This window comes from Embleya sp. NBC_00896 (assembly GCF_045207785.1).
In the GTDB taxonomy this organism is placed as follows: domain Bacteria; phylum Actinomycetota; class Actinomycetes; order Streptomycetales; family Streptomycetaceae; genus Embleya.
Map to the genome: position 1 here is coordinate 1,998,186 of NZ_CP108776.1, position 57,671 is coordinate 2,055,856.

The 57,671-nt window shown below is 71.3% G+C and carries 51 protein-coding genes (2 of these 51 cut by a window edge); 15 read left to right on the top strand and 36 right to left on the bottom strand.

From position 1 onward, the window contains the following. The 12 genes from OG928_RS08960 to pstC all read right to left on the bottom strand — a co-directional run. Positions 1 to 263 carry the beginning of an arginine deiminase gene (locus OG928_RS08960; RefSeq protein WP_406281326.1) on the bottom strand. The gene continues 964 nt to the left of window position 1, outside the view, so 263 of the gene's 1,227 nt are visible here — the first part of the coding sequence; it begins with the start codon at positions 261 to 263; its stop codon lies beyond the left edge, outside the window. A gap of 93 nt (positions 264 to 356) precedes the next feature. Further along, the gene (locus tag OG928_RS08965; RefSeq protein WP_406281328.1) at positions 357 to 1,796 is read right to left on the bottom strand and encodes an amino acid permease; all 1,440 of its coding nucleotides are present in this window, start codon (positions 1,794 to 1,796) and stop codon (positions 357 to 359) included. Between the two features lie 223 nt (positions 1,797 to 2,019). Beyond that, on the bottom strand, positions 2,020 to 4,620 hold the full coding sequence (locus OG928_RS08970) for a polynucleotide kinase-phosphatase (protein ID WP_406281330.1): 2,601 nt from the start codon (positions 4,618 to 4,620) through the stop codon (positions 2,020 to 2,022). Then, positions 4,617 to 6,254: a 3' terminal RNA ribose 2'-O-methyltransferase Hen1 gene (locus tag OG928_RS08975; protein ID WP_406281333.1), complete on the bottom strand. Its 1,638-nt coding sequence runs from the start codon at positions 6,252 to 6,254 to the stop codon at positions 4,617 to 4,619. The genes OG928_RS08970 and OG928_RS08975 overlap by 4 nt, the downstream gene beginning before the upstream one ends. A gap of 74 nt (positions 6,255 to 6,328) precedes the next feature. Further along, positions 6,329 to 7,207, bottom strand: a complete 879-nt coding sequence (locus OG928_RS08980; RefSeq protein WP_406281334.1) for a MerR family transcriptional regulator — start codon at positions 7,205 to 7,207, stop codon at positions 6,329 to 6,331. Between the two features lie 104 nt (positions 7,208 to 7,311). Then, a complete protein-coding gene (locus OG928_RS08985; RefSeq protein WP_406281336.1) occupies positions 7,312 to 7,698 on the bottom strand; it encodes a hypothetical protein in 387 nt (128 codons plus the stop codon). After that, positions 7,676 to 8,392: a phosphate ABC transporter ATP-binding protein gene (locus tag OG928_RS08990; protein ID WP_406290867.1), complete on the bottom strand. Its 717-nt coding sequence runs from the start codon at positions 8,390 to 8,392 to the stop codon at positions 7,676 to 7,678. Before OG928_RS08990 ends, OG928_RS08985 begins: the two co-directional genes overlap by 23 nt. Before the next feature lie 182 nt (positions 8,393 to 8,574). Further along, complete coding sequence (locus OG928_RS08995; RefSeq protein WP_406281339.1) at positions 8,575 to 9,516, bottom strand: sortase; 942 nt, start codon at positions 9,514 to 9,516, stop codon at positions 8,575 to 8,577. Next, entirely contained in the window at positions 9,513 to 11,780 is a 2,268-nt protein-coding gene (locus OG928_RS09000; protein WP_406281342.1) for a hypothetical protein, read from the bottom strand. The genes OG928_RS08995 and OG928_RS09000 overlap by 4 nt, the downstream gene beginning before the upstream one ends. A gap of 277 nt (positions 11,781 to 12,057) precedes the next feature. Then, on the bottom strand, positions 12,058 to 13,662 hold the full coding sequence (pstS, locus tag OG928_RS09005; protein ID WP_406281345.1) for a phosphate ABC transporter substrate-binding protein PstS: 1,605 nt from the start codon (positions 13,660 to 13,662) through the stop codon (positions 12,058 to 12,060). Further along, on the bottom strand, positions 13,659 to 14,837 hold the full coding sequence (gene pstA / locus OG928_RS09010; protein WP_406281348.1) for a phosphate ABC transporter permease PstA: 1,179 nt from the start codon (positions 14,835 to 14,837) through the stop codon (positions 13,659 to 13,661). The genes pstS and pstA overlap by 4 nt, the downstream gene beginning before the upstream one ends. Positions 14,838 to 14,880: 43 nt before the next feature. Continuing rightward, positions 14,881 to 15,897: a phosphate ABC transporter permease subunit PstC gene (pstC, locus tag OG928_RS09015; RefSeq protein WP_406281351.1), complete on the bottom strand. Its 1,017-nt coding sequence runs from the start codon at positions 15,895 to 15,897 to the stop codon at positions 14,881 to 14,883. A gap of 372 nt (positions 15,898 to 16,269) precedes the next feature. On the opposite strand from pstC, the gene OG928_RS09020 reads away from it, so the two are divergent. The 3 genes from OG928_RS09020 (at position 16,270) to OG928_RS09030 (ending at position 20,090) form a co-directional block, all read left to right on the top strand. Beyond that, positions 16,270 to 17,235, top strand: a complete 966-nt coding sequence (locus OG928_RS09020) for a PstS family phosphate ABC transporter substrate-binding protein (RefSeq protein WP_406281354.1) — start codon at positions 16,270 to 16,272, stop codon at positions 17,233 to 17,235. Between the two features lie 310 nt (positions 17,236 to 17,545). Beyond that, positions 17,546 to 18,316: a hypothetical protein gene (locus tag OG928_RS09025; protein WP_406281357.1), complete on the top strand. Its 771-nt coding sequence runs from the start codon at positions 17,546 to 17,548 to the stop codon at positions 18,314 to 18,316. A 151-nt stretch (positions 18,317 to 18,467) separates the two neighbouring features. After that, on the top strand, positions 18,468 to 20,090 hold the full coding sequence (locus tag OG928_RS09030; protein WP_406281360.1) for a hypothetical protein: 1,623 nt from the start codon (positions 18,468 to 18,470) through the stop codon (positions 20,088 to 20,090). An 88-nt stretch (positions 20,091 to 20,178) separates the two neighbouring features. On the opposite strand, the gene OG928_RS09035 is transcribed toward OG928_RS09030, so the two are convergent. Beyond that, on the bottom strand, positions 20,179 to 21,102 hold the full coding sequence (locus tag OG928_RS09035; RefSeq protein WP_406281363.1) for an LLM class F420-dependent oxidoreductase: 924 nt from the start codon (positions 21,100 to 21,102) through the stop codon (positions 20,179 to 20,181). An 18-nt stretch (positions 21,103 to 21,120) separates the two neighbouring features. Continuing rightward, positions 21,121 to 21,672: a hypothetical protein gene (locus OG928_RS09040; RefSeq protein WP_406281366.1), complete on the bottom strand. Its 552-nt coding sequence runs from the start codon at positions 21,670 to 21,672 to the stop codon at positions 21,121 to 21,123. A 296-nt stretch (positions 21,673 to 21,968) separates the two neighbouring features. On the opposite strand from OG928_RS09040, the gene OG928_RS09045 reads away from it, so the two are divergent. Both OG928_RS09045 and OG928_RS09050 read left to right on the top strand, forming a co-directional pair. After that, positions 21,969 to 22,325 carry a hypothetical protein gene (locus OG928_RS09045; protein WP_406281368.1) on the top strand — a complete coding sequence of 119 codons (357 nt, stop codon included), beginning with the start codon at positions 21,969 to 21,971 and terminating at the stop codon, positions 22,323 to 22,325. Further along, positions 22,322 to 23,581 carry a hypothetical protein gene (locus OG928_RS09050; protein WP_406281371.1) on the top strand — a complete coding sequence of 420 codons (1,260 nt, stop codon included), beginning with the start codon at positions 22,322 to 22,324 and terminating at the stop codon, positions 23,579 to 23,581. Before OG928_RS09045 ends, OG928_RS09050 begins: the two co-directional genes overlap by 4 nt. Positions 23,582 to 23,824: 243 nt before the next feature. Here OG928_RS09050 and OG928_RS09055 read toward each other — a convergent pair whose 3' ends face one another. Next, positions 23,825 to 25,183: a class I SAM-dependent RNA methyltransferase gene (locus tag OG928_RS09055; protein WP_406281374.1), complete on the bottom strand. Its 1,359-nt coding sequence runs from the start codon at positions 25,181 to 25,183 to the stop codon at positions 23,825 to 23,827. A gap of 348 nt (positions 25,184 to 25,531) precedes the next feature. After that, positions 25,532 to 27,571, bottom strand: coding sequence for an APC family permease (locus OG928_RS09060; RefSeq protein ID WP_406281377.1), 2,040 nt, complete (start codon positions 27,569 to 27,571; stop codon positions 25,532 to 25,534). Between the two features lie 149 nt (positions 27,572 to 27,720). Here OG928_RS09060 and OG928_RS09065 point away from each other — a divergent pair, with 149 nt between their 5' ends. Both OG928_RS09065 and OG928_RS09070 read left to right on the top strand, forming a co-directional pair. Beyond that, the gene (locus OG928_RS09065) at positions 27,721 to 28,383 is read left to right on the top strand and encodes a potassium channel family protein (RefSeq protein WP_406281380.1); all 663 of its coding nucleotides are present in this window, start codon (positions 27,721 to 27,723) and stop codon (positions 28,381 to 28,383) included. Next, positions 28,383 to 29,039, top strand: a complete 657-nt coding sequence (locus tag OG928_RS09070) for a potassium channel family protein (protein ID WP_406281383.1) — start codon at positions 28,383 to 28,385, stop codon at positions 29,037 to 29,039. Before OG928_RS09065 ends, OG928_RS09070 begins: the two co-directional genes overlap by 1 nt. Before the next feature lie 57 nt (positions 29,040 to 29,096). Here OG928_RS09070 and OG928_RS09075 read toward each other — a convergent pair whose 3' ends face one another. The 12 genes from OG928_RS09075 to OG928_RS09130 form a co-directional block, all read right to left on the bottom strand. Continuing rightward, the gene (locus OG928_RS09075) at positions 29,097 to 30,482 is read right to left on the bottom strand and encodes a hypothetical protein (RefSeq protein WP_406281386.1); all 1,386 of its coding nucleotides are present in this window, start codon (positions 30,480 to 30,482) and stop codon (positions 29,097 to 29,099) included. Between the two features lie 206 nt (positions 30,483 to 30,688). Beyond that, positions 30,689 to 31,477: a DUF3159 domain-containing protein gene (locus OG928_RS09080; RefSeq protein ID WP_406281388.1), complete on the bottom strand. Its 789-nt coding sequence runs from the start codon at positions 31,475 to 31,477 to the stop codon at positions 30,689 to 30,691. A gap of 4 nt (positions 31,478 to 31,481) precedes the next feature. After that, complete coding sequence (locus OG928_RS09085; protein ID WP_406281391.1) at positions 31,482 to 31,883, bottom strand: OB-fold nucleic acid binding domain-containing protein; 402 nt, start codon at positions 31,881 to 31,883, stop codon at positions 31,482 to 31,484. An 88-nt stretch (positions 31,884 to 31,971) separates the two neighbouring features. Then, the gene (locus tag OG928_RS09090; protein WP_406281394.1) at positions 31,972 to 32,646 is read right to left on the bottom strand and encodes a response regulator; all 675 of its coding nucleotides are present in this window, start codon (positions 32,644 to 32,646) and stop codon (positions 31,972 to 31,974) included. Continuing rightward, entirely contained in the window at positions 32,643 to 35,252 is a 2,610-nt protein-coding gene (locus OG928_RS09095) for an ATP-binding protein (protein WP_406281397.1), read from the bottom strand. Before OG928_RS09095 ends, OG928_RS09090 begins: the two co-directional genes overlap by 4 nt. 79 nt (positions 35,253 to 35,331) lie before the next feature. Further along, a complete protein-coding gene (locus OG928_RS09100; RefSeq protein ID WP_406281400.1) occupies positions 35,332 to 36,063 on the bottom strand; it encodes a potassium-transporting ATPase subunit C in 732 nt (243 codons plus the stop codon). A 5-nt stretch (positions 36,064 to 36,068) separates the two neighbouring features. Then, positions 36,069 to 38,186, bottom strand: a complete 2,118-nt coding sequence (gene kdpB, locus OG928_RS09105) for a potassium-transporting ATPase subunit KdpB (RefSeq protein ID WP_406281403.1) — start codon at positions 38,184 to 38,186, stop codon at positions 36,069 to 36,071. After that, the gene (gene kdpA / locus OG928_RS09110) at positions 38,183 to 39,847 is read right to left on the bottom strand and encodes a potassium-transporting ATPase subunit KdpA (RefSeq protein ID WP_406281406.1); all 1,665 of its coding nucleotides are present in this window, start codon (positions 39,845 to 39,847) and stop codon (positions 38,183 to 38,185) included. The genes kdpB and kdpA overlap by 4 nt, the downstream gene beginning before the upstream one ends. Next, positions 39,848 to 39,937: a K(+)-transporting ATPase subunit F gene (gene kdpF, locus OG928_RS09115; protein WP_406281409.1), complete on the bottom strand. Its 90-nt coding sequence runs from the start codon at positions 39,935 to 39,937 to the stop codon at positions 39,848 to 39,850. A gap of 421 nt (positions 39,938 to 40,358) precedes the next feature. Then, positions 40,359 to 41,180 carry a DUF3710 domain-containing protein gene (locus OG928_RS09120; protein WP_406281411.1) on the bottom strand — a complete coding sequence of 274 codons (822 nt, stop codon included), beginning with the start codon at positions 41,178 to 41,180 and terminating at the stop codon, positions 40,359 to 40,361. Position 41,181: 1 nt separating this feature from the next. Next, positions 41,182 to 41,709: a dUTP diphosphatase gene (gene dut, locus OG928_RS09125; protein WP_406281414.1), complete on the bottom strand. Its 528-nt coding sequence runs from the start codon at positions 41,707 to 41,709 to the stop codon at positions 41,182 to 41,184. Then, positions 41,706 to 42,287 carry a PaaI family thioesterase gene (locus OG928_RS09130; protein WP_406281417.1) on the bottom strand — a complete coding sequence of 194 codons (582 nt, stop codon included), beginning with the start codon at positions 42,285 to 42,287 and terminating at the stop codon, positions 41,706 to 41,708. The genes dut and OG928_RS09130 overlap by 4 nt, the downstream gene beginning before the upstream one ends. 98 nt (positions 42,288 to 42,385) lie before the next feature. Between OG928_RS09130 and OG928_RS09135 the strand changes: the two genes are divergently transcribed. Next, positions 42,386 to 43,279, top strand: a complete 894-nt coding sequence (locus OG928_RS09135) for an SDR family oxidoreductase (protein ID WP_406281420.1) — start codon at positions 42,386 to 42,388, stop codon at positions 43,277 to 43,279. A gap of 32 nt (positions 43,280 to 43,311) precedes the next feature. Next, positions 43,312 to 43,761 (top strand): DUF3093 domain-containing protein, encoded by a 450-nt coding sequence (locus OG928_RS09140; RefSeq protein WP_406281423.1) that lies wholly within the window; start codon positions 43,312 to 43,314, stop codon positions 43,759 to 43,761. Positions 43,762 to 44,021: 260 nt separating this feature from the next. On the opposite strand, the gene OG928_RS09145 is transcribed toward OG928_RS09140, so the two are convergent. Further along, the gene (locus tag OG928_RS09145) at positions 44,022 to 44,318 is read right to left on the bottom strand and encodes a DUF4193 domain-containing protein (RefSeq protein WP_020555852.1); all 297 of its coding nucleotides are present in this window, start codon (positions 44,316 to 44,318) and stop codon (positions 44,022 to 44,024) included. 249 nt (positions 44,319 to 44,567) lie between these two features. On the opposite strand from OG928_RS09145, the gene OG928_RS09150 reads away from it, so the two are divergent. The 3 genes from OG928_RS09150 (at position 44,568) to OG928_RS09160 (ending at position 47,304) form a co-directional block, all read left to right on the top strand. After that, positions 44,568 to 45,086 carry a gamma carbonic anhydrase family protein gene (locus OG928_RS09150; protein WP_406281427.1) on the top strand — a complete coding sequence of 173 codons (519 nt, stop codon included), beginning with the start codon at positions 44,568 to 44,570 and terminating at the stop codon, positions 45,084 to 45,086. A 119-nt stretch (positions 45,087 to 45,205) separates the two neighbouring features. Continuing rightward, the gene (locus OG928_RS09155; protein ID WP_406281430.1) at positions 45,206 to 46,111 is read left to right on the top strand and encodes an ABC transporter ATP-binding protein; all 906 of its coding nucleotides are present in this window, start codon (positions 45,206 to 45,208) and stop codon (positions 46,109 to 46,111) included. Beyond that, positions 46,108 to 47,304: an ABC transporter permease gene (locus tag OG928_RS09160; RefSeq protein WP_406281433.1), complete on the top strand. Its 1,197-nt coding sequence runs from the start codon at positions 46,108 to 46,110 to the stop codon at positions 47,302 to 47,304. The genes OG928_RS09155 and OG928_RS09160 overlap by 4 nt, the downstream gene beginning before the upstream one ends. A gap of 69 nt (positions 47,305 to 47,373) precedes the next feature. Here OG928_RS09160 and OG928_RS09165 read toward each other — a convergent pair whose 3' ends face one another. The 3 genes from OG928_RS09165 to OG928_RS09175 all read right to left on the bottom strand — a co-directional run bounded on the left by OG928_RS09165 (position 47,374) and on the right by OG928_RS09175 (position 50,771). Beyond that, positions 47,374 to 48,324 carry an acyl-ACP desaturase gene (locus OG928_RS09165; protein ID WP_406281436.1) on the bottom strand — a complete coding sequence of 317 codons (951 nt, stop codon included), beginning with the start codon at positions 48,322 to 48,324 and terminating at the stop codon, positions 47,374 to 47,376. Between the two features lie 255 nt (positions 48,325 to 48,579). Beyond that, the gene (locus OG928_RS09170; protein WP_406281439.1) at positions 48,580 to 50,109 is read right to left on the bottom strand and encodes a sensor histidine kinase; all 1,530 of its coding nucleotides are present in this window, start codon (positions 50,107 to 50,109) and stop codon (positions 48,580 to 48,582) included. 8 nt (positions 50,110 to 50,117) lie between these two features. After that, positions 50,118 to 50,771 carry a response regulator transcription factor gene (locus OG928_RS09175; protein ID WP_406281442.1) on the bottom strand — a complete coding sequence of 218 codons (654 nt, stop codon included), beginning with the start codon at positions 50,769 to 50,771 and terminating at the stop codon, positions 50,118 to 50,120. A 341-nt stretch (positions 50,772 to 51,112) separates the two neighbouring features. Here OG928_RS09175 and OG928_RS09180 point away from each other — a divergent pair, with 341 nt between their 5' ends. Beyond that, positions 51,113 to 51,286 carry a hypothetical protein gene (locus tag OG928_RS09180; RefSeq protein WP_020555845.1) on the top strand — a complete coding sequence of 58 codons (174 nt, stop codon included), beginning with the start codon at positions 51,113 to 51,115 and terminating at the stop codon, positions 51,284 to 51,286. 138 nt (positions 51,287 to 51,424) lie between these two features. On the opposite strand, the gene OG928_RS09185 is transcribed toward OG928_RS09180, so the two are convergent. Together OG928_RS09185 and OG928_RS09190 are read right to left on the bottom strand one after the other, a co-directional pair. Then, on the bottom strand, positions 51,425 to 52,216 hold the full coding sequence (locus OG928_RS09185; RefSeq protein WP_406281445.1) for an inositol monophosphatase family protein: 792 nt from the start codon (positions 52,214 to 52,216) through the stop codon (positions 51,425 to 51,427). After that, a complete protein-coding gene (locus OG928_RS09190) occupies positions 52,213 to 53,367 on the bottom strand; it encodes a ferrochelatase (protein WP_406281448.1) in 1,155 nt (384 codons plus the stop codon). Before OG928_RS09190 ends, OG928_RS09185 begins: the two co-directional genes overlap by 4 nt. 152 nt (positions 53,368 to 53,519) lie before the next feature. Between OG928_RS09190 and OG928_RS09195 the strand changes: the two genes are divergently transcribed. Beyond that, positions 53,520 to 54,848, top strand: a complete 1,329-nt coding sequence (locus OG928_RS09195) for a D-arabinono-1,4-lactone oxidase (protein WP_406281451.1) — start codon at positions 53,520 to 53,522, stop codon at positions 54,846 to 54,848. A gap of 10 nt (positions 54,849 to 54,858) precedes the next feature. Here OG928_RS09195 and OG928_RS09200 read toward each other — a convergent pair whose 3' ends face one another. Beyond that, positions 54,859 to 55,758 carry a hypothetical protein gene (locus OG928_RS09200; protein ID WP_406281454.1) on the bottom strand — a complete coding sequence of 300 codons (900 nt, stop codon included), beginning with the start codon at positions 55,756 to 55,758 and terminating at the stop codon, positions 54,859 to 54,861. 478 nt (positions 55,759 to 56,236) lie between these two features. Here OG928_RS09200 and sepH point away from each other — a divergent pair, with 478 nt between their 5' ends. Then, complete coding sequence (gene sepH / locus OG928_RS09205; protein WP_406281457.1) at positions 56,237 to 57,370, top strand: septation protein SepH; 1,134 nt, start codon at positions 56,237 to 56,239, stop codon at positions 57,368 to 57,370. A 72-nt stretch (positions 57,371 to 57,442) separates the two neighbouring features. Here the strand turns inward: sepH and OG928_RS09210 are convergent, their stop codons facing one another. Then, a protein-coding gene (locus OG928_RS09210) for a sulfurtransferase (RefSeq protein ID WP_406281460.1) crosses the window boundary here: on the bottom strand, positions 57,443 to 57,671 show its 3' portion. Its footprint extends 614 nt past the window's final position; only the last 229 of its 843 coding nucleotides appear in the window; the start codon falls outside the window, past its right edge; its stop codon occupies positions 57,443 to 57,445.

Here is a 57,671-nt window from a genome sequence, read left to right on the forward strand (position 1 = left end):
CTGTCCAGGACCAGCTTCTTGGCGGCCGGCTCGCCGGAGAGCGTCTCGCGCAGCAGGTCGGTGAACAGGTGCACACGGATACCCCGGTCGCGCAGCGCGTCCGCGAAGCCGTCGTGCTCCTCGCGGGCCCGCTTGACCCACAGCACGTCGTCGAACAGGAGATCGTCCTTGTTCGTCGGAGTCAGGCGTTTCATCTCCAGATCCGGGCGGTGCAGGATCACCTGCTTGAGCCGACCGGTCTCCGAATCGACGTGGAACCCCATGGAATGGTCCTCCTGACCGTTGCGAACTGCGGTGTGCCTCCCGGTCGTCGGGACCGGGCCGCGGTGGTGTTGCCGGATCTCGGGGGCGGCGCGCTAGTGACGCATGTCGATCCTGACGTCCTCGACCTCGACGTGGCCGGCCTCCTTCCCGCCGGCCTCCTTCCCGCCGGGGCCGAACTCGCCCCGCACGGCCTTGAGCCGGATGTAGACCGGGATGCCGAGCAGCAGCATGATCAGGCTCTCGAGCACGGCGCCCGCGCCCGCGCCGTAGACCATCCAGAGCGCGAACACGACGCCGACGACGGCGATGGTCAGGTCCTTCGCGAGCGCGCCGCGGCTGACCGGGCGCTCGCGGGTGACCAGCCGGGACAGCTGGGCCGACGCGGAGAACAGATACGGGATGACGGTGGTGACCGTCGCGAGGAGCAGGATCGTCTCGAAGGCGTCCTCCGACCAGAGGTGGTTCACCGCGACCACGACCGAGGTCAGGATCGTGGCGACCAGGATGCCGAACGCGGGCACGCCCGACCTGCTGGTCGCGGCGAACCGGCTCGGGAACATGCCGTCCCCGGCCGCCGCGTACGGCATCTCCGCGCACAGCATGATCCAGCCGTTGAGCGCGCCGATGCCCGAGACGATCGCCATCGCCGCCATGATGCCGCCCCAGACGCCGCCGAACATGTTGTTCAGTGCGTCGGAGAACGGTGCGGAGGAGTCCACGAGTTCCCCGTGCGGCACGTTGCCCATCACGGCGATCGTGCTCAGCATGTACAGGGCGGCACACGCGAGCGTGCCGTAGAGGGAGGCCCTGCCGATGTTGCGCTCGGGATCCTCGACCTTCTCGGCGGCCACCGACGCCGCCTCGATGCCCGAGTAGGCGAACACCACCAGCGCCGCGGACACCTGCAGCGCGCCGAGGAAGCTCTTGCCGCTCGGGTTGAACTCGCCGAAGTTGCCGCCCTCGACGAAGAACAGCCCGACGACGGCCACGAACATCAGCGGCACGAACTTGAGCACCGTCGTCACGACCTGGAATCGGCCCATGTTCCCGACGCCGGACAGGTTGATCGCGGCCGGGATCCACAGGCCGACGAGCGCGATCGCGATCTTGCCGACCTCGGAGTCCCAGTGCAGGAAGTAGTTCACGTAACCGACCCAGGCCACCGCGATCCCGGCGTTGCCCACCCACGCGGTGATCCAGAACGACCACGCGCTCAGGAAGCCGGGGAACTCGCCGAACGTGTCGCGGGCATGGGCGTAGGGTCCACCGGCCGCCGGCACGCGCGCGCCCAGCCTGCCGAAGATCGCCGCGATCGCGAGCGCGCCGATCGTCACGAGCCCGAGGGCCAAGACGCTGATCGTGCCGTACTTGGCGAGGGTGGCCGGCAGCACGAAGATCCCCGTACCGACCACACCGCCGGCCACGAGCGCGGTCGCCTGCGGGAGGCCGAGCCTGCCTGCCGGTTCGTCGCCCGCGGCGGGGGCGGACACGGGCGGTGCCGCGGGGGCCCGAGGGCCCGCCGGGGCGCTCATCGGTCCCTCTCCGTGCGTCGGGGTGGCATGGTCCCGAGACCTCGGGACCATGCCACCCGGATCCTGCTCCGCAAGAGACCTTCGACCCCCCACCGACGAGCGCTCGGCCGATCGGCGAACGGCACTGGAGCGACATACCCGGAAAGTTTCGCGCAATCACGTGGAAAAGGCGGTACCCGGGCTCCCCCGGATACCGCCTTTGCTGCGAACAGGTGATGCCGATTCAGAGCCGCGGGTCCACCGGCTCCGATTCCAGCGCCAGGACCGCGAAGACCGCCTCGTGCACGCGCCACAGCGCCTCGCCGGCCCCGAGCCTCGCCAGCGCCTCGGCGCCGAGCGCGTGCTCGCGCAGCGCCATCGACCGCTTGTGGCCCAGGCCGCGATCGCGCAGGCGGTCCAGGTTCACCGGTTCGGTGTAGTCGGCGCCGTAGATGATCCGCAGGTACTCCGGGCCGCGGCACTTGACGCCCGGCTGCACGCGCCGGTTGGCGACCCGGTCGGCCTCGCCCGCGAGCGGTTTGACCACCATGCCCTCGCCGCCGGCCGAGGTCAGCCCCTCCCACCACGCGACGCCGGCCGCGACCTGCTCCTCGTCGGTGACGTCGACGATCAGCCGGCCGGTCGGCGCGAGCAAGCCCGAGGGGTCGGCCGCGACGAGGCGGTCGGCCAGCGCGAGGTGCCACTCGTGGTCCTTGCCCAGGTAGGACCCGCGCTTGCCGGCGAGCACCTGGAACGGCGCGAAGCGCAGCCCCTCCAGGCCCTCGGTGTCCCAGCAGTAGCGGCCGTAGGCGTCCACGAACGCACGCGCGTTGGCCTCGCGCCCGGCCATCCGGTCGGACAGCTCGCCCAGGTCGACCCCGCGCGCCACCGCACGGGCGAGCGCGTCGCGGGCGACCGGGAGCACGGTGGTCGCGGCCGCGCCCACCGAGGCGTACTGCTGCCGCAGCAGCTCCTGCGCCTTGGCCGACCACGGCATCAGCTCGGCGTCGAACAGCAGCCAGTCGGTGTCCAGCTCCGCCCACAGGCCCGCCGCGTCGATCGCGCCGCGCACCCGGTCGAGGAAGCCGTCGGTGGTCGCGCGGTTGGGGAAGAACCCCCGCCCCGTGCGGGTCCAGACCGCGCCCGCGCCCATGCCCTCGTCCACACCGAACGCGGCCCGCGCCACCGCCTCGTCCCGGCACACGAGCGCGACCGCCCGCGAGCCCATGTGCTTCTCCTCGCAGATCACCCGCGTGACGCCGTCCGCACGAAACTGCGCGAACGCCTCGGCCGGGTGCTCCAGCAGCCCGGGCAGCGCGCTGGTCGCGCACGGCGCCATCGTCGGCGGCAGGTACACCAGCCAGCGCGGGTCGATCGCGAACCGGCTCATGATCTCCAGCGCCGCCGCGGCGTTCTCCTGGCGCACCGTCACCATGCCCGCGCCGGACGTCTCGACGTGTCGCCGGCCGACCCCGCCCGGGGACAGGTCGAGCACGTCGCCGAGGTCGAGCGTGCGGCCGTCGCGACCGCCGGGGGCCTCCGTCGCGAGCGGGCGGACCGGCTCGTACCAGACCTGCTCGGCCGGCACCGCGACCAGTTCGCGCTCGGGCCAGCGCAGCGCGGTCAGGTCGCCGCCGAACACCGCGCCGGTGTCCAGGCAGATCGTGTTGTTCACCCACACCGCGCGCGGCGTCGGCGTGTGGCCGTACACCACGGTCGCCTTGCCGCGGTACTCGTCGGCCCACGGGTAGCGCACCGGCAGACCGTACTCGTCGGTCTCGCCGGTGGTGTCGCCGTACAGCGCGAAGCTGCGCACCCGGCCGGACATCCGCCCGTGGTACTTCTCCGGCAGGCCCGCGTGGCACACCACGAGCCGGCCCTCGTCGAGCAGGTAGTGGCTGACCAGGGACTCGCAGAAGTCGACCACCTCCTTGCGGAACTCCTCGCTCTCCGCCGCCAGTTGCTCCAGCGATTCGGCCAGGCCGTGGGTGGTCTTGACCTGGCGGCCGTTGAGCGCGCGCACCAGCTTGTTCTCGTGGTTGCCCGGCACGCACAGCGCGTGCCCGGCGCCGACCATGCCCATCACCAGGCGCAGCACGCCCGGCGTGTCCGGGCCGCGGTCGACGAGGTCGCCGACGAACACGGCGGTACGGCCGTCGGGGTGGACCGCGTCCACCGGCCGGCCCGCGTCGTCGCGGACGAACGCGTAGCCCAGTTCGACGAGCAGCGACTCCAACTCGGCGCGGCAGCCGTGGATGTCGCCGAACAGGTCGAACGGCCCGGTCAGGTGTCGCAGGTCGTTGTAGCGGCGCTCGTAGGTGATCTCGGCGCGGGCTATTTCCTCGGTGCCGGTCAGCACGTGCACCTTGCGGAAGCCCTCGCGCTGGAGACCGCGCAGCGAGCGGCGCAGGTCCCGGTGCTGGCGCTGGATCACCTGCGGGGGCAGGTGCATCCGGTCGGGGCGCTCGGCGTTGCGGGCCTGGCTCTCCTCGGGCGGGGTGTCCAGCACGATCGCGACCGGGAACACGTCGTGGTCGCGGGCGACCTGGACCAGCTGCGCGCGGGCCTCGCGCTGCACGTTGGTCGCGTCCACCACGGTCAGCCGGCCGGACGCGAGCCGCATCCGGGCGACGTGGTGCAGCAGCTCGAACGCGTCGCCCGACGCCGACTGATCGTTCTCGTCGTCGGCGACCAGGCCGCGGAAGTAGTCCGAGGAGAGCACCTGGGTGCGCTGGAAGTGGGTGCGCGCGAAGGTCGACTTGCCCGCGCCGGTGGTACCGATCAGCACCACCAGGCACAGGTCGGGCATGGTCAGTGCGCGGCGGGCGCTCGCGTCGTGGGTCATGCCGTTGCTCCGGTGCCTTCGTCGTTCGGGGTGGGGGTCGGGGTGGAGGTGGGATCGGGCACGGGGGCGTCGCCGGTGGCGGGGACGTCGCCGGTCTCGGTGCGGGTGAGGACGACCATCTGGGTCGAGGGGCCGACCTCGGGATCGACCTCGCCGACCGACTCGAACCGGGTGGCGTAGCCGTACTTGGCCGCCGCCCTCTCGGCCCACGCGCGAAACGTCGCGCGGTCCCATTCGAAGCGGTGGTCGCCGTGCCGCATCGCGCCGGCCGCGAGGCCCTCGCCGCCGGGCTCCTCGGGCGCGTAGCGCACGTTGTACTCGACGTTGGGCGTGGTGACCACGACGGTGGCCGGTCGGGCCGCGCCGAGGACGGCGTATTCGAGTGCGGGCAGCCGCGGTTCGTCCAGGTGCTCGATGACCTCGCACAGCACGGCCGCGTCGTAGCCGGCGAGCCGTTTGTCGGTGTAGGTCAGCGCGCCCTGGATCAGCCGGACGCGGTCGCGCTGCCGCTCCGACATTCGGGCCAGTTTCAGTTTGCGTTCGGCGATCGTGAGCGCGCGTGTGGACGCGTCGACGCCGACGATCTCGCGGAAGCGGGGCTCCTTGAGCAGGGCACCGATCAGCTTGCCGTCGCCGCAGCCGAGGTCGAGCACGCGCTCGGCGCCGGCCGCGCGCAGGGCCGCCAGGATCGCGTCCCGGCGGTGCGCGGCCAGCGACACCGGTCGCGGGTCATCGGCGGCCGGCCCGGGTTCGACCGGCGTCTCCGACCCGGACTCGGCCTGCTCCGGCGCGGCGTCCGCCGGGGTCTGCGGGGCGGCGTCCGCGTCCGTGTCGGCCTCCGGCTCGTCCGGCACCGCGTTGTCGAGGTTCTCCGGCGCGGTCTCGTCGATCTCGGCGAGCCGCTCGATCGCGCTGCGGGTGAGCGTGTGCCGCCTCGACAGGTAGCGGCTCGCGATCAGTTCGCGGTCCGGGTGCGCGGCCAGCCAGCCCTCGCCCGCCCGGAGCAGCTTGTCCACCTCGTCGGGTGCGACCCAGTAGTGCTTGGCGTTGTCGAGCACCGGGAGCAGCACGTACAGGTGCCGCAGCGCGTCCGCGAGCGGCATGGTGCCCGCGAGCGAGAGCCGCACGTATCGCGACTCGCCCCAGCCGGGGAAGCGCGGATCCAGCGAGACCTGGTCGACGCCCACCTGCCACCCCAACGGCTCGAACAGCCGCCGGACCATCTCCTCGCCACCGCGCGCGGGCAGCGCGGGCACCTCGATCTCCAGCGGCAGCGGCGTACCCGGCAGTTCGGGACGCGCGTCGCAACGCCCCTGCATCGCGGTGCGAAAGACCGTGCCGAGCGCGACCGCGAGCAGTGAGGACGCGGCGTAGGGCCGGTCGTTGACGTACTGCGCGAGCGCGAGATCGGGTGAACCCTTGGCGCCCTTGCCCCGCTTGACGCCGCGCGTGAGCGCGATCGGGTCGACGTCGAGCAGCAGCGCCGCGGTGCAGCGCGCGTCGTCGGCGTCGGGGTAGAAGACGTGCGCCTCGCCGTAGGTGGTGGAGAAGCGCTGCGCCTTCCCGGGGTGCTTGTGCAGCAGGAAGCCGAGGTCGGTCGCGGGCTGATGAGTGGTTGCGATGGTCAGGAACACTCGACCGATTATGTGCCCGCGGGCGGTTCACCGACGATCGCTTTTACCGACCATCGCCTCGCCGGCGTCTGCGATCACCCCTCGACGTCGACGGACAGTTCGACCGCCGTCACGGTCGCGCCCTCCGGGCCCCGCGCGACCTCGCGCGGGCAGTGCTGGCGCAAAGTGGTCAGGTCGATGGACAGGTCCTGTTCGGCGGCCGCCCGCACGAGCGCGGCGAAGGCCGGGTGCACGGAGGCGCCGTGGTCCGGGTCGTCGTCGCCGGCCACGTGGTCGGTGGTCAGTTCGCGTCCGGCCGGGCGCACGCCGGCGACGGTGCGCCGGCCCGGGACGGCCCAGCCCTCGGGCACCGGCGCGGCCAGCGGCAGGCACAGCGCGACCTCGGCGCCGGTGTCGCTCGCGGGCCGGCCCAGGTCCAGCCAGAACGGGCCGGTCGGGCCGATGCCGGCGTCGGTCAGGCTCGCGTACAGGTCGAGCAGCGCGCGCTCGATCGCGGTGTCGGCGTCGATGGCCGCCCCGTCGGGCCCCACGACCGTGGGCTCGCCGTCCTCGGGCGTCGAGACGTACTCGACGACGCCGACCCACGCCTGCGGGGCGGTCGGGCGCAGCCGGACGTCGTAGTGCAGGTCCGCACCGGCCAGGACTCCCTGCGCCGCCTCGATCGCCCGGTCCTCGCGGGCGCGTTCGCGCAGCACCGCCTCCCGGCGCTCGCGCAATGCCTCGTGCGGGGAGCCGCCCTCGCGCAGCGCGGCCCCCACCGCCGCGACCGGGACGCCGGCCGCGCGGAGCGCCCTGATCAGGCCGGCCTGTTCGAGTTGGTCGATCGTGTACCGGCGGTACCGCGTGTTCGGGTCCACGTCCGCGGGCACCAGCACGCCCTGTTCGTCGTACCAGCGCAGTGCCTTGACGGTCAGGCCCGTGGCGCGTGCGAAGTCTCCGATTCCGAGGAACATCCTCATCACCTCCGAGTGACCACAGTGCCGTCTCCCGTGACGGGAGAGTCCACCGCGAGGGCGCGCCGCCGCGATCACCTCGATCGCGGCGGGGCGCGCGCCGGTCACCAGCCGTCGGGCTCGGTGACGGTCAGCAGGCGGACGAATCGCTCGTAGGACACCTGGCAGCTCTCCAGGCGCTCGTAGGTGCGGGCCGACAACGCGACCGGGGCGCTGGGTTCGAGAGCGACGCTCCAGAACCAGCCGGGCGCTCCGGTGGCCCGTCCGATCACGGGCACCAGGTCGACCACCCGGCGGCGCAGCCGGTCCAGCTCGATACGGCAGGCCCCCGCCGTGACATGGCCCCGAGCGGACCGCGCGAGCACGCGGCCGTTGGGGGCGATGAGCCGCCACCGCACGTGCTGTTCGGCGTCCAGGTGGACGTCGTAGCGCGCGTGCCGTTCCGGCGTTCCGTCCGGGGCCCGCGACTCATCCGAAGCGACCGGCGACATAGTCGGCCGTCCGGGGGTCGCGGGGGGCGCCGAAGATCGCGGTGGTGGGTCCGGCCTCGACGATGTGGCCGGGGGTGTTCTCCGCCGCGAGGAAGAACGCGCAGTGGTCGGAGACGCGCTGGGCCTGCTGCATGTTGTGCGTGACGATCACGATGGTGATGTCGTCGCGGAGTTCGCCGATGGTGTCCTCGATCCGCCGGGTGGAGGTCGGGTCGAGCGCGGAGCAGGGCTCGTCCATGAGCAACACGTCCGGGTCGACCGCGAGCGAGCGGGCGATGCACAGGCGTTGCTGCTGACCGCCGGACAGCGCGCCGCCGGGCCGGCGCAGTCGGTTGCGCACCTCCGTCCACAATCCGGCCCGGGTCAACGAGGACTCCACGACGGCGTCCTTGTCCGCGGTGCGCACGCCGGTGAGCTTGAGGCCGGCGACGACGTTGTCGTAGATGGACATCGCCGGGAAGGGGTTGGGCTTTTGGAAGACCATCCCGACCCGGCGTCGGGTCTCGATCGGGCGGCGCGTCGCGTCGTAGATGTCCTCGCCGTCGAGCAGGACGCGGCCGGCGAGTTGGGCGCTGGGGACGAGTTCGTGCATCCGGTTGAGGATGCGCAGGAACGTGGATTTGCCGCAACCGGACGGCCCGATCAGGGCCGTGACGGAGTTGGCCGTCATCACGAGGTCGACGCGTTCGAGCACCTTGTGGGTGCCGAACCAGGCGCTGACGGCCTCGGCGGTGAGCGTCGAGCCGCGCCCGCCGGCGGTTTGGGCCGGTAAGGGCTGGGTGTCGGCGGCGGGAGCGAGAGTCGTCGCACCGCTGTCCGGGCTGGTCACGTGCGGAGCCTCCGGGGTGTGGAGTGGGACGGGGTGGAGAACCGGCGTCAGAGCGTTGCCGGGAGTACGCGGGCGGCGGATTCGTACAGCGCCCATACGACGGCGAGCACGACGGGGGTGCCGAGCAGGAGCGTGACCCGGCGGTCGGGGTGCCGGCGCAGTGCCCACGCCAGGACGCCGACGACGAGGGCGAACGCCTGTGCCCACAGCAGCAGGCGCACGCCGGCGTCGGCGTAGCCGCCGGTGCCCTTCTCGTCCGCGCGTAGACCTTGCGGACGGCGGCCCTCCTGCGGGCGCGGGGGGCCCTGGAGCTCGGCGATCACGACGGTGCGGCCGCCGGGTCGGATCCAGGAGTCGGCGGTGATCAGCACGAGCCGGTTCTCCGGGCCGGGCGCGAGCACGTCGTCCCTGCCGTTGGCGACGTGCCGGCGCTCGACCACCTTGTAGGTGAACTCGCCCTGTTGGGTGGTGGCTTCGATGCGCTGGCCGACGCGCAGCCGGTCGATGTCGTGAAAGGGTCCGCCGAACGTGTGCGAGCGGCCCATGATCACGCTGTGCCCGCCCTGGCCGGGCAGGCCGCTGGTGCGCAGGTGACCGGGGCCCTTGGCGAGCGAGTCGGCGGTGGTGCCCTCGACCACGACCTGTTCGAGGTCGAGGGCGGGGATCCGCAGCATCGCCACCGGCCTGCCCTTGGCGATCGAGCCGCCGAGCGGGCCGACGTCGCGGTAGAGCTCGTCGGAGAGCCGGTCGGCCAGGATGCTCTGGTCGCGGGCCTGTTGGATGTCGGAGACGACGTAGAGGTAGCCGACGAAGCCCGCGATGAGCAGCGCGAGCAGGGCGAGCGCGGCGCCGGCGATCGTGTACGGGTCCGCGCCGGGTCGGGGTGTGGTCGCGGGCGCCGGCGGCTGCGCCTGCGGGTGCGAGCCGGCGCCTGCGGGTGCGGTCGCCGGCGCGGTCGCGACCGCCTTCGCGACGGTGTCGGCGGTCATGCGGCGGCCCCTCTGCGACCGATCAGGCGCAGGGCGGCGGCGACCGGTGACGGCCAGCCGCCGGTGCGGCGCTTGTGCCCGAGTGCGAGCAGGACCGGGCTCGCGAACAGCCCGCCGCCGCTCACGCAGATCAGCACGAGCAGCACGATCGCGGACGGGTCGCCGTCGAGCGCGTCCTTGATCACGTTGGCGACGGACGGGAACGCGTCCTTGTCGGTGGGCGGGGTCGCCGCGCCGACGGGGGCGGTGGTGGGGGCGGGCGAGTCGGTCGGGGGCGCGGTGGTGGGCGGGTCGGTCGCGGGCGGGTTCACGCCGCCGCTGTCGCCGCCGGTGGAACCCCCCGAGGATCCACCGGTGTTGCCGCCCTGGTCGGTCGGCGACTGCGTGGGCGGCGGCGTCTCGCCAGTCCACTTTGGCGCGTCGGCGATCTTCTTGCGGGCGGCGGCGACCTGCTGTTTCTGGGCGTCGCTCAGCGGTACGTAGCCGGGCGGCAGCGACCCGGGCAGGAACTGCCCCGGCTGCACCTGGCCGGGGCCCGCCGCGTAGGCCAGGAAGGTGTCGATCTTGGCCGCCTTGGCGGCGGTGAGCTTGTCGGTCGAGACCATCGCGACGTCGGTGACGGTGAGCGGGTAGGCGTTCGCGGCCGTGCTCCTGTAGTCGTTGGTCAGCGTCACCCCGTCCGGTCCGGGCTTCGCGACGGCGAGGCCGGCGCGGATGGTCGCGGGGTCGGTGGGGTCGACGAAGGTGCCGGCGGCGTTGCGGATCCTGGCGACGGGAACGCCCATGCGGGTGGCGGCCTCGACCGTGGTGAGCGCCATCACGTTGTGGTAGCCGTACTTGTCCTGGCCGTCGTCCTTGGGACCGGTCTCGGTGACGGTGCGGTTGGTCGGCACCGAGTTGCCCAGCCGGTTGGCGATGTCCTCGTACACCGACTGCGGCACGTTCGTGTCGGTGAGCATCTGCAGCCGGTTGGTGTACACCGCGAGCGGATAGGAGACCTTGCCGATCCGCCACTCGGCGGGGCACACGACGCCGTTCTGGTCCGGCGTGCCGGAGAGCCAGGCGACGGTCTCGGGATCGGAGGCCAGCCAGGCGGTCAGCGCCCAGATGGTGTCGTCCTGGACGCCCCGCAGGATCGGGGTTCGGATGGCGTTGGGCCACGCGTGCTCGTCGTTGATGGCCTTGAACTCCGGGTCGGTCCACAGTTCCATGACCGACCCCGGGCTGTGCGGCGCGGCGGGGTAGGCCCCGGTGATCAGCTTCGCGATCAGCCTGGGTGTCAGTTTCATCGCCGGGACGGGAAGGTGCGTCTGTACGTCGTCGATGTTGAACGCGAAGGCCAGGGCGCCGTTGGTCAGCGGCGCGTACACCGTCTTGGCCTTGTCCCGGACGGCCGGGAGCGGCACCGGCCGGGCACTGTCGAGGGCCCCGCCGATCGGCTGCTGGGTGACCCCGACATCGACGCCGTCACCGAGGAAGACCTCGCGACCGCTGGGTCCCGAGCCCGCGCTCACCGTCATGTTGACGGCGTTGGTCTTCGCCGAGCACAGCCCGAACACCCACGAGGAACCCGCCTGGGTGAACTCGCCGGTGCCGTTGACGGACAGGTCGGGGTGCACCATGCCGGGGCACGCGTCGGGCGCGGGCACGAACGACAGCGGCGCGAACGCGGCCTGCCCGGCGGCGAAGGCCATCTCGATCTCGGTGTCCTTGGGTCCGTACGACAGGCCCAGTTCGATGTTCTGCTTCGGCCGGAACACGGCGGCCGTGCTCGTCTCGTCGGGCATCACGAACACCGCGATCGAGCACGCCTGCTTGTCGGAGCAGCCGAGTTCGGGCAGCCGCAGTGCCGGTCGCACCTGGATCCACGCCTGCCCGGATCCGTCGGCGGCGGTGGGGAGTCCGGTCTGCTTGGTGGAGGCTCCCGGCGGCATCCCGTCGGGCTGGCTGGTCTCCTGGCCGTTCTCGGTCCAGCGCGGCGCCCAGCAGTCGCGGGGTTTGGGCGCGGTGCCCTTGCACTGCATCACCACGACGCTGTGCGTGCCGGCGGCGATCGTGAAGCCCGTCCACTTGACCAGGATCCGCTGGTTGACCAGGTTCGCCTGCTGCGACACGGTCACCGCCGGCCGGCTCGGCTCGGCTGCGGACGTCGATCCGGCGACCACGCTCGACCAGCCCGCGAGCAGCGCGACGCACAGCGCGATGACGCCGGCGACCGACAGTGCTCTTCCGTTCGAAGCGGTGGATGGTTCTGCGCCCGTCACGGCAACTCCACTTCCTTCGCCCGTACTCGGGGTCGACTCCCGGCGAGGACGACCCGCGCCGATCCTCGCGCGGCGCGGCGGCGCGCCGGGAGCCGAAACCGACACGGTGGTCGAAAGTTCGTCTGCGGCGTACGGACCGGACACCTCCCGGTCACCCGACTCGATCAACTCGATCAACTCCACCGACGCGACCGGCCCACCCGACGCGATCGACTCCACCGACGCGACCGACCCACCCGACTCGACCGATCCACCCGACTCGACCGATCCACCCGACTCAACCGACATCGGGCCCACGTCCTCGACCGAGGCGGCTGTACAGGAACGGCGCGCCGAACACGGCCGCCGCGAGGCAGACCAGGGTCAACGCGTAGAACCACACCGGTGGCAGCGCCGGCGACGCGCCCGCCTCCACGGAGCCGGCGCTGATCGGTCCGCCGGCGTTGTCGCCGCCACCGGCCACGAGTTCGCCGGTGCCCTGGTCGGGCGTGCCGCCGGGACCGCCCTCGCCCTGGGCCCCGGGGGCCGTCGCGGTGGGCGAGTCACCGGGCTTGGGGGTGTTCGTGGCCCCGCCGGGATTGTTCCGGTTGTTGTTCTGGTTGTTGGTCTGGCTGCCGGGGACGTTCTGTTGGGTCTGCTGTTGCGACTTCTGCTCCGGCGGCACCCACGCGGGGTCGAAGGTGGGGTTCGGGCAGGCGTCGAAGTCCGCCTTCGTCGGCTTGCTCAGGTTCGCCGGCATCGTGCCCGGGTCCGGCGCGCCCGGAATCGACTTGATCGCCTCGTAGCCGAAGCTCACCAGCTTGGGCGGCAGCGGCGAGTATCCCAACCGCGGGGCCTGGGCCTGGCCGGCGCACAGGAAGTACTTGATGAACTTGCCGAGCGTGTCGCCCTTGGCCTCGGTGAAGGAGAACTGCTTCGCGGCGGGCACGATCATGTAGCTGTAGCTGGAGATCGGGTAGGCGCGCCGGTCGGAGTTGGTGTAGACGTCGTCGAGGATCTGCGTGCTGTCCGGGTTCAGCCGGGCCTTGGTGAGCGCCACCGCCACGGCGTCGGACGTGGGCTGCGTGTACACCCCGGCGGTGTTGCGGACCGAGGCCACCGGGAACTGGCGCTGGAGGGCGTACGCGGTCTCGACGTAGGTGATCGCGCCCTCGCCGTAGGGTGCCGCGACGTAGTTGGCGACACCCTCGGAGCCGGCCTGCGCCTTGGCCGCGCCCTTGACCGGGAACTCGGAGGTCATCCCGCCCGGGAAGAACGGTCGCCAGACGTCGCCCACCTGATTGGTCAGGAAGGCGGAGAACTGCGCGCTGGTGCCGGAGCCGTCCGAGCGCACGACGGGTGTGATCGGGGTCGCCGGCAGGGCCAGTGCCGGGTTGTCGTCCTTGATCGCCTTGTCGTTCCACATCTTGATCTGGTTGGTGAAGATCAGGGCGATCGTGCGCGGCGACAGTTGGAGGTTGCGCACGCGCTGGCCGCGGATGTTGAGGTTGTACATGAACGACGTGCCGCCGGCGACGATCGGCAGGTACTTGAACTTGGTGTTCGTCCGCTCCAGGGCGGCGAGTTCGTTGGTGGCGGTACCGGTGCGGTCGACGTAGTTGCCCTGGAAGGGGATCTCGGACACCGCGAAGTCGACGAGGTGGTTCGCGAAGTCGGTGCGGCCCGCGGTGGATCCGTTGGAGTTGTAGTCGACCGCGAGGCCGCGTGCGGCGACGTCGACGGCCCACTGCTTGGTCGCGGGCGCGCTCCACGTGGACCCGCTGCCGTTGATTCCGGCGGCGGCCGACGCGGTGCCGGCGGGAAGGGTGAGCAAGGGGACGGTGAGCGCGGCCGCCGTCGCCAGTCGTAGCAAGAGCGCTGGGACGCGCTTGGTCCTGGTCATGAAGTGGGCTCCGGGGTGAGGGACTTGACGGCCGCGGCCCGCCGCCGCTTGCGGCGACCGGACTCGCCGGGGGCGCGTCCGCCGATCAGGCGCGCGATGGTGAACAGCACGAGGACGATCAGGAGCAGGGCCACACCGGCGCCCCACGCGAGGGAGTTGAGCTCGTCGCTGGGCGACTTGTAGTTCTCCCAGATGAAGTACGGCAGCGAGGTCTGTACGCCGCTGAACGGGTTCCAGTTCATCCCCGCGCTGCCGCCCGCGACCAGCAGTACGGGTGCGGTCTCGCCGACCACGCGGGCGCAGCCGAGGATGACCGCGGTCACCAGGCCGCTGCGGGCGGTGGGCAGCACGACGTTCCACAGCGTGCGGAACTCGCCCGCGCCCAGCGCCAGGGACGCCTCGCGCAGGCCGCCCGGCACCAGACGCAGCACGACCTCGGTCGCGCGGGTGACCACGGGCATCATCTCGACCGACAGCGCGAGCCCGGCGGCCAGGCCGCAGAAGCCCTGGCCGAGCGAGATGACGAAGAACGCGTACACGAACAGGCCCGCGACCACCGAGGGGATCGCGGTCATCGCCTCGACCACCACGCGCACCACGGCGGCGAACCGGCCGCCGACCTCGTTCATGTAGATCGCGGCGGTGACCCCCAGCGGCACGCTCAGGACGATCGCGATGCCCATCTGTTCGAAGGTGCCCACGACGGCGTGCGCGGCGCCGACCGCGACCCCGTCGGCGCTGAGCGCGCTGAAGTGCCGCTGGGTCGCGGTGAAGAAGTCCGGGTCGAGGATCTGCGTGAAGCCCTTGACGAACACGTAGCCGATGACGGTCACGACCGTGCCGACCATCAGGGCCGCGCCGGTGGAGATCACCGCGCCGGCCACCCGGTCGCGCGCGGAGACCCGGTCCAGGCGCATGCGGGTGGCGACCGCGTACAGCAGCAGGAAGCTCGCGTAGGCGGTGATCAGGTAGCCCTGCCAACCGGAGACCGGCAGGATCCGCCCATAGAGCACCCACGCCAGGCTCGCGCCCGCGACCGCCGCGCCGAGCGCGACGCCGATGTCGTCGGGGGCCACGCGACGCAGGGCCACGCGCCGTTCCTCCGGTGGTCGCGGCGCGGACGCGGTCGGCGGCGCGTCGGGCCCGGGCCGAACGATCGGCTCGGTGACGGTCATCGTCGTGGGGTCCCCTCGGTGGTGGGTCTGGTGGAGCCGCTGTTCAGATCTCGGTGGACCGGCCGCTGCGCGAGCGCGCGACAAGGACGCCGGCGACGGTGTTGACGGCGAGAGTGAGGATGAACAGCGCGAGGCCGGCGGCCATCAGCGCGGAGATCGACTCGGTGTCGGCCTCGCCGTACTTCAGGACGATGAGCGACGAGATCGTCGAGCCCTGGCCGTCGAGGATGCGGAAGGAGAAGTTGGTGTTGAACGAGATGATCATGGCGACCGCGATGGTCTCGCCGAGTGCCCGGCCGAGGCCGAGCATGACGCCGCCGATCACGCCGCCGCGCCCGAACGGCAGCACCACCGCGCGGATCACGCCCCAGCGGGTGGCGCCGAGCGCGAGCGCGCCCTCCTTCTCGCCGATCGGCGCCTGGCCGAACACCTCGCGGCTGACCGAGCAGCAGATCGGGATGACCATCGTGGACACCACCACGCCCGAGATGAACAGCGACGAGCTGAACTGGCTGTCCACGAAGCGGGCGTTCACGTCGATCGTGCGGATCTCGAAGATCGGCAGGAAGTCGAGGTTCGTCGCGAGCCATCGGCTGACCGGGATCAGCTGGGGTTGCAGCACGAAGAAGCCGAAGACGCCGTAGATGATGCTCGGCACCGCCGCCATCAGGTCGACGATCGTGGTGAGCAGGCCGCGCAGCCGGCGGGGCGCGAACTCGGTGATGTACAGCGCCGCGGTGAGTGCGATCGGCACCGCGACCACCAGCGCGACCAGGGCGACCAGCACGGTCCCGGTGAGCAGGCCGCGCACGCCGAACGTGCCGCTCTTGGGCTCCCACACGTCCTCGGTCAGGAATCCCCAGCCGGCCCGGTCGAGCGCGTTGCTCCCCTGGTACAGCAGGTAGCCGCCGATCGCGGCGAGCAGGACCAGGACCAGGATCGCGGTGCCGCGCGTGGTCCAGCGGAACGCGTGGTCGGCCGTGGTCCGTCGCACCACGATCCGCTGGGGTCGATCGACGAACTCCGGTGGCTTCGGCGCGTGCACGGTCGGGTGTGCCATGTCAGTCGGCTCCTGGAAGCGGGTGGCGAGCTGACCTGACCGTTCGTCATGTCGCCCGGCGATCGAGCCGGGATGCCCCTCGCCTGGAGACAACCAGAGCGCAGCCCCTCGGCGACTGTCCGCTACGGAAACAACCGGTGCCGAGGGTGTACGGCGGGGGTCGTGTCCGTTACGCGAGAGCGCCCGAAGGTCCGGTTTCCGTTACAGGCGCGGCCCGTTCGCGTCGATGCCTCGGGCGGCCCGGTGCCGTTTCCCTGCCGGACATCCCACGACGATCACGCCGCTGCCAGCGTTGTCGGCGTCGGCCTCAGCGGTCGACGGCCCGCAAATGCCAAGAGAGAGTTGAGACTTCGAATGTCCAGCGTCTTCAGCATGCGCAAGACCGCCACCGTACTGGGCACCGCCGGTGCCGCCATGGCCCTCGTCGTCGGTGCGAACGCCTCGGCGAACGCCGCCACCTACGTCAACGCCGGTTCCGACACCCTCCAGAACGTCACCGCGGCGCTCGGGTCGGACTACGAGGCGAACGTCGATCCCGGCGGCAACAGCTGGATCACCGTGAACGCGGGCGTCCCCGCCGGTGGCCAGGTCACCGGCAAGACCGCGTGCAACACCCAGTACGGTCCCGGCACCAACGCGTGGCCGAACGGCTCCAGCGCCGGCATCAACGCGCTGCTCGCCGAGCGGGCCGGCACCAGCGCCAACTGCCTCAACTTCGCCCGCTCCTCGCGCGGCCCAAAGGCCGGCACCCCCGAGACCACGCTGACCTTCGTCCGGGTCGCCGGCGACGCCGTCACCTGGGCCACCAAGAAGGCCGGCGCGCCGTCGAGCCTGACCTCGGCCCAGCTCAAGGGCATCTACAACTGCTCCATCACCAACTGGAACCAGATCAACTCGGGCCTGTCGGGCCAGATCCAGAAGCACATCCCGCAGCTCGGCTCGGGCACCCGCCAGGAGTTCATCGACAAGGTCCTGGGCTTCGACCCGACGGCGGCCTCCAACGGCGCCTGCGCCGCGACCGTCATCCAGACCGCGCAGGAGAACCGCGGCGACGCGCCGCAGATCACCTCGCTCGACGCGATCATCCCGTACTCGCAGGCCGCGTACGGCGAGCAGACCACCCCCGCGTCCGGCGTGACCAACCACACCAACGGCTTCACCCCGCGCGGCATCGACGGCAAGGCGCCGAACGCGGCCGGCTTCGTCGGCAACCGCTCGGTCTACTACGTCTACGACCCGGCCGACACCGAGAACGACGCGGACACGATCGCGTTCATCAACTGGGCCAAGGCCCCCGCGCAGCTCCCGATCTGGACCACGTTCGGCTTCGTCGCCTGACCGGTCCCCCGCGCGCATCGCAGCACGTGATCAGCGGCGGGCCGTCCCGGGTCGGGGGACTCGGGGCGGCCCGCCCCGCTGCACGGCCGACATACACCGGGCGCGCCACGTACACCGGGCGCGCCGACGGCTTCGGTCGCCGCGGCCGACGCGTCCGAGGGTCGACGCTCCGTCCGACCCGCCGTTCACCCTCCCGTGGCGGATCGCTCACCCATCCACCACCACGGGCCCCTGACGTTTCCCTCGCGGTCGCCCCACGGGTCGCCGCGGGCTGTTTGGCTCGATCCCACTGACCCCGGAAGGGCATTTCATGAAGCTCCGTCGTCTGCTCGCGCTCACGGTCGCGGTTCCGGCCGCGCTCGCGATCGCCGCCGTCCCGGCCATCGCCACGGATTCCGGCGCCACCTCGTCCGCGACGACTGCCACCGGCACCATCGAGGTCGGCCCGCTGTACGGCCCGGCCGACAACACCGGCAAGGCGACCGTGCGCGCGAGTGTGCCGTGTGGTCCGGACGCGACCGCGTTCCGGTTCGTCGTGCGCTCGCCGGGCGCCAACGAGCGGGTGTTCGGCGGTTCGTTCCTGGGTACCCCGCTGCCCGCCGACCACGTCGCGGACAGCTCGGTCGTCGGCCCGCGGGCGCTGTTCCCGCTCGGCGCGGCGGCGCAGGAGGGTGTCGCGCACAAGCTCGTCGCCCAGTGCTACACGACGGTCGACGGTGTACTGACCATCACCGAGCCCGCGTCGGTCGACCTGCGCGTCAACGGCGGCGTGTGGTCCGCGCTCTCGCCCGAGGCCCGGGTGCTGCCGACCAAGATCGGCGCGCTGCGCTTCGGCCTGGTCCTGTTCCGTGGTTTCGCGCCCGCCGAGCACGTGGACGGCGCCGTGCGCGCCGCCGACGGCACGCTCACGCCGGTCTCGCTCCAGCCGCAGATCGCTCCCGACGGCACGTGGGGCGGCGCGCTCCTGACGCTCCCGTCGACGCTCGCCGACGGCTCCTACTCGCTCGTGCTCTCCGGCACGAACTCGCACGCGGCCTCCTCGGTCGCGATCACCCTCGACTCGTCCCGCCTGTGGTGGTGACGAAGCGTCGGTGACACGCCACGGGCCGCCGGGATTCGTCCCGCCGGCCCGCAAGGCGTGTCCTCGAACCTCCGCCGGGTCCGACGGGTGTTCGCAGCCACGCCCTGGCGATCCGTCCCCGTTTTCCTTACTTCCCAACGGAGTTGACCAGATGAGCCTAAGACTCGCGCGCGTGCTGGCATCGTGCGGAGCCGGGCTGCTCGTACTGTCGGCGCTGCCGACGCTCTCGGCGGCGGCCGACACCCCTCCGGCGCCGACGATCGTCGTCGCTCCGGGCACCGGCAAGATCGACACGAAGGTGACGATGAAGGCCACGGTGCCCTGCGCCGAACCGGCCGTCAGCTTCCGCTGGTCCGTCTCCGGGGGCACATTGACCGAACCGCGACTGATCGGCGGCACCGTCGGCGACCCGCTTCCCGCGGACCGGATCCCCGACCGGGTGACGCCGGTCCGGCTGTTCCTGGCGGCGAACGTGCTGGAAGGCACGTTCAAGATGACCGCGCAGTGTGTGGACGCCCTGGGCGAACTGCTGAGCGAGCCCGCGTCGGTCGACATCACCACGGCCGACGGGCCGGACGGCAGGACGTGGAGTGTGGCTGCTCCGCCGACCACCCCGCCGACCACGCCGCCGACCACCGCTCCGCCGACCACCCCGCCGACGACGAATCCGCCCACCGAACCGCCCGGCGGGTCGGACGAGGCGCTGGTGGTCGACCCCACCACCGGCCCGATGGATCAAAAGGCCACCCTGACCTCGCGGAAGGCGTGCCCCGCGGCGGCCACCAAGGCCGTATTCTGGGTGCGGGTACCCGGCTCGGAGAGCGAGTCGCGGATCGGCGGATTCACCCCCGTCGCACTGCCGGCGGATCACAAGCCCGCGCTTGCGAGCAAGCAAATCCTGCCCAGCGGCGGCCCCGTCGACGGCAATTACCACATCCGGGTCCAGTGCCTGGACGACGCCTCGGCCGTGGTCGTGGAAGACCTCGCCCGGGTGGACCTGTTGGCCGCGGCGGGCGTGTGGAAGGTGGTCGAGAAGGCCGTGCCGGCCGCCTTGTTCAGCCCGAGCATCGTGTCGATCCCCGACGCGGCCGTTCAGGTGACGGCGACCCTGGGCCTGTCGGGCTTCCCGGCGAACGAGGACTTCACCACCGTCATCACCAAGAAGAACGACACCGCGTTCCCCTCCGTGGACCTGCTCAAGGACACCAAGACGAACGCCACGGGCACCTTCGTCAACAACCAGATCGTGTTTCCGCGGGCCGCCGCCACCTGGGTCGACGCGGACTACCTGCTGACCGTCACGTCCACACCGTCGGGGACGAAGGTCGAGGTGCCCTTCGCCGTGAAGCTGGTGCACGCGGGCGCCACCAACGGCTCGACGGCCGGCACCACCGCGGGCGACACCGCGGGCACGACGGCCGGCGACACCGCCGGGACCACCGCCGGTGACACGGCGGGCAGCACCGCCGGCGACACCGCCGGCACCACCACCGGTACGACGACCGGCACCACCACGGGCACCACCACGGGCACCACCACGGGCACCACCACCGGCACCACCTCCGGCAGTGGCGGCGGCAGCGGAGGCGGTGGGGGCGGCTCGCTCGCGCGCACCGGGACCCTGCTCGACCCGCGCCTGCTCGGCACCGCGGGCGGCCTGCTCCTGCTGGCCGGCGGCGTGCTGTGGCAGCGCTCACGCGGTACCCGCAGCGCGCTCCTGGCCGGCAGCGGCAGCTACGGCGACGGCGACGAGGACACGCCCGCCGCCGCCTGATCGGGACCCGCCTCGAAACGGGGCGGTGCGGGGCCCTGTCGCAGCGCACGGGCTGCGACAGGGCCCCTTCCCTTTTTGCGGCGCCGGCTCAGCCGAGCTGTGACATCACCTCCGAGGCGATCAGCTCCAGGTGGTCGAGGTCGTGCAGGTCGAGGATCTGGAAGTAGACCCGGGTCGCGCCGACCTCGGCGTAGCGGCCGATCCTGTCGACCACCTCGGCGGGCGAACCGGCGAGACCGTTCTCCTTGAGCTCGGCGGGCTCGCGGCCGATCGCGGCGGCGCGGCTGGCCACTTCGGCGTCGTCCTTGCCCACGCACGCCACGAGCACGTTCGAGAAGACGATGTCGTCCGCCTTGCGGCCGTGCCGCACCAGCGCGTCGCGCACCCGGCCGAACTGCCGCTCGCTGCTCTCGACCGACCCGAACGGGATGTTGAACTCGTCCGCGAACCGGGCGGCGAGGGCCGGCGTGCGCTCGGCGCCGAAGCCGCCGATCAGGATCGGCGGGTGCGGGCGCTGCGCGGGCTTGGGCAGCGCGGGCGAGTCGGCCAACGAGTAGTGCCGCCCGTCGTAGCGGAAGGTCGCGCCCACGGGCGTGCCCCAGAGGCCGGTCAGGATCTCCAGTTGCTCTTCGAGCCGGCCGAACCTCTCGCGTGGGAAGGGAATTCCGTAGGCGGCGTGCTCCTGCCCGAACCAGCCCGCGCCCAGGCCGAGTTCGACCCGGCCGCCGGACATCGCGTCGACCTGCGCGACCTGGATCGCGAGCACCCCGGGCAGCCGGAAGGTGGCCGCCGTCATCAGGGTGCCGAGTCGGATCCGCTTGGTCTCCCGGGCCAGTCCGGCCAGCGTGATCCACGCGTCGGTGGGACCGGGCAGGCCGTCCCCACTCATGTGCAGATAGTGATCCGAGCGGAAGAAGGCCCCGAAGCCAAGGTCTTCGGTGGCCCTGGCCACGGTCAGGAGGGTGTCGTAGGTCGCGCCCTGCTGGGGTTCGGTGAAGATACGAAGATCCATTCGGCCATCCTCCCCCGATCATGCGAGCCGCGCGGGGAAGGGCACCACGTGTGCCGAATCGCGCCGGCGACGCGGCGGGATCGCCGGTGCGTGCCGGTGCGGTCCTCCCGACCAGGTCGCGGTCTCCTCGGCCGCGCGCAGTCGGACCAGGTTGCGGAAGACGATCGCCCACGCCGCGGCACACGCCCGGCGCGCGGCCGGGTCCAGTCGCTCCCAGTCCACACACGGGTTGTCGGCGACGCCCTGGCGGGCCAGCAGGGTGAGCACCCTGGCCACCCGCCCGAGCACGCGGGCCGCACCGGAGATCGGCACGGCGCCCGGGTCGCCGAGCGGCAGCGGCACGACCGTGTCGGTCTCGGGGCCGACGATCCGGGCCATGATCTCCCGCGCGTCGCCGAGTTCGTCAGCGACGCGGCACAGGCAACCACCCCGATCCGGCTTGCCGCTCCACGCCTGCACCACCTCTTGGACGGTGTGCAGCGCGAGTGTGAGCGCGGCCAGCGCGCGGGGGGTGGAGTCGACGGTCGCCAACTCGTCGTCCAACTCGGCGAAGGTCTTGACGGCGTGCATGATCGCTCCCTCGTGCGGTATTCGTCCGGCGCTCGGCCGGTGTGTTCGCGGCGCCTCAAGACTGCGCCCGAGGGTGGGACGAATCGCTCGGCACAGAACAATCTGTGGACAACCAAGCGGATTTCGGCCCGGAATCACCCTCCGGGGTGACGTGCTCCCCGGGTTTGTCCACAGGGCACCCGCACGCACGGTGACCCCCGTGCCAACCTCATCGTTTCCCGAGGGAGCGCTTCATCCGAGCCGGACGCGGCACCCGAAAGCGACCGGCGACCGAGCACACATCAGGGGGTGGTGGCATGTCCCGCACCGACGGCGATCCCACGACCGGCTACGCGGTCGATACCGGCGAGCTGCACGGTCTCGTGCGCCGCCTGCACAACATCCGGGCCGACTACCTGGCGCGCGGCTGCTTCGCCGAGCCGGCCCGAGTCGCGGCGGACACCGCGCTGGGCCCCGACGCGCTGGGCGCGCTGCCCGGCGCCGCCGAGCTGACGGATCGTCACCGACGGGCCGCGGCACGGATGGTGGACCTGTTGACCGAGATCCGCGCCGAGTTGGAGGCGACCCGGTCCGAACTGGGCCGCGCCGCCGACCGGTTCACCGACACCGAGACCGACGTCGGCACGGTGCTGCGCGCGGCGGCCCCACGATGAGCACCACCGACTGCGCCGGCGCACCCGGCGCGAACACGTCCGGCGCGCCCCCTTCCGGAGCAAGCGCGTCGGGCGCGAGCGCGTACGGCGCGATCCACGCGGCCGACCCCGGCCGGGTCGCGTCGGCGGCCGACGGTTGGCGGCTCGCCGCGTCACGCCTCACCGAACTGCGGGACGAGCTCGCGGAGACCGCCCGGCGCGGCGCCGACGCGTGGACGTCCGGCGCCGGCGCCGACCGGTTCATCGCCCGCTGCCGCGCGCTGGCCGACCGCGCCGATCGACTCGCGGCGCACGGCACCGCCCTGTACGAGCGGCTGTCCGACGCGGCGCGGGCACTGACCGAGGCCCAGGACAGCGCCACCGACCCGACCACGGCCCAGGCCGCCGCCACCCTTCTGGAGGGCGTGTACCGCGACCTCGGCGAGCGCCTGCCCACGCTCCCCGCGACCGCGTGCGACACCACCGACCCGACGACACCGCAGCCGCCCGCCACACCGCCCGCCACGGCCGTCCCGCCACCCGGCTCCGCCCCGCTGCCGACCGAGCCGTGCGCGACCGGCACCGGCGCCGGCACCGCCACGACACCCGGGACCACCGACCCCGACCCGACAGCGCCCGCGCCCCCGGACCGCACCCCACCCGCACCCACCACCCCGACGATCGGGTGCGGCGTCCCCACACCACCGCCCGCACCACCGCCCACACCACCGGTACCGCCGCCCACCCCGCCACCGGTCACCACGCCGGTGGCGACGTGCCCGGCGGCGACCACACCATCCGCACCGCCCGCACCACCACCACCGAGCCCGCCACCGGTCGGATCGACCACGATCGGCGGATCCACCCCGATCGCCCGTGCGCACCCGCCCACCCCGCCGGTTCCCGCGATCGCGGCAGTCCCGCTGTCCCGCGAGCCCCGTCCCGTGCGGGCCGCGGGGATCGGCCCGCAACCACGCCGCGCCCCACTCCCCGACCGGGCGCCCGTCCCGCCGGTGACCGGCATCCGGGTCGCCCCGGGCCTGCGCGCAAGCACCGACGAAGGCCCCGCGACCGCCCGCGACGCCGCGCTCGCGTCCGAGCCGCCACCCGGAGTGGTCGGCGGAACCGCCCGGGACGGCGTCGCACCGTTCCACGGAGCGCCCAGGGTGTCCTCGCCCACCCTGGGCGGCACCCCCGTCCCCCCGTCCACCCGCCCCCGCTCGGGCACCCGCTATGCGACCCGCCGCGCCGAGGAGTGGTGGGAACACCCGACCTGACCCCGATCCGAGCCCACCCAAGCCCCCCGCAACCCAAACCCGCCCTGCCCCGCCCTATCCCGCCGCGCCCCGCCCCGCCACGCCCCAAAAAACGCGACAGGCCCGCCCCACCAAGCCGGGGCGGCCCTGTAGCCGAACATCTGCGAGCGAAGCGCAGTCGATCAAAGCAAAGCGATCACGGCGACGCGCTCGAAGCGACGCGCTCAAGCGAGGCACTCAAGCGAAACGATCAAAGCGAAACGATCAACGCCGACCGCGACCGCTGTCCCGCTTCGCCGGCCGCGGGCCGGGCTCCAGGATCGCGACCGACTCGATGTGATGCGTGTTCGGGAAGAGGTCGAACGACCGCACCGACCGCAGCTTGAAGCCGAAGCTCGCGAAGTACGCCACGTCCCGCGCCAGCGCCGCCGGGTCGCATGCCACGTACGCGACCCGACGCGGGGTCAGCCGCGCGATCCGCTCCACGACCGCCTTGCCCGCACCCGCGCGCGGCGGGTCCAGGACCACGAGGTCGGCGCGGCGCAGGAAACCGGGCCGGCTCAGTACCTTCTCCACCGTGCCGGTCTCGAAGCGCGCGCCCGGCACGTCCCGCAGGTTGTGGATCGCGTCCTCCACGGCCTGCTTCGAACTCTCGATCCCGATGATCGTGTCACTGTCCGCGAGCCGCTCGGAGATCGCGCCCGCGAACAGGCCGACGCCGCAGTACAGGTCGAGCGCGAGATCGCCCGGCCGCGGCTCGAGGCCCTCGATCACGGCCGACACGAGCACGTCCGCCGCGGCCGGGTGAACCTGCCAGAAGCCGCCCGCCGAGACCTTCCAGGTCCGCCCCGCGGCCACCTCGCGCACGGCGGGACGACCGTGCACCTTGCGCACCCGGCCCTTGTCGTCGGCGCGGAACACCGACACCGCGCGGTTCAGCTCGACGATCGGCATCCGACCGTCCGCGCCCTCGGCCGGCACGACCGTGACCGCACGGTCGAGCGAACCGGTCGCCGAGACCGCCTCGACCGACGCCACGCCGGGCCACTCGTGGGCCTCGATGCCGAGCTCCTCGACACCGGGCGCCGCGATCGGGCACGCGTCGATCGGCTGGACGTCGTGCGAGCGGTGCTTGCGCAGCCCCGCGCGGCCGGTCTTGGGGTCGACGGTGAACTGCACGCGGGTGCGCCAGCCGAGGCCCTCGGGCTGCCCGGGCGGGCTGTCCACGGCCTCGACCTCGACCTGCACGTCGACCTTGCCCAGGCGCAGCAGCTGCTCGGCCACCACGTCGCCCTTGAGCCGACGCTGCGCGGCGGGCGTGGCGTGCTGCCAGTCGCAGCCACCGCACATGCCGGGCCCGGCGACGGGACACGCGGGCGTGATCCGGTCGGGCGACGCGTTGAGCACCTCGACCACGTCGCCGCGCAGGAAGCGCGACGTGGGCCCGCCGTCGGTGATCTCCACGACGGCCCGCTCGCCCGGAAGGCCGTGCCGGACGAAGATGACACGGCCCTCGTAGCGGGCCACGCAGTGCCCGCCGTGGGCGACCGGGCCGATCTCGACCTCGTATCGCTCACCCCGCAGGGACTGGTCCGATTCGGGGGTGGTCGATCCGACAGGCACGGCACTCCTCGTACAGCTCGTACAACGGGGGTTTCGGGGGTGTCCCGCGGCCGGCGGCGCCTGACGGCGACGCCCGGGGACGACACAAAGAACGCCCGGGGACGACACAAAGAAAGCGCCTCACGGCAGTGGGCGCGGTTCCAGGGTAGTCCCTACCCGAAGAAGCCGCGCCCACCGTCACGAAGACCCCGCCGTCGCGAAGAGCCCGCCGTCGCGAAGACCTCACCGTCGCGAAGAGCCCACCGTCACGAAGACCTCACCGCCACGAAGACCTCACCGCCACGAAGACCCCACCACCGTGACCCACCGTGGTGCCCCGCATGACCCACCGCCCGCACACCGCGTCGATCAGCCCTCCGGGCGCTCCCCCGTGCCGCGCTTGGCGTCGTTGTTACGCGGCGTGCGCGCGGGACCGCGCCGGACCGACCCGGGGGCGACCCACGCCTTGGGCTCCTTGAGCCGCTCGGACGACTCCAACTGCCACGGCACCGACGTGACCATCACGCCCGGTGTGAACAGCAGCCGGCCCTTGAGCCGCAGCGCGCTCTGGTTGTGCAGGAGCTGCTCGTACCAGCGCCCGACCACGTATTCGGGGATGTACACCATCACCACGTCGCGCGGGCTGGACCGGCGCACCGACTTCACGTACTCGATGACCGGGCGGGTGACCTCGCGATACGGCGAGTCGAGGACCTTGAGCGGGACCTCGATCCCGCGCTCCTCCCAGTCGCGCCGCAGTGCCTCGGTCTCGCTCGGGTCCACGCTGACGGTGACCGCTTCGAGCACGTTCGGCCGACCGGCCCGGGCGTAGGCGAGGGCGCGCAGCGACGGCTTGTGCAGCTTGGACACGAGCACGATCGTGTGCACGCGCGACGGCAGCTTGGTGTCGTCCTGCTCGACCGCCGCCAACTCGGTGGCGACCCGGTCGTAGTGCCGCCGGATCTGCTTCATCAGCAGGAACAGCACGCCCATCGCGGCGATCGCGATCCACGCGCCCTGCAGGAACTTGGTCACCAGCACGATCACGAGCACCGTGCCGGTCATGAACAGGCCGAACGCGTTGATCACCCGGCTGCGCTTCATCCGCCCGCGGGTGGCCGGGTCCTGCTCCGTCTTCAGGTGCCGGGTCCAGTGCCGGATCATGCCGGCCTGGCTCATCGTGAACGACACGAAGACGCCGACGACGTAGAGCTGGATCAGCTTGGTCGACTCGGCCTCGAAGGCGACGATCAGCACGATCGCGAACGCGGCCAGCATGATGATGCCGTTGCTGAACGCGAGCCGGTCGCCGCGCGTATGCAGCTGGCGCGGCAGGTAGCGGTCCTGGGCCAGGATCGAGCCGAGCACGGGGAAGCCGTTGAACGCGGTGTTCGCGGCCAGGATCAGGATCAGCCCGGTGACCGCGAGCACGAGGTAGAACAGCGGCGCCAGCCACGTCCCGCCGAAGACCGCGTCGGCGACCTGCGCCACCACCGTCTTCTGCTCGTAGTCCGCGGGTGCCCCGATGATCTGGGTCGCCGGGTCCTCCGCGAAGCGCACCTTGGTCATGTTGGCGAGCGCGAGCATGCCCATCAGCATGGTGACCGAGATGGTGCCCATGAGCAGCAGCGTGGAGGCCGCGTTCTTGCTCTTGGGCTTGCGAAAGGCCGGTACGCCGTTGCTGATCGCCTCGACGCCGGTCAGGGCCGCACAGCCGGACGAGAACGTCCGCAGGAGCAGGAACACGAGTGCGAAGCCGCTGAAGGTGTCCTCGGCCTCGATATGGAAGCCGGCGCTCTCCGCCTCCATGTTCGCCCCGGCGGCGCCGCGGATCAGACCGAACACGGTCATCCCCAGGATCGCGACCATGAAGGCGTAGGTGGGAACGGCGAAGAGCTTGCCCGACTCGCGCACGCCGCGCAGGTTCATCGCCATCAGCAGCAGCACGAGGCCGACTGCTATCAGCACCTTGTGCGATTCGAGCGCGGGCACGGCCGAGGCCATGTTGGCCACGCCGGAGGAGACGGACACCGCCACGGTCAGCACGTAGTCGACGAGCAGCGCGCTGCCCACCGTCAGGCCGGCGTTGGGTCCGAGGTTGACGTTCGCGACCTCGTAGTCACCGCCGCCGCTGGGATAGGCGTGCACGTTCTGGCGGTAGGAGGCGACAACGGTCAGCATGACCACGACGACGGCCAACCCGACCTGCCACGAGAAGTGGTACGCCGCCATCCCCGCCAGGGACAGGGTGAGCAGGATTTCGTCCGGCGCGTAGGCGACGGAGGAGAGCGCGTCGGAGGCGAAGATGGGTAGCGCGATGCGCTTCGGCAGGAGCGTCTCGTGCAGCTTGTCGCTGCGCAGGGCTCGGCCGACAAGGATGCGTTTGGACAGATCGGTCAGTCTTGACACGCAGGTGATCGTAGGCCAATGAACTTTCGCCGGGCCGGGGGCATGCCGCAAGGCGCCCACGTGTAACGTCTCGCGGAGGTCTGCCACCCTGGTAACACCACAAATGAGCATCAGACCGGGCACAACGGACCAAATCCGGAAGGACGGCCGTGCACATCGTCATCATGGGCTGCGGGCGCGTGGGATCCACGCTGGCCCAGACGCTCGAGGAACTGGGGCACTCGGTGGCGGTCATCGACCGTGACCCCTCCTCGTTCCGCCGGCTGGGGTCGCACTTCTCCGGCCGCCGGATCAAGGGCATCGGCTTCGACCAGGACACCCTGCGCGAGGCCGGTATAGAAGAGGCCGGCGCGTTCGCGGCGGTCAGCAGCGGCGACAACTCGAACATCATCGCGGCGCGCGTCGCGCGCGAGACGTTCGGCGTGGAGAACGTGGCGGCGCGGATCTACGACCCGCGCCGGGCCGAGGTGTACGAACGCCTGGGCATCCCGACCGTGGCCACGGTCCGCTGGACCGCCGACCAGATGCTGCGCCGACTGCTGCCCAGCGGGGCCGAGCCGCTGTGGCGCGACCCCTCCGGGAGCGTGCAGCTCGCCGAGGTGCACGTCAGCTCGACGTGGGTCGGCCACCGGATCAGCCGCCTCGAACAGGCGTCGGGTGCCCGGGTGGCGTTCCTCACCCGTTTGGGCGAAGGCGTGCTGCCGACCTCCGAGACCGTGATCCAGGAGGGCGACCTCGTGCACGTGGTCATGCACCAGGCGGATGTGGCCGCCGTCGAGGCGGCCTTCGAGAAGGCACCGGAGGAGGGCTGATGCGGGTCGCAATCGCGGGCGCGGGCGCGGTGGGTCGCTCCATCGCCGCCGAGCTGTTGGAGAACGGCCACGAGGTCCTGCTCGTCGACAAGGCACCGGACGCCATCAAGGTGGACAGCGTGCCGCAGGCGGAGTGGCTGCTCGCCGACGCGTGCGAGATCTCCTCGCTCGACGAGGCCGCGCTGCAGCGCTGCAACGTGGTGATCGCCGCGACCGGCGACGACAAGGTCAACCTGGTCGTCTCGCTCCTGGCCAAGACCGAGTACGGCGTGCCACGCGTGGTCGCCCGGGTGAACAACCCGAAGAACGAGTGGCTGTTCAACGAGGCGTGGGGCGTGGACGTCGCCGTCTCGACGCCACGCCTGATGTCGGCCCTGGTCGAAGAGGCCGTGAGCGTCGGCGACCTGGTCCGCCTGATGCGCTTCAGCCAGGGCGACGCCAACCTCGTCGAGCTGACCCTTCCGGGCGACGCCGCCCTCGTGGGCACGCGCGTCGGCGACGTCGCGTGGCCCGAGGACACGGCGCTCGTGACGATCATCCGGGACGGCCGGGTGCTGGTACCCGGCAAGGACGACTCGCTCGAAGCCGGCGACGAACTGCTGTTCGTCGCGGCGCCGCACCGCGAAGAGGAACTGGAGGAGCTGCTGTCGGCATGAGGTGCGGGTGCGGACTCATGGCCACACCCCGACCGACGGCGCCTTCCGATCGACGGCTCAGGCGGCGGCCAGGTCACCCATGACCTGGTCCGCCTCCTCGCTGAACGCGCGCGCGATCGGCTCCTTGCCGTACGGGCGCAGCTGCCTGCGGAAGTCCGCGAGGAAGTCGTTGCACTGTGTCGACGACAGGTTGCCGGCGATCCGCAACGCCTCGGTCGCCTTGAGGCACGCGGCGTCCAGATCACCCTGTGCCAGGTGGGCCGCGGCAATGAACGTGGTGTCCTGCGCGCAGCGGCGGGAGGCACCGGCCCGGCGCAGCTTCATCGACTCGCTCGCGAAGCCGTGGATCTTCTCCGGCAGGCCGAGGTCGCGATGGCTGTGCGCGAACTCGTGCCGGAGCTCCGACTCGTCGAAGTAGTTGCACCACGACGGGTCGTCCTGGGCCGGACCGGCCGCGTCCAGCTGCCGCTCGGCGGCGCCCATCGCCTTCTCGCACCCGCGCCGGTCGCCCATGGCCGCGTAGCCGCGCGCCTCCATCGACGACACGATCGCCCGCGCGCGCGGGCCCAGTCTGCTCCCGGCCCCCTGTTCGGCGGCCCGGGCGAGCTGGACCGCCTCCCACCCGTGTCCCAGGTAGACCGCCTGACACGCCATGTTGGCCAGGACGTACGCGCCGTACGCCGGGTCGTCGGCCGCCTGCGCGAGGCGCAGCGCCTGGATGTGGTAACGCTGCGCGAGCGCGTGCCGACCGGAATCGAACGACAGCCACCCGGCGAGCTCGGTCAGTTCGGCGACCGCACGAAACAGCCGGCGGCCCACCTCGTCGCCGTACGAGCCGGCCAGTTTGGTGCGCGCGACGCCGTTGAGATGGTTGACGACGGTGTCCCGCAGGTCCCCGCCGCCCTGGGCTCGGTCCAGTCGGCGAAACGCGAGGACGGTCTGATGGATGCGTAGTACGTCGGCGTCGCGCACCGTGGTGGGTCCGTGGGAGGCGAGCTTCTCGGGCTCGCCCTCGGCCCTGGATGCGGTCGACCAGAACAGCGCGGGGGCGGCGAACGCCCCGACGCCGAAGGCCGTGTTGGCCAGGAAGGTACGGCGGTTCATGTCTCTCTCCGACAATTCGGCCACGGCCCGTCTGACATCGGCCGCGGTCCGGGCGACGATCAGCCCGTCGAAGGGGTCGGGGTTCGGTGGACGTCTGTCGCGCAACCCGAGGTCCATGACCGTCAGTTCGCATCCCAAGCGGCGGCCGAGCGCCTCGGCCAACAACTCGGGAATCGGCCAGCGCGGCTGGGCGCCTTCGAGCCAACGCGCCACCGAGGTGTGGCTGCACCCGAGGTGCAGCCCGCGTCGCTCGGCGACGATGTTGACCCAGCGGGCCAGTTCGCGCCGGGAGAGACCGGCTTCCGCTACCAATGCGATGAGGCCACCGTTTCCGGCCACCGTCCCCGCCTCCTTCGTCCACTGGAGGTCTAACTGGGACGCTAATCGCACGGTTACGGGATCATGCGGGAATGGCTGATTGGACCGCTCATGGCCCAAATTCTCCGCAATCGACCGGATCACGCCATCGGAATGATCACTCCGTTGATCACTTCGTTGATCGATCCGGGATCACTCCGTTGATCACTCCGCGATCGATCCGCGGATCAGTCCGCGACGCGTTCTTCCCGGGATCTCCGGACGCCCGCGTCGGATCCGTAGGAGTCATCGGAGCCGTAGGAGTCATCGGAGCCGTCCGAGTCGTCCGAGTCGTCGTCGGCCTCGTCCTCCGCGTCCGCGACCTTCACCGGCGGCGGCGCCTTGGACATGATCAGCCACGTGATGTAGCAGACGACCAGGAACGGCGGCACGCCCAGCGCCACCTTGGCGATGCCCAGCGCGGTGACGTTGCCGGTCCAGTAGATCGGGATCTGGATCACGATGCGCAGGATGAACATGACGAACCAGACCCAGGTGGCCTTGCGGTACGCCGCGTATCGCCCGGGGTTCTGTCGCCACGTGAAGTTCTCGCCCAGCGCCGGGCCGAGCACGACGCCGATGAACGGCCACCGCACCAGGATCGAGGTCAGGTACACGGTCGCGTAGCCGGCCGAGAGGAACATCCCGAACGCGTAGAAGTTCTCGGCCTTGCCGGACTTGACCGCGATCCACCCGGCCAACGCCACCCCGAGGAAGCCGCCGAGCGCGTGCTGCAGGCTCTCGCGGCGCACGATCCGCACGACGGCGAACGCGAGCGCCACCCCGCCGGCGGTCATCGCCGACGTCCACGTCGAGCGGCTGATCGTGTACGCGATCACGAAGACGAGCCCCGGGACGGTCATGTCGATCATGCCGCGGACACCACCGAAGGCGGCGATCATCGTGGCCGCGCTGTCGGTGGGGGCAGGCTTCGCGCCGGCCACGTCCGAGGCGGGCTGTTCCATATGGGCGGTCACTCGATCACTCCCGGCCGACGGGGCGCAGTTCGTACCTGGGGTTGAACAGGACGGGCCGCCCCTGAGCGGTACTGACCCGACCGTAGGCGACCAGCTGCCGCCCGGGCTCGATCCCGGCTATCCGCCGCCGACCGAGCCAGACCACCGACAACGCGCCCGAACCGTCGTAGAGCTCCGCCTCGAGGGCGGGCACCCCCGCGCGCGGCCGGAACGTCACCGTGCGCAACGTCCCGCCGACCGTGATCAGGTCACGCTCGACCACGTCCACGATCTTGGTGCAGCCCAGTCGCTGGGAGTCGTGCAGCAACTCCTCGGCGTGCAATTCCTCATGGGTCGACGTCAAACGATCCAGCATCCGCCGCAATCGCCCGGGCCGACGCTCCACCCCGGCTGCGCTACCACTCATGTCGGGAAGGGTACCGCCTAACGCCGCACGGCCCGAAGCTCGAAACGCCCGCCGGCGAGGCGCCGGGGGGCACATCGCGCTCACCCGCCTACACCTCGAACCGGTAGCCCATCCCCGGCTCCGTCAACAGGTGGCGCGGGTGCGACGGGTCGCGCTCCAGCTTGCGCCGCAGCTGCGCCATGTACACGCGCAGGTAGTTGGTCTCCGTCCCGTACTGCGGCCCCCACACCTCCTGCAACAGCGCCCGCTGGCTGACCAGCCGTCCCGCGGCCCGGACCAGGACCTCCAGCAGATGCCACTCGGTCGGCGTAAGCCGCACGTCTGCCCCGTCCCGCGAGACCCGCTTGGCCGCGAGGTCCACCGTGAACGACTCGGTGACCACGACCGGCGCCTCCTCCTCCGGCACCGCCCGGCGCACGGCCGCCCGCAGCCGCGCGAGCAGCTCGTCCATCCCGAACGGCTTCGTCACGTAGTCGTCCGCGCCCGCGTCCAGCGCCGCGACCTTCTCGGCCGAGGCGTGTCGCGCGGACAGCACGATGATCGGGATCTTCGTCCAGCCGCGGAGGCCCTTGATCACCTCGACCCCGTCGATGTCCGGCAGGCCGAGGTCGAGCAGGACCACGTCCGGGTGCCGGTCCGCGGCGGCGGTGAGCGCGGCCGTGCCGTCGCCCGCCGTGTCGACGTCGTAGCCGCGGGCCTTGAGGTTGATGGCCAGGGCCCGCACGATCTGTGGCTCGTCGTCGACGACCAGGACCCGTGTCATCGCTGTTCCTCCGAAGTGGTTCGCGCGTCTGTGGTTCGCGCGTCGGTAGTCGGCACGTCTGTGGTTCGCGCGTCGGTGGTCGGCGCGTCAGTGGTTCGCGCATCGGCCGCCGAGAGGCCGGCGGTCCGCAGTTCCAGCACCATCGTCAGTCCCCCACCCGGGGTGTCCTCGGCCGTCAGCGTCCCGTTCATCGCCTCCGCGAAGCCGCGCGCCACCGCCAACCCGAGTCCCACCCCGCTGCCCTGCGGCACGTCGCCCAAGCGCTGGAACGGCTCGAAGATCCGATCCTTGGACTCGTCCGGCACACCGGGCCCCCGGTCCGCCACCCGCAGCTCGACACGATCACGCAGCGTCCCCGCCGACACGTGTACGCGACGGCCCGTCGGGCTGTGCTTGACCGCGTTCTCTATGACGTTGGCCAGGACCCGCTCCAGCAGCCCCGCGTCGGCGCACACCGCGGGCAGCGTCTCGGGGATGTCCAGGGCGACCCGGTCCTCGGCCACGCCCGCGAGCGCGCCCGGCACCACCTCGTCGAGACCGACGTCGCCCATCAGGGGGGTGACCGTGCCGGTCTGCAACCGGCTCATGTCGAGCAGGTTCCCGATCAGCGAGTCGAGCCGGTCCGCGCCGAACTCGATCGCCGCCAACAGCTCGGCCTCGTCCTCGGCCGACCAGCTCACGTCCTCGGCCCGCAGGCTGGACACGCTCGCCTTGATCGTGGCCAGCGGCGTGCGCAGGTCGTGCGAGACCGCCGCGAGCAGCGCGGTCCTGATCCGGTTGCCCTCCTTGAGCTGCCGGGCCTGGGCCGCCTCCGCGACCAGCTGCCGACGCTCCAGGACCACCGCGGCCTGCGCCGCGAACGCCCCGAGCACCCGCCGGTCCTCGGCCGGCAGCACCCGCCCCGACAGCGCGAGCGCGAGCGTGTCGGACACCGGCACGTCCACGTCCGCGGCCTCGGGCCTGACCACCGGATGCGGCCCCACGCTGCCCACACACAGCCACGGGCCGCGGTGCTCCGCGCGCTGGAGCAGCGCCACCGACTCCATCCCGAACGTCTCACGCACCCGGTCCAGGAGCGCCGGCAACGCCTGCTCGCCGCGCAGCACGCTGCCCGCGAGGAAGCTCAGCGTCTGCGCCTCGGCCTGACTTCGCGCGGCCTGATGGGTGCGTCTGGCCGCGAGGTCCACCACCGAGGCCACGGACAGCGCGACCAGCACGAAGATGCCCAACGCGAGCATGTTCTCCGGGTCGTCGATCGTCAGGTTGTGCAGCGGCGGCGTGAAGTAGTAGTTCAGCAGCACCGAGGACACCACGGCCGTCAGGACCGACGCCCACAGGCCGCCGATCAGCGCGACCGCGACGGTGACCGTCAGGAACAGCAGCATCTCGGTGGACATGCCGTGGCTGCCACGCGTCGCGTCCAGCGTGTACGTGAGCGCGACCGGACCGATCACGGCCACCGCCCACGACGCGATCCGGCGCCCGCGTCCCAGCGGGGAGCGCATCGGGCGCAGCACACGCCCCACGCCCGCGTGCTCGTGCGTGACGATGTGCGTGTCGATGTCCCCGGACTGCGCGGCGACGGTCGCGCCGACGCCGGGCCCGAACAGGTACTGCCACGGCTTGCGTCGGCTGCTGCCGAGCACTATCTGCGTCGCGTTGACCCCGCGCGCGAAGGACAGCAGCGCGGTCGGCACGTTCTCGCCGACCACGGAGTGGAACGTGCCGCCGAGCGACTCGACCAGCGCGCGCTGCTTGGCCAGCGTCTCCGGGGATGCGCCGGTGAGCCCGTCGCTGCGCGAGACGTACACCGCGAGCAGCTCGCCGCCGGAGCCGCGGGTGGCGATCCGCGCGGCCCGACGCAGCAGCGTGTCGCCCTCGGGGCCGCCGGTCAGGCCGACCACGATCCGCTCGCGCGCGGGCCAGGTCGCGTCGATCTCGTGCTCGCTGCGGTACTCCTGGAGGTATTCGTCCACCCGGTCGGCGGTCCACAGCAGCGCCAATTCGCGCAGCGCGGTCAGGTTGCCGACCCGGAAGTAGTTGGACAGCGCCGCGTCGACCTTCTCCGGCGCGTACACGTTCCCGTGTGCCATCCGCCGGCGCAGGGCCTGCGGCGACATGTCCACGAGCTCGATCTGCCCGGCCCGGCGGACCACCTCGTCGGGCACGGTCTCGCGCTGCGGGACGCCGGTGATCGATTCGACCACGTCGTTGAGCGATTCGAGGTGCTGCACGTTGACCGTCGAGATCACGTCGATCCCGGCGTCGAGGATCTCCTCGATGTCCTGCCAACGCTTCTCGTGGCGCGAGCCGGGCACGTTGGTGTGCGCCAATTCGTCCACGAGGGCGACCTTGGGACGCCGCGCGATGACGGCGTCCACGTCCATCTCGGTGAAGGAGCCACCTCGGTGGTCCAGGATCACGCGGGGCACGACCTCCAGGCCCTCGAGGATGTCCTCGGTGTTGGGCCGGCCGTGGCATTCCACGAAACCGACGACGACATCGGCGCCGCGCCTGAGCCGGCGCTGCCCTTCGCCCAACATCGCGTAGGTCTTGCCGACGCCGGGCGCCGCACCGAGATAGATCCGGAGCTTGCCGCGTGCCATGTCACCCATTCTCTGTCCAGGGGCGGGATGTACCGACACCGGCACACCCCGCCCTCCGGAACGCTCCGCTCCCGGCGAATCAGCCCGCGAGCTTCTTCAGCGCGATATTGAGCTCCAGGACGTTGACCCGCGGCTCGCCGAGGATGCCGATGACTCGGCCGTCGACGTGGTCGCGTACGAGCGCGCGCACCCTGACCGGGTCGAGCTTTCGCTCCTTGGCGACCCGGTCGACCTGGATCAATGCGTACGCCTGGGAGATCGCCGGGTCCAGGCCCGAACCACTCGCGGTGACCGCGTCGACCGGGACCCGGTCCTCGGGCACCCCGTTGAACTGCGCCACCTGGGCCTTGCGGTCCTTGACGAGCTGGACGAAGTCGGGGTTCTCCGGACCGTAGTTGGACGCCCCGGAGGCGAGCGCGTCGTAGTTGGACGCGGACGGGCGCGGCTGGAACCACTTGGGGTCCGGCAGCGGCCCGACGCCCTTCGCCTGCTCCTCGGTGAGCGGCGCGCCGCCCTGGAGGTAGGTGTAGCTCTCGCCGTCGGCCGTCGCGAGGACCTCGCGGCCCTCCGCGTCGAACGTGCGCGGGTTGCCCTCGGTGTCGACGAGGTCGAACGACTGACCGATCAGGCTCGACCCGACCTCCTTGCCGTCGACCTCGACCATCGACCCGTCGGCCCTGTCCGGGAACACCGCCTGCGCGATACCCGTCATGGACAGCGGGTAGAGCACGCCCAGCAGCACGGTGAGGACGAGGAACGCCCGCAGGGACGCGCCGAGGACTCGAATGCGGGTACTGAGATTCGTGACCATGGGGATCAACCGATTCCGGGGATGAGCGAGACGAGCAGGTCGATGAGCTTGATCCCGACGAACGGGGCGATCAGACCGCCGAGGCCGTAGATCCGCAGGTTGCGGGCGAGCAGCTTGTCGGCCGACATCGGCTTGTAGCGCACGCCGCGCAGGGCCAGCGGGATCAACGCGACGATGATCAGGGCGTTGAAGATGACCGCCGAGATGATCGCCGACTCGGGGGTGGCCAGCTGCATGATGTTGAGCTTGTCCAACGGGCCGAGTGCCTCGGCGCCCTTGATGCTCGCGAACATGGCCGGAATGATCGCGAAGTACTTCGCGACATCGTTGGCGATGGAGAACGTGGTGAGCGCGCCGCGGGTGATCAGCAACTGCTTGCCGATCTCCACGATCTCGATCAACTTGGTCGGGTTCGAGTCCAGGTCGACCATGTTCCCGGCCTCCTTGGCGGCGGAGGTGCCGGTGTTCATCGCCACGCCCACGTCGGCCTGAGCCAGCGCCGGCGCGTCGTTGGTGCCGTCGCCCGTCATCGCGACGAGCTTGCCGCCGGCCTGCTCGCGCTTGATCAGCGCGAGCTTGTCCTCCGGGGTGGCCTCGGCGAGGAAGTCGTCCACGCCGGCCTCGTCCGCGATCGCCTTGGCGGTCAGCGGGTTGTCGCCGGTGATCATGACGGTCTTGATGCCCATCCGGCGCAGCTCGTCGAACCGCTCCCGCATGCCCTCCTTGACCACGTCCTTGAGGTGGATCACCCCCAAGACCCGCGCGCCGGCACCGTCATGCACCGCGACCAGGAGCGGCGTGCCGCCCTGACCCGAGATCCTGTCGACGAGTTCGCCGGACTGGGCCGGAACGGACCCGCCGCGGTCGGCCACCCACGCGTTGATCGCCGAGGCCGCGCCCTTGCGGACCAGCCTGGTGCCCTTCTCCTCGGCCAGGTCCACCCCGGACATCCGGGTCTGGGCCGTGAAGGCGACCCATTCGGCGTGCGTCAGCTCGCCCTGGCCGCGCTCGCGCAGTCCGTAGCGCTCCTTGGCGAGCACCACGATCGAGCGCCCCTCCGGAGTCTCGTCCGCGAGCGAGGACAGCTGTGCGGCGTCGGCCAGCTCGGCCTCGGTCACACCGTCCACCGGGACGAACTCGGATGCCTGCCGGTTGCCGAGCGTGATCGTCCCGGTCTTGTCCAACAGCAGCGTGGACACGTCCCCCGCCGCCTCCACCGCACGCCCCGACATGGCCAGCACGTTGCGCTGCACCAGTCGGTCCATGCCCGCGATGCCGATCGCGGACAGCAGCGCCCCGATCGTCGTCGGGATCAGGCACACCAGCAGCGCGACCAGGATGATCATCGACTGCTCGGCGTGCGCGTACATCGCGATCGGCTGCAGCGTGACGACCGCGAACAGGAAGATGATCGTCAACGACGACAGCAGGATGTTGAGCGCGACCTCGTTCGGCGTCTTCTGCCGAGCGGCGCCCTCGACGAGGGCGATCATCCGGTCGATGAAGGTCTTGCCGGGCTCGGTGGTGATCTTGACGACGATCCGGTCCGACAGCACCTTGGTGCCGCCGGTGACCGCGGAGCGGTCGCCACCGGACTCGCGGATGACGGGCGCCGACTCGCCGGTGATGGCCGACTCGTCCACGCTCGCGACGCCCTCGACGACGTCGCCGTCACCGGGGATGATGTCGCCGGCCTCGCATACCACGAGGTCGCCGACGGTCAGTTCGGTGGCCGCGACCCGTTCCTCGCTCCCGCCGGCCAGGCGCCGCGCGACGGTGTCCGTCTTGGCCTTGCGCAACGTGTCCGCCTGCGCCTTGCCGCGCCCTTCGGCGACGGCCTCGGCCAGGTTGGCGAACACCACGGTCAGCCACAGCCAGACGGTCACCAGCCAGGCGAAGACGCTCGGGTCCTTGATCGCCATGACGGTCGTGATGACCGAGCCGATCTCGACCACGAACATGACCGGCGTGCGGACCATGACGCGCGGGTCGAGCTTGCGGAGCGCGCCGGGCATCGCCTTGAGCAGTTGCCGGGGTTCGAACAGACCGGCGGATACCCGCCCCGCGCCGGCCGGCGCGGTCGCCTGTTCTTCTTCTACGGGACGTACAGCGGTGTCGGTCATGCCAATCCCTCGGCAAGCGGGCCCAGCGCGAGCGCCGGGAAGAAGGTGAGGCCCGTGATGATCAGGATCACGCCGACGAGCTGGCCCACGAACAGGGGCCGGTGCGTCTTGAGCGTGCCCGCGGTGTCCGGAACACTCTTTTGCTCTGCGAGTCGGCCGGCCAGGGCCAGCACGAGGCAGATGGGGACGAAGCGGCCGATCAGCATCGCGAGGCCGATCATCGTGTTGTAGAACTCGGTGTTCGCGCCGAGGCCGGCGAACGCGCTGCCGTTGTTGTTGGCGCCCGAGGTGAAGGCGTACAGCACCTCGGAGATGCCGTGTGGCGAATCGGAGTTCATGATCGCCGCCTGTTCACCGGGTAGCGCGAGTGCGATGCCGGTGAAGGTCAGGATCGTGGCGGGCACGACGAGGATGTACATCGCGACCAGCTTCATCTCGCCGGCGCCGATCTTCTTGCCCAGGTATTCGGGCGTCCGACCGACCATCAGGCCGGCCACGAACACGGCCAGGATCGCCATGATCAACATGCCGTACAGGCCGGAGCCGACACCGCCGGGCGTGATCTCGCCGAGCATCATCCCGAGCATGGTGAGCCCGCCGCCCAGTCCGGTGTAGGACGAGTGGAACGAGTTGACCGCGCCGGTGGAGGTCATCGTGGTGGAGACCGCGAACTGCGAGGACCCGGGGATCCCGAAGCGTTGCTCCTTGCCCTCCATCGAACCGCCGGCGATCTCCAGGGCCGCACCGTTGCCGTGCGCCTCGGTCCACCACATGAGCAGGACCGCGGCGAACCAGATCACGAACATCGCGGCGAGGATCGCGTAGCCCTGCTTGGCGCTGCCGACGAGCTTGCCGAACGTACGCGGCATCGAGAACGGGATCACCAGGATCAGGAAGATCTCGAACAGGTTGGTGAACGCGTTCGGGTTCTCGAAGGGGTGCGCCGAATTCGCGTTGAAGAAGCCGCCGCCGTTGGTGCCGAGCTCCTTGATCACCTCCTGCGAGGCCACCGGCCCGCCCGGGATGCTCTGCGAACCACCCGAGAGCGTCTGCACCGTCTGCGGATCGGCCAGGTTCTGGATCGTGCCCGACGCGACCAGCACGATCGTGCCGATGATCGCGATCGGCAACAGGATGCGGATCGAACCGCGCACGAGGTCGACCCAGAAGTTGCCGATCTCACCGGAGCGGACCCGGACGAACCCGCGGACGAGGGCGATGGCCACGGCCATGCCCACCGCGGAGGAGACGAAGTTCTGCACGGTGAGGCCGACCATCTGGACCGTGTGGCCCATGGCGGCTTCACCGGAGTACGACTGCCAGTTGGTGTTCGCCGTGAACGACGCGGCGGTGTTGAACGCCTGATCCGGCTTGATCGGCTCGAACCCGAGGTCGAACGGCAGCTTGTCCTGGAACCGCTGGAGCGTGTACAGGCCGAGCACCGAGAACAGCGAGAAACCGAGGACGCTGCGCAGGTAGACCGTCCAGCGCTGCTCGGTGTCCGGGTTGGCGCCGATCAGCTTGTACAGGACGCGCTCGCCGCGCAGGTGCTTGTCACTGGAATACACGTGGGCCATGTAGTCGCCGAACGGGCGATGGACCGCGGCCAGGATCGCTATCAGCAGGGACAGCTGGAGGGCCCCCGCGAGCGTGGTGCTCACCTAGAACCTCTCGGGGAAGATCAGGGCCAGGATCAGGTAGCCGAGCAGGGCGATGGCGACGCTCAGGCCGACGATGCTTTCGGCGTTCACAGCTTCGCCACCCCCTTTGCGATCACGACGACCAGCGCGAAGAACGCGATCGTCAGGATTACGAAGGCCAGATCAGCCATCGCGTTTGCTCCTTGGGACGGACAGGCGCTTGATCGCCCGTAAGGAGGACATTGATAGCAGTTCCAACACGGCACAAATGCCCATGAAAGGGTCATTACCGAAAGCGTTGGCGTCGCCCTGACGCGGCCCCGCGTCTTCTTGACGGGCCCTTGACGCGCGGTCCCGAGCGGCCGCGCCGACCCCTCCCGAAAAGCGCGTTCCGGACATGCCGAAAGCCCGGCCCCGCCTTTCGGCGGAACCGGGCTTCGGGTGCCCTTCGGGATGTCTCCCGGATCGACGGGCCTCGCTAAAAGGAGACCTGGGTACTGGCGGCGGACCTCGGTACTAGCGGACCTCGGTACTAGCGGACCTCGGTGATCTCCGGGCCGCGCTGGAACGGGTCGAGGTCGCCCGCGAAGCGGTCCTCCTCGGCGCCCTGCGGCGGCACGAGCCCGCTGTTCGGGTCGACCTGCGCGTTCTCCGGGAGCCGCAGCAGGATCGGGTCGCGCGGCGCCATCGGTTCGATGCCGCGGACCACGACGGTGTCGCGGAACATGGCCTCCAGGTCGGCACCCACCGCGGGGTCGACCGCGGCCCGACCGGAGATCACGCCGCGCAGGAACCAGCGCGGCCCGTCGCACCCGACGAAGCGGACCAGCTGGTGGCCCTGCGTCCCGTCCGGGAGCTGTACCGGCACCTGGGCCCGCAGCTCCCAGCCGAGGCCGGCGTCCTGCTCGTCCACGACACCACCCTGCTGGGTGATCCCGGAGGCGATCTCGGCGCGCACCTCGTGCCAGATGCCCTCGTTACGGGGGGCGGCGAATGCCTGCAGCTGGAGACCGCTGTCCTCGAGGACCACCGTCGCGGCGATGATGAGGTCGTTGGAGACCTCGACCCGCAGCTCCATGCGCGGGTCGCTCGGAATGAGCATCCCGCCCAAGTCGATGCGCTCCTCGTTGGGATCCTCGAGTTCGTCGAAGTCCCACGGGCCGTCCGGCCGCGGAGCGGGAGGGATCGGTCGGCTCAGCTCCTCGAGGTCCGTGTCGTCGGAGGCTGCCACGTCTCCGCCGTTCCGGGCCTCGTCGGCACCGTTCTCGTCCTCGTCTTCGATGGTCTCGTCGAGGTCTTCGCGCTCCTCGACGGGCAGATCATCCTTTTCGCTGCGTCGGCGACGACCGAACACGTCACAGTCCTTCCCTGTCGGAGGCCGAGTCTTGCACGATGCCCGCGCTGCCTGCGGCAACGGACGTCGAAACGCCGATGGCCGCGTGCCCGCCGGTGGACCCGAAGCCGCCTTCGCCCCGCCCGGAACCGGGCAGCTCGGCGACCTCGTGGAACCCCGCTCGCTCGACCCGTTGGATCACGAGTTGGGCGATTCGGTCGCCGCGTCGAAAAACGACCGGCGTACGCAGGTCGTGGTTGACCACGACAACCTTGATTTCGCCACGGTATCCCGCATCGACTGTGCCCGGGGCGTTCACCAGCGATACTCCGCACCGCGCGGCGAGCCCGGAGCGCGGATGGACGAACGCGGCGTAGCCGTCGGGCAGCGCGATCGCGATGCCGGTGGGCAGGACCATCCGCTCCCCCGGGGCGATCTCGGCGTCCTGGGCGGTCACCAGGTCCGCCCCGGCGTCGCCGGGATGCTCGTAGGCGGGCAGGGGCAGCTCGGGGTCGAGCCGACGCACCAGGATGTCCACACTCGTGCTCACGGGTTCACCTCGAACGCTCGGGCCGCCTTCATCAGGTCGGGGTTGTCCATGACGCGCTGCACGTCTTCCGCACGTCCATTGTCGACGAAGTGCTCGAGACCGACGCTGATGAACAGCGCCGCCGCCTCGACGGCGATCGGCCCCTCCGGGGAATCGAGCCGGCCCACCGCGCGCGAGTAGATCTTGCGGCCGGCCACCGCCTCGCACCACGCGTGGATGTACAGCGTGGACCCCACGGGCACCGGGCGGCGGAAGTCCGTCTCCAGGTGCCCGGTCACCGCCGTGGTGTGCAGCATGTAGCCGATCGCCCCGAGGGCCTCGTCGAACGCGCAGGTCAGCAGCCCGCCGTGGGCCAGGCCCGGGGCTCCTTGGTGCAGCGTGGTGACGGTGAACTCGGCGTCCACGGATACGCCCTCGCCGGCGCGTGCGCGAATGCGCAGCCCGCCGGGGGCGGCCTCGCCGCAGCCGAAGCAGTCGCTGTAGTGCTCGCCCAGCTCGGTGCCGGGAGGAGGGGCGTCCGGGTGGGGCTGGGGCACCACCGCTTCCGGAGGCGGGGTCAGGGATGTTGGTCGACTCACGCCGAAGGACACTACCGTCGTTCCGACCGACACCCGCGCAGAGGCTCGGGGGCCTCCAGCGCCGCCGCCCGAAAGGGCCGCGGGACGGAAGGAAGCGCATGACCAAGAGCGTGGTCGTCACCGGGGCGACCGGTGGGATCGGCCTTGCCATCGCCCTGGAGCTGGCGGGATCCGGCTTCGACGTGATCGGCACGGCCCGGACCGAGGAGAAGGCCGAGCGCTTGCGCGAGGCCGCGGAGCGCGCCGAGGTGGGCGTGCGCACGGTCCTGCTCGACGTCGCCGACGCCACGTCGACGGTGAAGGCCTTCACCGAGATCGCCGGGATGACCGGCGGCGGCCCGTGGGCCGTGGTCAACAACGCCGGGATCGCGCAGCCCGGCGCGATCGAGGACGTGGACGACGAGCAGATCCGGGCCCAGCTGGAGACCAACCTGATCGCCCCCGCCCGGATCGCGCGCCTGGTCCTGCCCCAGATGCGCCAGCGCCGGGACGGTCGGATCGTCAACATCTCGTCCGTCTCCGGCCGGGTCTCGTCCCCGTTCGTGGGCTGGTACTGCGCGAGCAAGCAGGCCCTCGCGGCGGTCACCGACGCGCTGCGGATCGAGACCGCCGGGTTCGGCGTCAAGGTGGTCCTGATCGAGCCGGGCAGCTTCGGCACCGACATCTGGGAGCGCAGCATGTCCCGGTTGCCGCCGCGCAAGACGTCGGCCTACAACGACTCGTACGACCTCGCGGACGACGTCGTACGGCGCGCCAAGACGCTCCCGGACCCGGCCCCGGTCGCGCACGCCGTACGGACCGCCCTGAGCGTGCCGCGGCCGCGGCCGCGCTATCTCGTGGGCAACGACGCGAAGGCCGGCGCGATCCTGGACCTGCTCGCTCCGACGGCTCTTTCGGATTACGCCAAAGGGGTGGCAACGGGTCTGCGTACACCCCCGGAGGGCGTCACGCGCGCGCTCGCGCGCCTGACCCGACGACACGGCCCGCGCTGAACCGTGTCGGGCGGACATGACAGGCTGGTGCCATGCAGGCGTACAGCGAACGACTCGGCGTACCGGCCTCGTGGTGGGCCCTGACCCTTCTGATGGGCGTCTCGGGCGCCCTGGTGGGGTTGGCGTTCGGGGTGGTGCCGACGATCGCCCTGACGCTGGCGTGCGCGGGCGCGGCGGCGTGGGCCACGAGCGCCTACGGCTCGGTCCGGATCACCGTCACCGACACGGAGCTGCTCGCGGGCAAGGCCCGCGTCCCGCTCACGGCGCTCGGCGAGGGCGTCGCCCTCGAGCCCGAGCAGGCCCGCTCGATGCGGATGGAGAACGCCAACCCGCGCGCCTTCATGCTGCTGCGCTCGTACATCCCGACGGCCGCGCGGATCGAGGTCACCGACCCGGCCGATCCCACGCCCTATCTCTACCTGTCGTCGCGCAACCCGCAACGCCTGGTCGACGTCGTGGCGGCGGTGCGCGCCCGCGCCTGATCGGCCGCGGGCGGGACCGTCCGGGCGGACCCGCCCGGCTCCGGACAGTCAAGAACGCCCGCCGGTGGTGCGGCGGACGTTCGACTTCGTACGTCGTGCGTGCCTCGGGTCATGCGTGCTGCTTCATCACCCGCTGCGTCCTGCCTCGTGGATGCGCGTTCAAGGACGCTCGGCGAACGTCGACGGTCCAACTCCTGCCGGTACCCGTATGGCGTGTGCAGGGTTGCCGTTCATCGCCGGCCGTCCTCGACCGAACACGATCAGGCGCAGTCGCTGCAGATCGCCTGGCCGTCCTTCTCCTTGGCCAGCTGGCTGCGGTGGTGCACCAGGAAGCAGCTGGAGCACGTGAATTCGTCGGCCTGCTTCGGGACGACCCGGACGGACAGCTCCTCATTGGAGAGGTCCGCACCGGGAAGCTCGAGAGACTCGGCCTGCTCGAACTCGTCGACGTCGACCGAACCGGCCGACTTGTCCACGCGCCGAGCCTTCAGCTCCTCGATGCTGTCTTCGTTGATGTCGTCGTCGGTCTTACGCGGGGTGTCGTAGTCGGTTGCCATGTACCTCTCCCCCTCCGGGTGGATCTGCGGTGCTCAGTCGTGCAGACATCACCCGTGAACCTTCCTGGATGATGCCTTCAGCGCACGTAACGCTTGAGGGGCCGGAGTTGTGCCCGACCCGAAGCGCAGATTTTGCCTTACATCAAGGCTCGTTACGCAATCGACACCCAACCGAACCCCCAAAGAGGTGACTTGGTTGGATGGGGGGCCACTGTAACCCCGTACCGCCCTGCACAACCAGGAGGAATCGTGACGGTCTACGCGCTGGGTGATCAAATACCCAAGGTGCACCCCGATGCGTATGTGCACCCGGATGCGGTCGTGATCGGCAGCGTGGAGATCGGCGCGGATTCTACGGTGTGGCCGGGTGCCGTACTGCGCGGGGATCACGGCCGGATCGTGATCGGCGAGCGCACGTCGGTGCAGGACGGGTGCGTCCTGCACACCACGGCGCCGTGGCCGACCGTAGTGGGCGACGAGTGCGTGATCGGTCACATTGTGCATCTGGAGGGCTGCGTGATCGAGGATCGCTGCCTGGTCGGGAACGGCGCCGTCGTCATGCATCAGGCCGTCGTGCGGACAGGTGCCCTGGTGGGAGCGGGTGCGGTGGTCGGAAACCGGATCGAGGTGCCGTCGTTCGCGATGGCACTCGGGGTGCCGGCGAAGATTCGGGAGAACGCCGTTCCGGCCGGCGCGTTCGACGAGGCGGTGCGCAGTTACGTCGCCAACGGTCGACGCTTCCGCAAGGAGTTGCGCCGGATCGACTGATCGACGCGCCGCGGAGCGGATGGTCCGGGTGTGTCGGATCGCACACGTCGGGGTTCGTTTGAACCGACGGGTTGCCCCGTATATAAGTGCGAACACGGGGGCGACATTCGGGGAGATTCGTGCTTGAGCTAGCCGGCCTGGACAAGCGGTTCGGGGAGAAGGTCGTACTGCGCGACCTCTCCCTGACCGTTCCTCCGGGCCAAATGTTCGGTTTTGTCGGCACCAACGGCGCCGGCAAGACCACCACCATGCGGATAGCCCTCGGCGTCCTGGCGACCGACGCGGGCGAGGTCCGCTGGCAGGGCCGCCCGGTCGACCGGGCGATCCGCCGGCGGTGGGGATACATGCCGGAGGAGCGCGGCCTGTATCCGAAGATGCGGATCCAGGACCAGCTCGTGTACCTCGCCGAGCTGCACGGGATGAGCCGTTCGGACGCGCGGACGTCGGCCACGCGCTGGCTGGAGCGGCTCCAGGTCGCGGGTGGGCCCGCGGATCGTCTGGAGACGCTGTCCCTGGGCAACCAGCAGCGCGTCCAGCTGGCCGCCGCGCTCGTCCACGAGCCCGAGCTGCTCGTCCTGGACGAGCCGTTCTCCGGGCTCGACCCGGTGGGGGTCGACGTGATGGCCGGGGTCCTGCGCGAGCGGGTCGAGGCGGGGGCCTCGGTGGTGTTCTCCAGCCATCAGCTCGAACTGGTCGAGTCGCTGTGCGACGCGGTCGGGATCATCAAGGACGGGCGTATGCACGCCGCCGGCACGGTGGCCGAGTTGCGCGGCGACAGCCGCGCGGTGCGCTACCGCGTGGTCGTCGACGGTGCCCGCGCGCACTGGGCCGACGAGCTGCCCGGCCTGAAGGTGCTGTCCGAGGACGAGAACGCGGTCCTGGTCGAACTGCTCGCCGGGACGAACGAGCAGGGGCTGCTCGACGCGGCCCGCGCGGCGGGCCGGGTGCGCGCGTTCGCGCCCGCCACCCCCTCGCTCGCCGAGCTTTTCCGCGAGGTCGTCAACGGGACGGAGGTCGGCGCGTGAGCACCGGCGGCAGCACATATCGGTCCGCCGTTCGACTCGTCGCGCGGCGCGAGTTCACCGAGCGCATCCGCGACCGGGGCTTTCAGATCTCCGTGGTCGTCATGCTCGCGATCCTGCTCGCGGCGGTCGCGATCCCGGCCGCGATCGGCAACGACTCGGACAAGTACGACGTGGCCTTCCTGGGCCCCCAGCAGGCGCAGCTCGCGCAGACCGCACAGCGCCAGGCGACGCTGCTCGACGTGGACGTGCGGGTCAAGCCGATCGCCGACCGCGCGGCGGCCGACGAGGCGCTCGAGGACGGCAAGCTGGACGCCGTCGTGGACGACGGCCGGATCGTGGTCGACAGCGAGCTGAGCGACCCGCTGGCGGCCGTCCTGCAGAGCTCGTGGGCCACCGTGGAGCGGGACACCCGGCTGAGCGCGCAGGGCATCGACCCGGGCGCGGTGAACCAGGCCTCGGCGATCCAACCGATGCCCAAGACGACCCTGGACCCGGACGCCGACCAGCGCGACGCCCGCAAGGGCATCGCGTTCGTGGGCATCCTCGTGCTCTACGGCATGCTCATGCTGTTCTGCATGTGGGTCGCCAGCGGCGTGGTCGAGGAGAAGTCGAGCCGGATCGTGGAGATCCTGCTCGCGACGGTTCCCGCCCGCGCGCTGTTGACCGGCAAGATCCTCGGGATCGGCCTGCTCGGCCTGCTCCAGATGCTGGTCACGGCGGTGGTGGGACTGGCCGCGGCGACCGCGATGGGCACGATCGAGCTGACCGGCGAGATGGTCTATCCGGTGGCCCTGGTGCTGGTGTGGTTCGTGGTCGGGTACGCGATCTACGCGTGCATGTTCGCCGCCGCGGCGGCCCGGGTGTCCCGCCAGGAGGACCTGCAGAACGTCATCACGCCGATGACGTCGCTGCTGATCGCGTCCTTCCTGGTCGCGCTCTTCCTCGGGCAGAGCGGCGGCACGCTCGCCCAGGTCCTGGCCTATGTACCGCCGTTCTCGGCGATGCTCCAGCCGACGCTGACCGCGGCCGACGAGGCGTCGGTGCCGCAGAACCTCGCGGCGTTCGCGATCTCCCTGGTCGTGCTGGTGCTGCTGGTGCGGCTCGCGGCCCGGACGTACGAGAACGCCGTGCTGCGGATGGGCGGCACGGTCGGCTTCATGGAGTCGTTGCGCTCGACCGCCCGCAAGGGCTGAGCCATCGCACGACGAGGCCCGCCGTCCCTCTCCGGGGCGGCGGGCCTCGTCGCGTGTGTGCGGGGCGGGTCAGCGCTTGTTGGCGGCCTTGCGGGCCTCCAGGGCCAGCCGGCGCTCCTCGAAGCGGTTCGCCTGGGTGTCCAGGCCGCCCAGGAACAGCGCGAGCTCCTCACGGGCCTGCTCGCCGTCCGGGCCGAGGTCGGTGCGCTCCATGATCTTGAGGTGGCGCAGCACCGGCAGGATCACGTCGTTCTGGTGGATCGGCAGGTTGTACACGCCGCCCACCGCGAGCTTGGCCGCCGCGCGCTCGAAGCCGCTGATCCCGTGGCCGGGCATCCGGAAGTCGGTGACCATCTCGGTCACCGCGCGCATCGCCTGGTCCGGGGCGATCTCGAACGCGGCCTTGAGCAGGTTGCGGTAGAAGACCATGTGCAGGTTCTCGTCCGTGGCGACCTTCACGAGCAGTTGCTCGGCGATCGGGTCGCCGCAGGTGCGGCCCGAGTTGCGGTGCGAGACCCGGGTGGCCAGCTCCTGGAACGTCACGTAGGCGATGACGTGGAGCGGGTTGTCCATGTGGTCGCCCTGGTAGCCCGCCTCCATGTGCTCCATGCGCGAGCGCTCCAGCGCGACGGGGTCCACGGCCCGGGCGGCCATCAGGTAGTCGCGGATCGCGATGCCGTGCCGGCCCTCCTCGGCCGTCCAGCGGTGCACCCACGTGCCCCACGCGCCGTCGCGGCCGAACATCGCCGCGATCTCGTAGTGGTAGCTGGGCAGGTTGTCCTCGGTCAGCAGGTTCAGCGTAAGAGCTATCCGGCCGACGTCCGTGAGACCGGACTCCTCCGGCTTCCACGCCTCGCCGCCGAGCACGCCGTCGAAGTCGCGACCGGCACCCCACGGCACGTACTCGTGGGGGAACCACTCCTTCGCCACGGCGAGGTGGCGATCCAGTTCGACGGCGACGACCTGCTCCAGCTCGCGGAGCAGGTGCTCACCGGTGAGGGCGGGGGCGAGAAGATTCATGGGCACTCCAGGGCGTAGGCAGACAACGTCGAACAGCGGCAGACACGGAGGACGACGCTGTGCATCGCCCGCACGACGCGTCCCTACGATTCCGTAACCTACGACAGCGTAAGTTGGTTCCGCCCCCAGACGGAAATGTGATCCACGACTCTCGCACACACGTACGAGTGACTCGACCGGATCCGGCCGGCCGAACCGGGGCCGCTCCCGTGGACGTCGGCAGACCCTAGGGCCACGGGAGCGGCCCCGGCCGGGTCAGCCCGTCGCGAAGCCGATCCGCATCATCAGTCCGCCCTCTTCGAGCGGCTCGACCTCGATCCAGCCCCGGTGGGCGCGCACGATCGAGCGCACGATGGACAACCCGAGTCCGACGCCCTTGTCGCTGGCGACGCGCTCGGTCCGCAGCCGCCGGAAGGGCTCGAACATGTTGTCCACCTCGTAGGCGGGCACGACGGGACCGGTGTTGATCACGGTGAGCACCGCGACCCCGGTGCTCGTCGCGGTCGAGACGTCGACCGTGCCCCCGGCCCGGTTGTAGCGCACCGCGTTCTGGATCAGGTTCATCGCGACCCGCTCCAGGAGCACACCGTTGCCCTGGAGCACGGCCGGGCCGAGGTCGTCGCGCAGCGTCACACCGCGCTCGGCGGCCTCCGCGCCGGTCTGGTCCACCGCGCGGCGGGCCACCTCGGCGAGGTCGACCGGCTTGCGCTCGGTCAGCTCGTTGTCGCTGCGGGCCAGCAGCAGCAGGCCCTCGATCAGGCCCTCGCTGCGCTCGTTGGTGGCCAGGAGGGTCTTGCCGAGCTGTTTGAGCTCCACGGACGCCTCCGGGTCGCCCAACGCGACCTCGAGCAGCGTGCGGTTGATCGCGAGCGGCGTGCGCAGCTCGTGCGACGCGTTCGCGACGAATTTTCGTTGCGACTCCAGCGACCGGTCCAGCCGGTCGAGCATGTCGTCGAAGGTGTCCGCGAGCTCCTTGAACTCGTCGTCCGGCCCGTCCAGGTCGATCCGCCGGTGCAGGTTGGACCCGGCCACCTCACGCGCTATCGAGGTGATCCGCTCCAACGGCCGCAGCACCCGACCCGCCATCACGTAGCCGAACCCGAACGCGACCACCGACAGCAGCAGCAGCGCGAGCAGCGACTGCTGCAACAGCGAGTTGAGCGCGGCGTCGCGCTGGTGGATCTGCTGGACGGTCTGCCAGTCCTCGAACTGCTTGGGCGTCATCGGCTGCCCGTTGATGGTCAGAAAGGTGTTCTGCTGGAGGGTCAGCTGGAGCCGGCCCTCCATCAGGCTCTGCCGCACCAGCAGATAGACCGTGCCGAGCAGCAGCACGCCGGCGATCAGGAACATCCCGCCGTACAGCGCGGTCAGCCGCATCTTGATGGTGGACCGCAGCAGCGCCGGGATCTGCGACGGGGCCATCCGCGACAGGCGCGACATCTCCGCCGCGTCGTCGGCGTCGCGGCCCAGGATCAGCCGCCGGCCGCTGCCGGGCGGGCGCTGCGGCTCGCGGCCGGGCTCGCGGTCGGGTTCGCGACCCGGCTCCCGACCCGGCTCGCGACCGGGTTCGCGGTCGGGCTCCCGCCCGGGTTCGCGATTGGGCCTGGGCGGCGCGGTGGGGCGGGGCGGCGAGTGCGGCGGCCGGCCCGGCCGCGGTGGCGAGGAGGGGGTCGAGGGGCTCGGCTCGGCCGCGGCAGGGGCCGTCCGCGCGTCCTTCGACGCCTCCTGGGCAATGGGGGGTGTGCTGCCGGCTTCCGCCGGGACTGCCCGAGAGCGGTCGTTCATGGCGGTCCTCAAATGCGATAACCGGCGCCGGGCACCGTCAGGATGACGGGCGGCTCGCCGAGCTTGCGGCGCAGTGTCATGACGGTGACGCGCACGACGTTGGTGAAGGGGTCGGTGTTCTCGTCCCATGCCTTCTCGAGCAATTGCTCGGCCGAGACCACGGCGCCGTCCGCGCGCATGAGCACGTCGAGCACCGCGAACTCCTTGGGCGACAGGTGCACCGGCACGCCCTCGCGCAACACCTCGCGCCGGTTCGGGTCGAGCCGGATGCCGGCCCGCTCCAGGACCGGCGGCAGCGGCGCCACCGCGCGCCGGCCGAGCGCGCGCACCCGGGCGATCAGCTCGCTGAACGCGAAGGGCTTGGGCAGGTAGTCGTCGGCCCCCAGTTCGAGGCCCTCGACCCGGTCGCTGACGTCGCCCGCGGCGGTCAGCATCAACACCCGCATGGGGATGCCCGTCTCCACGACCGCGCGGCACACGTCGTCACCGTGCACGATCGGCAGGTCGCGGTCCAGGACCACCACGTCGTAGTCGTTGACGGCGATCCTCTCCAGCGCCGCCTCACCGTCGTACACGACGTCGACGGCCATGGCTTCCCGGCGCAACCCGGTCGCGACCGCGTCCGCCAGGAGTTGCTCGTCCTCGACTACGAGAACCCGCACCGGCTGTGCCTCCTGCTCGAAGAATGGGAAGGATCCGCTGTCCATCTTCCCTCGGACCCCGGTAAAGCCTCGGTAAGCCGGGCGGCTCGACGCGTCCCGACGGGGCCGGCCGCGACCGTCGGCCGACTCCGCAGCGTCGCGGACGTTACGACACCCCGGTAAGGAGGGAAGGATTCCGGTACGCCCGGGAAAGTCCGACACCACCCCGTTTCTCCGACGAAGGTCCTGGTAAGCCGCTATCGGGACAGCCGCCAAAGGGCAGCGGATCGGTGGTTTCCCCGGCGCCGCACGGGGGGAGGACAACCCAAACCGGCGACGACGAGTGACATTGGGGCGGCCTTATGGACGAATTCACGGCCGGCGTACTGCGACGCATACGTGAGACCGAACAGGCCCTGAAGCAGGCATGTGACACCGGCGACGATTTCCTCGTCGAGGTCGAGCAGTCCGAGCTGGACGACCTCCTGCGGATGGCGTCCGAGCACGGCGTTCGGGTACTGCCCGAGAGCGCCTGAGACACACGAGTTCCTCACTTCCCCCGGCGAGGTCCCCAGTGGACGCCGGGGGTTCGGCTGTCAGGCCACCGTGCGTGGGGCCCGGATCCATCGGATCCGGGCCCCACGCACGCTCCGTTCCACGCGGGCGGAGCGCTGCTACGCGCCCAGGGCGCCGAGGGCACCCGCGAGTTCGGCGTGCAGCCCGGCGGGCGCGGCCAGGCACACGGTCGAGCCGTCCGCCTCGGGCCACAGGTCCTCGACGACCTCGGCGCCCGCCTCACGGGCGATCAGCGCGCCGGCGGCCACGTCCCACGGGTTCAGGCCGCGTTCGTAGTACGCGTCGACGCGGCCCGCGGCCACCGAGCACAGGTCGATCGCGGCCGAGCCGGCCCGGCGCAGGTCGCGCACGCGCGGCAGCAGCTCGGCGATCACCGCGGCCTGCCGGGTGCGCCGCTCGACCGTGTACGCGAAGCCGGTCGCGATCAGCGCCCGCGCCGGCTCGACCGCGGCGCGGCAGCGGATCGGCTTGCCGTCGCGGTACGCGCCGCCGCCGCGCACGGCGTGGAAGGTCTCGCCGACCACGGGCACCTCGACCACGCCGATCAGCGTGCCCTCGGCCGTCTCGGCGGCGATCGACACGCACCAACCGGGCAGGTCGTACAGGTAGTTCACGGTGCCGTCGATCGGGTCGATCACCCACCGCACGCCGCTGGTGCCCTCGCTCGCCTCGCCCTCCTCGCCGAGGAAGCCGTCGTTCGGACGGTGCGTGCGGATCCGCTCGATGATCAGCTTCTCGGCGGCGGTGTCCATCTCGGTGACCACGTCGGTGGGGCTGCTCTTGGTCGCCGCGACGCCGAGGTCGGCGGGGCGCTCGTGCAACAGGAAGCCCCCGGTGTGCCGGGCCGCGTCGCGGGCGATGGCCAGGAGTTCCGCGGTGTCGATCGTCATGGCGCCATCCTGCCGGCGGCGTGGCCCAGCAGCGCCGCCCCGCGCGGCGCCCGCGCCGCCGCGTCCGGGTCGCCGCGCAGCGCGCGCGGGTCGGGGCAGCAGCCGATCGGGCACACGTCGTGCGCGGCGCCCAGCCCGCCCAGCGCGCACCGTGTCACGGCCGCTCCGCGCGCGGTCGCGGCCCGCTCCAGGACCAGCTCGCGCACGGCCGCGGCGAACCGCGGATCGGCCCCGGTGGTCGCGGCCCGGGCGATCGGCAACCCGATCCGCGCGGCCGTCGCGGCGGCCTCGACGTCGAGGTCGTAGACCACCTCCATGTGGTCGGACAGGAACCCGATCGGCACCAGCACCACCGCCGGCACCTCGTCCTCGCGCAGCCGCACGAGGTGGTCGTTCACGTCCGGTTCCAGCCACGGGACCTGCGGCGGCCCGCTGCGGCTGGAGTACACCAGGTCCCAGTCGTGCTCGCGCCCGAGCGCGCGCGCGACGCCCTCGGCGACCAGGCGCGCGGTCTCGCGGTGCTGCGCGACGTAGGCGCCGCCGGCCGGACCCGCCGTGCGGGCGGTCACCGTCGGGATCGAGTGGGTGACCATCACGAGCCGGGCGGTCGCCCGGACCCGCTCGGGCAGCTCGCCGAGGGCGGTCACGACGTGGTCCACGAGCGGTTCGACGAAGCCAGGGTGGTTGAAGAAGTGCCGCAGCTTGTCGAACACCGGCGCCCGCTCGCCGACCTCGGCCCGGGCCGCGAGCAGGTTCTCGTGGTACTGCGCACAGCCCGAGTAGGACGCGTAGGCGCTGGTCACCAGGACCGCCGCGTGCCGGATCCCGTCGTCGGCCATCCGCCGCACGGTGTCCGCCAGGTAGGGGCGCCAGTTGCGGTTGCCCCAGTAGACCGGCAACCGCACGCCGCGCTCGGCGAAGTCGGCCTCGACCGCCGCGATCAGGGCGCGGTTCTGCGCGTTGATCGGGCTGGCGCCGCCGAAGTGTCGGTAGTGGCCGGCCGCCTCTTCGAGACGTTCGCGGGGCACCCCGCGTCCCGTGGTCACGTTCTCCAGGAACGGGAGCACCTCGTCGGGGGCGTCCGGGCCGCCGAAGGAGAGCACCAGGAGCGCGTCGAACGGTCGGGGGTCGGGGGCCTGTGTCGCGTGCATGCCTGTGATCCTCGCATCGCGGCGCGCGCTCCCTCACATCCGGACGGGCCGCAGCACGAGTGAGTTGCGGCCCATCCACACGCGACCCCTTCCGGGTCCCGTGACCGGCGAGTAATGTCCGCCAGATCCCACGGCGACCCAGGAGGAACCCGTTGACCAGCGCCACCCCCGCCGTCTCCAAGACGCCTCCCACCTGGCGGAACTGGACCGGCAACCAGTCCTCGCGTCCGCACTCCGTGCTCACGCCGCGATCGGCCGAGGAGGTCTCCGCCGCGGTCCGCCGGGCCGCCGCGCAGGGTCTCGCGGTCAAGGCCGTGGGCGCGGGTCACTCGTTCACGTCGGTCGCGGTGACCGACGGCGTGCAGATCCGCCCGGAGGGGCTGACCGCGGTGCACGCGCTCGACCGCAGCGCGGGGACCATCACGGTGGGATCGGGGATGCGACTCAGCGAGTTCAACGCGCTGCTCGCCGGGTACGGTCTCGCGCTCACCAACATGGGCGACATCCAGGTGCAGAGCCTGGCGGGCGCGACCTCCACCGGCACGCACGGGACCGGCCGGGTCTCCGGCTCGCTCGCCCAGCAGATCCGGGGCATGGAGATCGTGCTCGCGGACGGCGAGATCACCACCTGCTCGGCGACCGAGAACGCCGAGTTGTTCGCGGGCGCCCGGGTCGGCCTGGGCGCGCTGGGCGTCGTGACGGCACTGACGTTCGCGGTGGAGCCGAGCTTCCTGCTCGAGGCGCGCGAGGAACCGATGAAGCTCGACGCGGTACTCGCGGACTTCGACAGGTTGTGCGCCGACAACGAGCATTTCGAGTTCTATTGGTTCCCGCACACCGACAACTGCAACGTGAAGCGGAACAACCGTGTCGACGGTCCCGCGAAACCGCTTTCCAAGGCGCGTTTCCTGCTGGACGACGAATTGTTGTCCAACGGTGTTTTCGCGCTCGCGTGTCGGGTAGGCAAGGCCGCTCCCAAGACGGTTCCCGCGATCGCCCGACTCTCCAGTCGCGCGTTGTCCGCGCGCACCTACTCCGACACCTCGCACAAGGTGTTCACGTCTCCGCGCCGAGTGCGTTTCATCGAGATGGAGTACGCGCTGCCGCGCGAGGCCGCGACCACCGCCCTCGCCGAGGTGCGCGCCTTCGTCGAGGCCGCGGATCTGCCGATCAGCTTCCCCGTCGAGGTACGCGTGGCGCCCGCGGACGACCTGTGGATGTCCACGGCCCACGGACGCGACACCGCCTACATCGCGGTGCACATGTACAAGGGAACGCCGCACGAGCGGTACTTCACCGAGGTGGAGAAGATCATGGTCGCGCACGGCGGACGCCCGCACTGGGGCAAGATGCACACGCGCGACGCGGACTACTTCGCGAAGCTCTACCCGCGGTTCGCCGACTTCACGGCGCTCCGGAACCGGGTGGACCCGGAGCGCCGCTTCGGCAACGACTACCTGCGTCGCGTCCTGGGCGACTGAGTGCCCTGACTCACGGCGCCGGCACGCGCGCGGCGCCGGCGCCGGAGCCCTGCGCCGAGCCCGCGCCGCCCGCCCCGGCCCCGCCGCCCGGGTTCGCGCCGCCGGCGTTCTCGCCGCTCGAACCGCCGGCGGGCGGCGAGGGGGGCGTCGTCGAGGGCGGCGTCGAGCCGGTCGGATCCGGGGACGGGGTGCCGCTCGGGCGGGTGGACGGCGTGGTCGAGGGGGTCGGAGTCGAGCCCTCGCCCCCGGTGTTCCCGCCGGATGTGCCCTGGTCCCCCGTGCCGGGGCTCTCCCGGTGTCCCGGCTCGGCGGAGCCGCTCGGGCTCGGCGTCGAACCGGTCGGCGGCTTCGGGGTGTCGTGCCGGGCGGGCTTGTCGTCGACGATGTGCGAGATCGTCGAGCCGCCCTTGTCGCCGTGCCCGAACAGGCTCGCGAACGAACGGCCGAGCGCGGTCTCGGTGAGCGTCACCACACCCATGGCGACGACGAACACCAGCACGGCCCCCACGAGCGAGCGCCCGAGCCGGACCCGGCGCCCGCCGGATTGTGCCGAGGACCCGGTGTCGCCCACGCGCGTGGCGCCGGTCCCGACGACGCCGGCGACGTCGAACCGCTCGTATTCGCCGACCGGCAGCAGGACCGTCTCGTCGGTCGCCGGCCGCCGGTCGGCCGGCCCCGTCGGCCTGCCGGGCACCTCGGTGGGGTCGGGGCTCGGCCCGCCCTCCTGTGCCGGGATCAGCGTCGCCCGCACGTCGCGCAGTTGCTCGCCGGTGCGCTTGACCAGGTGTACGTACACCGCGCTGCCGACGGTGGCGACCACGCTCGCGAGCGCGGCGCCGATCACCGTCCCGGCCACTCCCAGTGTGGAAAGCAGGAAAGCCGACGAGATGGCCGCCAGGGCACTGCCCACGACTTGTACCGCGTTGACATCGATCCGGCGACGTTCACTCTCGAGCCTTTCCGGCATCACTTTCCCTGGGCGTCTATCCACGGACGGTTGTTAATCATGAAAAACAGGACTTCACCCTGGTTACGACTGAATGGCCCATCGAGATCGTTCCAATCGGCCCAATCTTGTGATCGACATCACCCCGGACGGCCGAAAACGACTCGTCCGAACGGGACGCGCCGATGCGGCGCGGTGTGTCCCGGTAGAGCCCCCGAATGGAGTACTGTTCACGCCAGGTTCCGGAAAGACCTGTGCGAGAAGGGGGAGGCGACCGACCGCAGAGGTCGAGGTGGGGCACCGCCCCGGTATCTACCCGAAATGGTGTAACCAAGGCAATTCGGCCAGTCAGGTAATAAATCCGACACGCCGGACAACTCGGTCAGGTTGTGGCCATGCCGAGGCTGGGCAGGTCACACTCGTAGCGGGAGCAACGACGCAGGTGACGTCGGCAGGCACCACCCGGGAGGTCCCCATGCCCGAACTGCGTGTCGTGGCCGTCAGCAACGACGGCACACGGTTGGTGCTGAAGGCTGCCGACGGCACTGAGTACATGTTGCCCATCGACGAACGGCTCCGTGCCGCCGTCAGGGGCGACCGCGCGAGGCTCGGCCAGATCGAGATCGAAGTCGAGAGCCAGCTGCGTCCGCGGGACATCCAGGCCCGGATAAGGGCCGGTGCCACCGCGGAAGAGGTCGCACAGCTCGCCGGGATTCCGGTGGACCGCGTGCGGCGTTTCGAGGGCCCCGTGCTCGCCGAGCGTGCCTTCATGGCCGAGCGGGCGCGCAAGACCCCGATCCGCCGGCAGGGCGAGACCACCGGACCGCTGCTGGGCGAGATCGTCACCGAGCGACTGCATCTGCGCGGCGCGGACTCCGAGTCCGTGCAGTGGGACTCGTGGCGGCGCGACGACGGCAGCTGGGAGATCCTGCTGCTCTACCGCGCCGACGGCGAGATGCGCTCCGCGAGCTGGAGCTTCGACCCGCCCCGCCGCCTGGTCACCACGAACGACGACGAGGCCCGTTCGCTGATCGGCGAGCACCCGGCCGCGTCCGAGACCCCGTTCCCGTTCCGCCCGCGACTGGCGACGATCCCGCGCGAGAGCGACGACGACGCGATCACGAGCCTGCTCGACGCGGTGCCCGGACTGCGCGGCGAGGACCGGCAGCAGCCGCAGCAGGCCGCGCCCGGGCCGATGCGGATCGACGTGACCGCGCTCGCCGAACGCCCGCGCGTGGGCAGCATCGAGCGCCCCGAACGGATCGAACGCGCGGAACGCGTCGAGCGGATCGAACGACCCGAGCGGGTGGAACGGGTCGAGCGAGTGGAGCGCCCCGAGCGTCCCGAACCGCTCGAGGAGGAGGAGTCCCAGGCTCCCGCGGCCGCCGCGGCGGGCGCCGGCAGCGCGTACGAGAACGTGCTGGTGCCGCGCGGCGTGGTCGGTCCGCACCGCGAACGGCTGGTCGGCAGCACCGACCGGCAGGCCGAGGCCGACGGCGTGCGACCGGGTCGCCGGGCGACCGTACCGAGCTGGGACGAGATCGTGTTCGGCAGCAGGCGCAAGCGTCGGGACTGACGAACCGGCGGGGATACGGATGTGCGTACGGGAGCCGAGGGCCCGCTCCGGGCCCTCGGCTCCCGCGTGTGCTCAGGCGCCGATGGCCACCGGACGCGTCGGGTCGGAGATCCAGTCGCTCCACGAACCGGCGTACAGCGCGGCCGGCACACCCGCGACGGACAGCGCGAGCACCTCGTGCGCGGCGGTGGTGCCGGAGCCGCAGTACGCCCCCACCCGCACCCCGTGCACGGCGCCGAGCGCCGCGAAGTGCTCCTTGAGTTCGGCGGGTTCGCGGAAGCGCCCGTCGGCCCGCAGGTAG

Bases quoted from the DNA above. Each gene is read 5' to 3' on its own strand.
- OG928_RS09085 (WP_406281391.1), bottom strand. From the start codon at position 31,883: ATGAGTGGTAGCGCAGCCGGGGTGGAGCGTCGGCCCGGGCGATTGCGG.
- OG928_RS09170 (WP_406281439.1), bottom strand. From the start codon at position 50,109: ATGAACGACCGCTCTCGGGCAGTCCCGGCGGAAGCCGGCAGCACACCC.
- OG928_RS09180 (WP_020555845.1), top strand. From the start codon at position 51,113: ATGGACGAATTCACGGCCGGCGTACTGCGACGCATACGTGAGACCGAA.
- pstA (WP_406281348.1), bottom strand. From the start codon at position 14,837: ATGACCGTCACCGAGCCGATCGTTCGGCCCGGGCCCGACGCGCCGCCG.
- pstS (WP_406281345.1), bottom strand. From the start codon at position 13,662: ATGACCAGGACCAAGCGCGTCCCAGCGCTCTTGCTACGACTGGCGACG.
- OG928_RS09095 (WP_406281397.1), bottom strand. From the start codon at position 35,252: ATGGCACGCGGCAAGCTCCGGATCTATCTCGGTGCGGCGCCCGGCGTC.
- OG928_RS09190 (WP_406281448.1), bottom strand. From the start codon at position 53,367: ATGCACGCGACACAGGCCCCCGACCCCCGACCGTTCGACGCGCTCCTG.
- OG928_RS09135 (WP_406281420.1), top strand. From the start codon at position 42,386: ATGACCAAGAGCGTGGTCGTCACCGGGGCGACCGGTGGGATCGGCCTT.
- OG928_RS09035 (WP_406281363.1), bottom strand. From the start codon at position 21,102: ATGGATCTTCGTATCTTCACCGAACCCCAGCAGGGCGCGACCTACGAC.
- OG928_RS09185 (WP_406281445.1), bottom strand. From the start codon at position 52,216: ATGACGATCGACACCGCGGAACTCCTGGCCATCGCCCGCGACGCGGCC.
- OG928_RS09145 (WP_020555852.1), bottom strand. From the start codon at position 44,318: ATGGCAACCGACTACGACACCCCGCGTAAGACCGACGACGACATCAAC.
- OG928_RS09070 (WP_406281383.1), top strand. From the start codon at position 28,383: ATGCGGGTCGCAATCGCGGGCGCGGGCGCGGTGGGTCGCTCCATCGCC.
- OG928_RS09090 (WP_406281394.1), bottom strand. From the start codon at position 32,646: ATGACACGGGTCCTGGTCGTCGACGACGAGCCACAGATCGTGCGGGCC.
- OG928_RS09020 (WP_406281354.1), top strand. From the start codon at position 16,270: ATGCGCAAGACCGCCACCGTACTGGGCACCGCCGGTGCCGCCATGGCC.
- pstC (WP_406281351.1), bottom strand. From the start codon at position 15,897: ATGGCACACCCGACCGTGCACGCGCCGAAGCCACCGGAGTTCGTCGAT.
- OG928_RS08970 (WP_406281330.1), bottom strand. From the start codon at position 4,620: ATGACCCACGACGCGAGCGCCCGCCGCGCACTGACCATGCCCGACCTG.
- OG928_RS08985 (WP_406281336.1), bottom strand. From the start codon at position 7,698: ATGTCGCCGGTCGCTTCGGATGAGTCGCGGGCCCCGGACGGAACGCCG.
- OG928_RS09050 (WP_406281371.1), top strand. From the start codon at position 22,322: ATGAGCACCACCGACTGCGCCGGCGCACCCGGCGCGAACACGTCCGGC.
- OG928_RS09140 (WP_406281423.1), top strand. From the start codon at position 43,312: ATGCAGGCGTACAGCGAACGACTCGGCGTACCGGCCTCGTGGTGGGCC.
- OG928_RS09100 (WP_406281400.1), bottom strand. From the start codon at position 36,063: ATGGTCACGAATCTCAGTACCCGCATTCGAGTCCTCGGCGCGTCCCTG.
- OG928_RS09045 (WP_406281368.1), top strand. From the start codon at position 21,969: ATGTCCCGCACCGACGGCGATCCCACGACCGGCTACGCGGTCGATACC.
- OG928_RS09165 (WP_406281436.1), bottom strand. From the start codon at position 48,324: ATGAATCTTCTCGCCCCCGCCCTCACCGGTGAGCACCTGCTCCGCGAG.
- OG928_RS08995 (WP_406281339.1), bottom strand. From the start codon at position 9,516: ATGACCGCCGACACCGTCGCGAAGGCGGTCGCGACCGCGCCGGCGACC.
- OG928_RS08980 (WP_406281334.1), bottom strand. From the start codon at position 7,207: ATGTTCCTCGGAATCGGAGACTTCGCACGCGCCACGGGCCTGACCGTC.
- kdpB (WP_406281403.1), bottom strand. From the start codon at position 38,186: ATGACCGACACCGCTGTACGTCCCGTAGAAGAAGAACAGGCGACCGCG.
- OG928_RS09025 (WP_406281357.1), top strand. From the start codon at position 17,546: ATGAAGCTCCGTCGTCTGCTCGCGCTCACGGTCGCGGTTCCGGCCGCG.
- OG928_RS08965 (WP_406281328.1), bottom strand. From the start codon at position 1,796: ATGAGCGCCCCGGCGGGCCCTCGGGCCCCCGCGGCACCGCCCGTGTCC.
- OG928_RS09040 (WP_406281366.1), bottom strand. From the start codon at position 21,672: ATGCACGCCGTCAAGACCTTCGCCGAGTTGGACGACGAGTTGGCGACC.
- OG928_RS09030 (WP_406281360.1), top strand. From the start codon at position 18,468: ATGAGCCTAAGACTCGCGCGCGTGCTGGCATCGTGCGGAGCCGGGCTG.